Source organism: Roseimaritima multifibrata (genome assembly GCF_007741495.1).
GTDB classification, from domain to species: Bacteria; Planctomycetota; Planctomycetia; order Pirellulales; family Pirellulaceae; genus Roseimaritima; species Roseimaritima multifibrata.
The window spans coordinates 461,371-519,041 of record NZ_CP036262.1; the positions used below are offsets into that span (position 1 = coordinate 461,371).

Annotated in this window: 50 protein-coding genes, 1 tRNA gene and 1 pseudogene (2 of these 52 only partly in view); 23 read left to right on the forward strand and 29 right to left on the reverse strand. The window is 54.4% G+C overall.

Going from position 1 to position 57,671, the window contains the following annotated elements:
- Positions 1-303, reverse strand: the beginning of a protein-coding gene (locus FF011L_RS01790; protein ID WP_145349721.1) for a sugar phosphate nucleotidyltransferase. The gene continues 456 nt to the left of window position 1, outside the view; only the first 303 of its 759 coding nucleotides appear in the window; the start codon lies at positions 301-303; the stop codon falls past the left edge of the window.
- 275 nt (positions 304-578) lie between these two features.
- Here FF011L_RS01790 and FF011L_RS01795 point away from each other — a divergent pair, with 275 nt between their 5' ends.
- Complete coding sequence (locus tag FF011L_RS01795; RefSeq protein ID WP_246109669.1) at positions 579-1,544, forward strand: lysophospholipid acyltransferase family protein; 966 nt, start codon at positions 579-581, stop codon at positions 1,542-1,544.
- Positions 1,545-1,724: 180 nt separating this feature from the next.
- On the opposite strand, the gene FF011L_RS01800 is transcribed toward FF011L_RS01795, so the two are convergent.
- From FF011L_RS01800 to FF011L_RS01815, 4 genes are all read right to left on the reverse strand, one after another.
- Positions 1,725-2,984 carry an outer membrane protein assembly factor BamB family protein gene (locus FF011L_RS01800; protein ID WP_145349723.1) on the reverse strand — a complete coding sequence of 420 codons (1,260 nt, stop codon included), beginning with the start codon at positions 2,982-2,984 and terminating at the stop codon, positions 1,725-1,727.
- A 42-nt stretch (positions 2,985-3,026) separates the two neighbouring features.
- Entirely contained in the window at positions 3,027-3,944 is a 918-nt protein-coding gene (gene hemC / locus FF011L_RS01805; protein ID WP_145349725.1) for a hydroxymethylbilane synthase, read from the reverse strand.
- Between the two features lie 100 nt (positions 3,945-4,044).
- Positions 4,045-5,181 carry a cyclic dehypoxanthinyl futalosine synthase gene (gene mqnC / locus FF011L_RS01810; RefSeq protein WP_145349727.1) on the reverse strand — a complete coding sequence of 379 codons (1,137 nt, stop codon included), beginning with the start codon at positions 5,179-5,181 and terminating at the stop codon, positions 4,045-4,047.
- A 9-nt stretch (positions 5,182-5,190) separates the two neighbouring features.
- Positions 5,191-5,985 (reverse strand): menaquinone biosynthetic enzyme MqnA/MqnD family protein, encoded by a 795-nt coding sequence (locus tag FF011L_RS01815; protein ID WP_145349729.1) that lies wholly within the window; start codon positions 5,983-5,985, stop codon positions 5,191-5,193.
- Positions 5,986-6,260: 275 nt separating this feature from the next.
- Here FF011L_RS01815 and FF011L_RS01820 point away from each other — a divergent pair, with 275 nt between their 5' ends.
- Positions 6,261-7,082 (forward strand): hypothetical protein, encoded by an 822-nt coding sequence (locus tag FF011L_RS01820; RefSeq protein WP_145349731.1) that lies wholly within the window; start codon positions 6,261-6,263, stop codon positions 7,080-7,082.
- A gap of 163 nt (positions 7,083-7,245) precedes the next feature.
- Here the strand turns inward: FF011L_RS01820 and FF011L_RS01825 are convergent, their stop codons facing one another.
- Both FF011L_RS01825 and FF011L_RS26975 read right to left on the reverse strand, forming a co-directional pair.
- On the reverse strand, positions 7,246-8,613 hold the full coding sequence (locus FF011L_RS01825; protein ID WP_145354858.1) for a DEAD/DEAH box helicase: 1,368 nt from the start codon (positions 8,611-8,613) through the stop codon (positions 7,246-7,248).
- Positions 8,614-8,733: 120 nt separating this feature from the next.
- Positions 8,734-9,135: an RNA recognition motif domain-containing protein gene (locus tag FF011L_RS26975; protein ID WP_145349733.1), complete on the reverse strand. Its 402-nt coding sequence runs from the start codon at positions 9,133-9,135 to the stop codon at positions 8,734-8,736.
- A 515-nt stretch (positions 9,136-9,650) separates the two neighbouring features.
- On the opposite strand from FF011L_RS26975, the gene FF011L_RS01835 reads away from it, so the two are divergent.
- From FF011L_RS01835 to FF011L_RS01870, 8 genes are all read left to right on the forward strand, one after another.
- Positions 9,651-10,376 carry a hypothetical protein gene (locus FF011L_RS01835; protein WP_218932951.1) on the forward strand — a complete coding sequence of 242 codons (726 nt, stop codon included), beginning with the start codon at positions 9,651-9,653 and terminating at the stop codon, positions 10,374-10,376.
- 321 nt (positions 10,377-10,697) lie between these two features.
- Positions 10,698-11,540: a sugar phosphate isomerase/epimerase family protein gene (locus FF011L_RS01840; protein ID WP_145349738.1), complete on the forward strand. Its 843-nt coding sequence runs from the start codon at positions 10,698-10,700 to the stop codon at positions 11,538-11,540.
- Position 11,541: 1 nt separating this feature from the next.
- A complete protein-coding gene (locus FF011L_RS01845; RefSeq protein ID WP_246109670.1) occupies positions 11,542-12,783 on the forward strand; it encodes a competence/damage-inducible protein A in 1,242 nt (413 codons plus the stop codon).
- Positions 12,784-13,051: 268 nt separating this feature from the next.
- The gene (locus tag FF011L_RS01850; RefSeq protein ID WP_145349739.1) at positions 13,052-16,771 is read left to right on the forward strand and encodes a PAS domain-containing hybrid sensor histidine kinase/response regulator; all 3,720 of its coding nucleotides are present in this window, start codon (positions 13,052-13,054) and stop codon (positions 16,769-16,771) included.
- Positions 16,772-16,813: 42 nt separating this feature from the next.
- Positions 16,814-17,455, forward strand: coding sequence for a 3-keto-disaccharide hydrolase (locus FF011L_RS01855; RefSeq protein ID WP_145349741.1), 642 nt, complete (start codon positions 16,814-16,816; stop codon positions 17,453-17,455).
- Between the two features lie 78 nt (positions 17,456-17,533).
- Positions 17,534-17,606: transfer RNA gene (locus FF011L_RS01860), tRNA-Lys, on the forward strand.
- A gap of 126 nt (positions 17,607-17,732) precedes the next feature.
- Positions 17,733-19,010 (forward strand): site-specific integrase, encoded by a 1,278-nt coding sequence (locus tag FF011L_RS01865; RefSeq protein WP_145349743.1) that lies wholly within the window; start codon positions 17,733-17,735, stop codon positions 19,008-19,010.
- Between the two features lie 159 nt (positions 19,011-19,169).
- Complete coding sequence (locus tag FF011L_RS01870) at positions 19,170-19,466, forward strand: DUF1580 domain-containing protein (protein ID WP_246109671.1); 297 nt, start codon at positions 19,170-19,172, stop codon at positions 19,464-19,466.
- Here the strand turns inward: FF011L_RS01870 and FF011L_RS01875 are convergent.
- Both FF011L_RS01875 and FF011L_RS01880 read right to left on the reverse strand, forming a co-directional pair.
- Positions 19,455-19,700 (reverse strand): hypothetical protein, encoded by a 246-nt coding sequence (locus tag FF011L_RS01875; RefSeq protein ID WP_145349745.1) that lies wholly within the window; start codon positions 19,698-19,700, stop codon positions 19,455-19,457. The genes FF011L_RS01870 and FF011L_RS01875 overlap by 12 nt on opposite strands.
- Before the next feature lie 580 nt (positions 19,701-20,280).
- Entirely contained in the window at positions 20,281-20,547 is a 267-nt protein-coding gene (locus tag FF011L_RS01880) for a hypothetical protein (RefSeq protein ID WP_145349747.1), read from the reverse strand.
- Between the two features lie 55 nt (positions 20,548-20,602).
- On the opposite strand from FF011L_RS01880, the gene FF011L_RS01885 reads away from it, so the two are divergent.
- Positions 20,603-20,821, forward strand: coding sequence for a hypothetical protein (locus FF011L_RS01885; protein ID WP_145349749.1), 219 nt, complete (start codon positions 20,603-20,605; stop codon positions 20,819-20,821).
- A 265-nt stretch (positions 20,822-21,086) separates the two neighbouring features.
- On the opposite strand, the gene FF011L_RS01890 is transcribed toward FF011L_RS01885, so the two are convergent.
- The 3 genes from FF011L_RS01890 to FF011L_RS26980 form a co-directional block, all read right to left on the reverse strand.
- The gene (locus tag FF011L_RS01890) at positions 21,087-21,329 is read right to left on the reverse strand and encodes a plasmid partition protein ParG (protein ID WP_145349751.1); all 243 of its coding nucleotides are present in this window, start codon (positions 21,327-21,329) and stop codon (positions 21,087-21,089) included.
- The gene (parA, locus tag FF011L_RS01895) at positions 21,326-21,946 is read right to left on the reverse strand and encodes a ParA family partition ATPase (RefSeq protein ID WP_145349753.1); all 621 of its coding nucleotides are present in this window, start codon (positions 21,944-21,946) and stop codon (positions 21,326-21,328) included. Before parA ends, FF011L_RS01890 begins: the two co-directional genes overlap by 4 nt.
- Before the next feature lie 1,138 nt (positions 21,947-23,084).
- Positions 23,085-23,216 (reverse strand): hypothetical protein, encoded by a 132-nt coding sequence (locus FF011L_RS26980; protein ID WP_261342556.1) that lies wholly within the window; start codon positions 23,214-23,216, stop codon positions 23,085-23,087.
- Positions 23,217-23,541: 325 nt separating this feature from the next.
- Here FF011L_RS26980 and FF011L_RS01905 point away from each other — a divergent pair, with 325 nt between their 5' ends.
- The gene (locus FF011L_RS01905; RefSeq protein WP_145349757.1) at positions 23,542-23,796 is read left to right on the forward strand and encodes an IS66 family transposase; all 255 of its coding nucleotides are present in this window, start codon (positions 23,542-23,544) and stop codon (positions 23,794-23,796) included.
- Positions 23,797-24,014: 218 nt separating this feature from the next.
- On the opposite strand, the gene FF011L_RS01910 is transcribed toward FF011L_RS01905, so the two are convergent.
- The 8 genes and pseudogenes from FF011L_RS01910 to FF011L_RS01945 form a co-directional block, all read right to left on the reverse strand.
- A complete protein-coding gene (locus tag FF011L_RS01910; protein ID WP_145349759.1) occupies positions 24,015-25,091 on the reverse strand; it encodes a DUF1559 domain-containing protein in 1,077 nt (358 codons plus the stop codon).
- On the reverse strand, positions 25,045-26,208 hold the full coding sequence (locus FF011L_RS01915) for a hypothetical protein (protein WP_246109672.1): 1,164 nt from the start codon (positions 26,206-26,208) through the stop codon (positions 25,045-25,047). Before FF011L_RS01915 ends, FF011L_RS01910 begins: the two co-directional genes overlap by 47 nt.
- 13 nt (positions 26,209-26,221) lie before the next feature.
- Positions 26,222-26,683 (reverse strand): annotated as a pseudogene (locus FF011L_RS27170) (hypothetical protein); the annotation flags it as partial.
- Between the two features lie 34 nt (positions 26,684-26,717).
- Complete coding sequence (locus tag FF011L_RS01925) at positions 26,718-27,440, reverse strand: hypothetical protein (protein ID WP_145349765.1); 723 nt, start codon at positions 27,438-27,440, stop codon at positions 26,718-26,720.
- A gap of 872 nt (positions 27,441-28,312) precedes the next feature.
- The gene (locus FF011L_RS01930; protein WP_145349767.1) at positions 28,313-28,999 is read right to left on the reverse strand and encodes a hypothetical protein; all 687 of its coding nucleotides are present in this window, start codon (positions 28,997-28,999) and stop codon (positions 28,313-28,315) included.
- A gap of 209 nt (positions 29,000-29,208) precedes the next feature.
- Positions 29,209-29,409 carry a hypothetical protein gene (locus FF011L_RS01935; RefSeq protein ID WP_145349769.1) on the reverse strand — a complete coding sequence of 67 codons (201 nt, stop codon included), beginning with the start codon at positions 29,407-29,409 and terminating at the stop codon, positions 29,209-29,211.
- Complete coding sequence (gene tnpB, locus FF011L_RS27175) at positions 29,373-29,546, reverse strand: IS66 family insertion sequence element accessory protein TnpB (RefSeq protein ID WP_145349771.1); 174 nt, start codon at positions 29,544-29,546, stop codon at positions 29,373-29,375. The genes FF011L_RS01935 and tnpB overlap by 37 nt, the downstream gene beginning before the upstream one ends.
- A 943-nt stretch (positions 29,547-30,489) precedes the next feature.
- Entirely contained in the window at positions 30,490-30,876 is a 387-nt protein-coding gene (locus tag FF011L_RS01945; protein ID WP_145349773.1) for a hypothetical protein, read from the reverse strand.
- Positions 30,877-31,483: 607 nt separating this feature from the next.
- Between FF011L_RS01945 and FF011L_RS01950 the strand changes: the two genes are divergently transcribed.
- From FF011L_RS01950 to FF011L_RS01960, 3 genes are all read left to right on the forward strand, one after another.
- On the forward strand, positions 31,484-31,867 hold the full coding sequence (locus FF011L_RS01950; protein WP_145349775.1) for a hypothetical protein: 384 nt from the start codon (positions 31,484-31,486) through the stop codon (positions 31,865-31,867).
- A 153-nt stretch (positions 31,868-32,020) separates the two neighbouring features.
- Positions 32,021-32,365, forward strand: a complete 345-nt coding sequence (locus FF011L_RS01955) for a hypothetical protein (protein WP_145349777.1) — start codon at positions 32,021-32,023, stop codon at positions 32,363-32,365.
- 187 nt (positions 32,366-32,552) lie between these two features.
- Positions 32,553-32,936 (forward strand): hypothetical protein, encoded by a 384-nt coding sequence (locus FF011L_RS01960; protein WP_145349779.1) that lies wholly within the window; start codon positions 32,553-32,555, stop codon positions 32,934-32,936.
- 912 nt (positions 32,937-33,848) lie between these two features.
- Here FF011L_RS01960 and FF011L_RS01965 read toward each other — a convergent pair.
- Positions 33,849-35,150: a hypothetical protein gene (locus FF011L_RS01965; protein WP_145349781.1), complete on the reverse strand. Its 1,302-nt coding sequence runs from the start codon at positions 35,148-35,150 to the stop codon at positions 33,849-33,851.
- 104 nt (positions 35,151-35,254) lie between these two features.
- On the opposite strand from FF011L_RS01965, the gene FF011L_RS26095 reads away from it, so the two are divergent.
- A complete protein-coding gene (locus FF011L_RS26095; protein ID WP_218932954.1) occupies positions 35,255-35,572 on the forward strand; it encodes a BRCT domain-containing protein in 318 nt (105 codons plus the stop codon).
- Positions 35,573-35,817: 245 nt separating this feature from the next.
- Here FF011L_RS26095 and FF011L_RS01975 read toward each other — a convergent pair whose 3' ends face one another.
- From FF011L_RS01975 to FF011L_RS01985, 3 genes are all read right to left on the reverse strand, one after another.
- A complete protein-coding gene (locus FF011L_RS01975) occupies positions 35,818-36,600 on the reverse strand; it encodes a hypothetical protein (RefSeq protein WP_145349783.1) in 783 nt (260 codons plus the stop codon).
- 387 nt (positions 36,601-36,987) lie between these two features.
- Entirely contained in the window at positions 36,988-38,670 is a 1,683-nt protein-coding gene (locus FF011L_RS01980; protein WP_145349785.1) for an Hsp70 family protein, read from the reverse strand.
- Positions 38,667-40,943, reverse strand: a complete 2,277-nt coding sequence (locus FF011L_RS01985; protein WP_145349787.1) for a hypothetical protein — start codon at positions 40,941-40,943, stop codon at positions 38,667-38,669. Before FF011L_RS01985 ends, FF011L_RS01980 begins: the two co-directional genes overlap by 4 nt.
- A 620-nt stretch (positions 40,944-41,563) precedes the next feature.
- On the opposite strand from FF011L_RS01985, the gene FF011L_RS01990 reads away from it, so the two are divergent.
- Positions 41,564-42,469 carry a glycerophosphodiester phosphodiesterase gene (locus FF011L_RS01990; protein WP_218932955.1) on the forward strand — a complete coding sequence of 302 codons (906 nt, stop codon included), beginning with the start codon at positions 41,564-41,566 and terminating at the stop codon, positions 42,467-42,469.
- 129 nt (positions 42,470-42,598) lie between these two features.
- Here the strand turns inward: FF011L_RS01990 and FF011L_RS01995 are convergent, their stop codons facing one another.
- A complete protein-coding gene (locus FF011L_RS01995) occupies positions 42,599-43,999 on the reverse strand; it encodes a N,N-dimethylformamidase beta subunit family domain-containing protein (protein ID WP_218932956.1) in 1,401 nt (466 codons plus the stop codon).
- 431 nt (positions 44,000-44,430) lie between these two features.
- On the opposite strand from FF011L_RS01995, the gene FF011L_RS02000 reads away from it, so the two are divergent.
- From FF011L_RS02000 to FF011L_RS02010, 3 genes are all read left to right on the forward strand, one after another.
- Positions 44,431-44,895 (forward strand): MarR family winged helix-turn-helix transcriptional regulator, encoded by a 465-nt coding sequence (locus FF011L_RS02000; protein ID WP_145349791.1) that lies wholly within the window; start codon positions 44,431-44,433, stop codon positions 44,893-44,895.
- A 115-nt stretch (positions 44,896-45,010) separates the two neighbouring features.
- Positions 45,011-45,637, forward strand: a complete 627-nt coding sequence (locus tag FF011L_RS02005; protein ID WP_145349793.1) for an FMN-dependent NADH-azoreductase — start codon at positions 45,011-45,013, stop codon at positions 45,635-45,637.
- A gap of 112 nt (positions 45,638-45,749) precedes the next feature.
- A complete protein-coding gene (locus tag FF011L_RS02010; RefSeq protein ID WP_145349795.1) occupies positions 45,750-46,448 on the forward strand; it encodes a pirin family protein in 699 nt (232 codons plus the stop codon).
- Between the two features lie 156 nt (positions 46,449-46,604).
- On the opposite strand, the gene FF011L_RS02015 is transcribed toward FF011L_RS02010, so the two are convergent.
- On the reverse strand, positions 46,605-46,805 hold the full coding sequence (locus tag FF011L_RS02015; RefSeq protein ID WP_145349796.1) for a hypothetical protein: 201 nt from the start codon (positions 46,803-46,805) through the stop codon (positions 46,605-46,607).
- A gap of 31 nt (positions 46,806-46,836) precedes the next feature.
- Here FF011L_RS02015 and FF011L_RS02020 point away from each other — a divergent pair, with 31 nt between their 5' ends.
- Both FF011L_RS02020 and FF011L_RS02025 read left to right on the forward strand, forming a co-directional pair.
- A complete protein-coding gene (locus FF011L_RS02020) occupies positions 46,837-47,580 on the forward strand; it encodes a ZIP family metal transporter (protein WP_145349798.1) in 744 nt (247 codons plus the stop codon).
- A gap of 490 nt (positions 47,581-48,070) precedes the next feature.
- Positions 48,071-50,398, forward strand: a complete 2,328-nt coding sequence (locus FF011L_RS02025; protein WP_145349800.1) for a hypothetical protein — start codon at positions 48,071-48,073, stop codon at positions 50,396-50,398.
- Positions 50,399-50,643: 245 nt separating this feature from the next.
- Here the strand turns inward: FF011L_RS02025 and aceE are convergent, their stop codons facing one another.
- On the reverse strand, positions 50,644-53,334 hold the full coding sequence (gene aceE / locus FF011L_RS02030) for a pyruvate dehydrogenase (acetyl-transferring), homodimeric type (protein WP_145349802.1): 2,691 nt from the start codon (positions 53,332-53,334) through the stop codon (positions 50,644-50,646).
- Positions 53,335-53,688: 354 nt separating this feature from the next.
- Between aceE and FF011L_RS02035 the strand changes: the two genes are divergently transcribed.
- Entirely contained in the window at positions 53,689-55,548 is a 1,860-nt protein-coding gene (locus tag FF011L_RS02035; protein WP_145349804.1) for an FAD-dependent oxidoreductase, read from the forward strand.
- A 166-nt stretch (positions 55,549-55,714) separates the two neighbouring features.
- On the opposite strand, the gene FF011L_RS02040 is transcribed toward FF011L_RS02035, so the two are convergent.
- Both FF011L_RS02040 and FF011L_RS02045 read right to left on the reverse strand, forming a co-directional pair.
- Positions 55,715-57,244, reverse strand: coding sequence for an arylsulfatase (locus FF011L_RS02040; protein ID WP_145349806.1), 1,530 nt, complete (start codon positions 57,242-57,244; stop codon positions 55,715-55,717).
- 416 nt (positions 57,245-57,660) lie between these two features.
- Positions 57,661-57,671, reverse strand: the 3' end of a protein-coding gene (locus tag FF011L_RS02045) for a hypothetical protein (protein WP_145349808.1). Its footprint extends 1,828 nt past the window's final position; the window shows 11 of its 1,839 coding nt (coding positions 1,829-1,839); the start codon falls outside the window, past its right edge; its stop codon occupies positions 57,661-57,663.

A 57,671-nucleotide genomic window follows, 5' to 3' on the forward strand; every position in this document is an offset into this window, starting at 1 on the left:
GATGACCGGTCCCTTGTGGTCTGCTAGCAATGAGCGGCAGACTTGAACGGCATGCCCGGTCCCCAGTTGTTGCTCTTGGAGCACAAACTGGATCGATTCGGAGCGTCCGTTTAGTTCGGCTTGAACATCGTCGGCTCGGTGGCCCACGACGACGATTTGGTCGGTAATCCCTGCAGCTGACAAAGCATCTAAGACAAAGTGGATCATCGGTCGATCACACACCGGGCAGAGGACCTTGGGGAGGTCGCTTTGCATGCGGGTCCCTTTGCCAGCGGCCAAAACCACTGCGACTTCTCCAGCCATTTACTTTCTACCTGTTAATGTCCGGTTCACACCCTGCAAGGTGTGCCGATAGGTACGGGAATGGGGGGGGCTTTTTCAAATTTCCGTGGTCGGCTGTCCGGCAGAGGACAGCCCAAGTCCTCGTAGTGTCGCATCTTGTACCGTCTGCCGACAACCGGACGCCTTCAAGGTTTCTTAAAGAACGAGCGGGGGAAGGATGGACGATCGATTTCCGGTCTAGCGGCGAACCCCCGTTTCTCGTCAGAATAGGCCGATAACGATACGAACAAGAAATCTTGCTTGCTCCCCTCCAAGGATGGTTGTCGATGCGTCGCCGGATGCAGCATTTACTGGAATATGTAGTGGTTCGCCTGCTAATTGCAGTCGTCCAGACATTGCCTGAAGATCGCGCGAACCGCTGCTGCCATGGTGCCGCCTGGCTGCTAAGCGACGTCTTTAACGTGCGAGGAAAGACGGTCGAGGCGAATTTGGAACGCGTTTTCCCCGACCAGGGGGATCTCAGGCGGGTCGAGATGCGGCGGGCGATGTGGCACCATCTGCTGTTGATGATCTGCGAAATCGCTTGGGCACCGCGAAGATTGCACCGCAGCAACTGGAAACAGCACATTCATTTTCCAGCGGGAGACGCCTGTTTACGCCCCATGCTCAGTTCGCGTCCCGCGGTGGTCGTTTCCGGTCATTTCGGGAATTTTGAAATGGGCGGGTATGTCAACGGTTTGATCGGGATTTCAACGCTGACGATCGCTCGGAAGCTCGATAACCCCCACTTACATCGATACATCACCCGTTTTCGAGCCGCCAAAGGGCAGCGGCTGATCGATAAGAACGGGTGTGCACCTGAAATTGATCGCCATTTAGCCCAGGGCGGGATTCTGACTTTGCTAGCCGATCAGCACGGAGGCGAACGAGGTTGTTGGGTCGATTTCCTGGGGCATCCAGCTTCCTGCCATAAAGGGCTAGCCCTTTTTTCGCTGACTTCAAAAGCCCCCATGATGGTCGGCTATACGCAGCGATACGACGGGCCCATGCGATTCATCCAAGGAGCTACCGGGTTTCTGGACCCACTGTCGGACGATCCCGCAGCAGGCGGAGTCCGCCCGATGACGGCTTGGTACAACGACCGTCTAGCCGAAGTCGTGTTGAAGTGCCCCGAGCAATATTGGTGGCTTCACCGACGCTGGCGTCCAAAACCCAAAAGAGTTCGCCCAGCCAAACCGGTCGCCCCCGCAAAGGCCGCCTAGCGTCACCGTCCAGAAACGAGCATAAAAATCTTAGCGGAGCGGCGCGAGCCGCCCGGCACATGCATTGTGATTTCTAGGCGGATTGCCGGACGGCTCGCGCCGTTCCGCTAAGAAAGTAGACGGCATTGGTCACATGCCGTGTCACTCCGCCTCTGCGTTACCGTTTAACTCTGGCCGTCTCTATTGATTCTCCACCGCGGCTAAATATTCCTGTCGGCCTTTGTCGTTTATGACGGCGTAGCGAATGAACAATTGGTTATCGACGGCGACTGGCGAGGCGAATATTTCGTCTCCCATTTGGTTTTTGCTCAGTAGTTCAAATCGATTGGGGGTCGCCTTGAAAACGAAGACTTCGCCGTCTTCGCTGGCTGCATAGATCCGCCCGTCGGCCAGCATGGGAGAAGACGTGAAGCCTCCGGTAAGCCTTGTCTTCCATTGCTCTTTTCCGTCTTTGGTTCGCCAGCAGTAGCCGACGCCTGCGTCCGAGACCGCGTACAACGAACCGTTGTCGGCCAGCATCGATTGCTCGTAACTCATCACTCGGTTTTCCCAAATCTGCTTTCCCGATCCGTCGGCCAATACGGCCCAGGTCCCTGATTTTGGGTTCCCGCCGGAAGCAAATACCATACGGTCATCCCAGACGATGGTGCCGCAAGTCGCTTCGGTCGACGAGTCAGCGGACCAAAATAGTTTGCCGTTGATCGGGTTATAAGATTCGATCTTGTCGGCGCCGGAAATCAGCAGTTGATCCTTGCCGGCGATCATGGCGACGATCGGGGACGAGAAAGACAGGTTCGCCGGGCGGTCGATTTTCCAAAGCCCCTGCCCTGTCTTTTTCTGAAAGGCATAGATGCCGCTGTCGGGCCCATCGTATTCTGCGGCGATAATCAGTCGGTCTTTAAACAGGATGGGGCTGGCACCATATCCAAACTGAAACGCTTGCGGTTTAAAGTTGGCGACCTTCTTCTGCCATTTCTTTCTTAAGGAAAGGTCGTACACCGTGACATAAATCGCGTCCGAATTATGGAACACGACGTAGATCTGCTCTCCGTCGGAGGCGACCGTAGGGCTGGCGTAAGAGTTACGCGGATGAATCCGAGCCGGAAGCCCTTTGTCGTGCACGACGATCGACTGGGTCAGCTCCCCGCTCGTTCGGTCGAATTCCAGTAACAGCTGCTCGTCGCGTTCCAGGTCGGCGGTCGTCAGAAAGATCGATTCGCCGACGACCGTCGGTGAACTGTGTCCGGCACCTTGGATGGGTGTATTCCAAAGGACGCCATCGCCGCGGGCAAGATCCCACTGCACTGGCGGATCGGCGTCGGGGGCGGCATGGTTGTCGGAAGTCGGCCCTCGCCACTGCAGCCAGTCGGCTGCAGAAGTTGTCTCCGCCCCAAAGAAAGTCAGAGACGCAAGTGTCACGAAGAAAAAATGGCGAGGCATGATACGAAAGGAGTTTGAGGAGAGAGAAAAGGTTGCAGGGGCTTACCTCGCCTCTTTGATTAGTGGTTCGGCCCCTTGCGAGAGTAGTTGGTTGCCAACTTCGACAGCCAGTTCGTTTGGCTGATCGATGGCACCTATGGCCGAATGCTCCAGACGCGTTTTACCGTCCGTGGAAAGGACCAACGCGCGGAGGGTTAACTGGTCTCCGGCGACCGTCGCCAACGCCGCAATCGGCGCTAAGCAACCTCCGCTCAGGTGGCTTAATAGAGTCCGCTCGGCCGTCACGCAAGCTCGGGTTTCCCGGTCATCCAGCGACGCTAACACCGAGGTGACGATAGGGTTGTCGGCCCGCGTTTCGATTCCAAGGGCTCCCTGTCCTGGGGCGGGAAGCATTTGTTCTAAGGTCAATCGTTCGGTGACATGCTGCGTCATTTCTAAACGCGACAGCCCCGCCTCGGCAAGGATGATCGCATCGAATTCGCCTGAGGCAAGTTTTTCAAGACGGGATTGAACGTTGCCGCGGATCGGTCTGACTTGAAGGTCGCTGCGCATGTGAAGCAACTGGGCGGCTCGGCGGCGGCTGCCCGTTCCGATCACCGAACCGTTCGGCAGGTCCGCAAGCGTGTGATCGCTGCCGCTGATTAAGCAATCCCCGACAGCGGCTCGTGGTGGAATCGCCGCAAGGGCGAACCGTTCGTCGGGATCCGTCGGCAGGTCTTTAAGGCTGTGGACCGCCACGTCCGCTTCGCCTTCGACCAACGCTTGCTGGATCCGTTTGGTGAAAAATCCGACACCACGCGTCCCGTCGATCGGAGCTTGGTCGGTGTCTCCTCGGCTGGTTAAGAGGACCAGTTCGGTACGGTGACCTTGTTGAAGGAGTTGATCAGCAACCCAGTTGGCTTGCCAAAGCGCCAAAGGACTGCGGCGTGTGGCTAAGCGAATTGGAGCGGAGTCGTGCATGATGGAAAGGACTGAAGTAAGGACTGGTGGAAGGGGCCATTTATCATAGTCACGCTCTGGCGAGCGTAGCTACCGTTGCCAGGCGGTGGTTTTTTAAAAGCTACGGCGTCAGTTCGACCAGCTTCGCAGGGGCTTGGCTGGCGGCGATCGCTTTCTCTTCCAGTTCGATGTCGACGTGGTTGTAGAAAACGTCGCGCTGCCTTGGTTGGAAACCGAGTTCTTCGATCGCTTCGCGGATTTGAGTAAGCGTCAAGAAGTGGACCGTCCCCGCTTCGGCGACAACGTTCTCTTCGATCATCAGGCTTCCCATATCGTTTGCACCGAACAGCATCGCCAGTTGCCCAATCTTTAACCCTTGGGTGACCCAACTGCTTTGGATATTGGGGATGTTGTCCAGGTACAGTCGTGCTACCGCTTGGGTCTTGAGGTATTCAAAAGACCCGGCCGGCTGGACGTCGGCCATTTGGGTGTTGTCGGGCTGGAACGTCCAGCAGATGAACGCCGTGAAGCCATTGGTTTCGTCTTGAAGTTCGCGCAGACGCCGCAGGTGTTCGACTCGTTCGGCCAGCGTTTCGACATGTCCAAACATCATCGTGCAAGTGCTGATCCCGCCAAGCTGATGCCAGACTCGCATCACGTTCAACCAATCGTCGGTGTTGACTTTCCCACGCGTGATTTCGTCTCGAACGCGGTCGACAAGGATCTCCGCGCCGCCGCCGGGAATGCTTCCCAGCCCGGCCGCCTTCAGGCGTTCCAGAACGGTTTTGATCGGCAGGTTGTTCATCTTGGTGAAGTGATGCAGTTCAGGTGGGCTGAACCCATGAACGTTGATCTGCGGAAATCGTGTTTTGATGTCCTGCAGTAGTTCCTCGTACCATTCCAGTTTGTATTTGGGGTGTAGGCCTCCTTGGAGGAGCAGTTGATTGCCGCCCAACGCTACCGTTTCTTCGACTTTGGCCAGCAGTTCTTCGCGTGGCAGGACGTACCCTTCGTCACTCTTGGGGCCTCGGTAGAAGGCGCAGAAATCGCAGACGGCGGTACAGATGTTGGTGTAGTTAATGTTCCGGTCGACGTTGTAGGTGCGAACCGGAGATGGGTGCATCCGTCGCGACACCTTGTCGGCTGCGGTTCCGATCGCCGTCAGGTCGCTGCTCTGCAGCAACTGCAGGGCATCGGCTTCGTTTAACCGTTGGCCGTCGAGGACTTTGTCGAGGATGGGTTGAATGGCAGTTGGCATGTTCGCTTCCTAACTCGCTGAACAAAAGTGAAATTCGCGTGCTTGGGAAATCAAGCCTAGTTCGCTGGCACGCTGTTGGTAGATGTGCAGCCCTTGGCGTTCTTGAGGCCCAAGTCGGAAATGGAGGTTGTCGGTAAAGTAGTGATGCAGGTCATTGCTGGTCAGCCCGTGGCTTCCCGCTTCTTGCTGGGCGATCGATTCCAGGTTTTGCACGCCTTCATCGCGGGCGGCTGCCAGGATCTTTGCAAGCGGTTGAGCGTCGATTCCCTCTCGTGCGATCCACATGGCAAACACGAAGGGGTGTCCGGACCATTGGCACCAGCGGTCTCCAAGGTCCCATATCTCTTGATAGACGCCCGTCGGGGGGGGCATGGCTCGGTCGCCAATCAGCAGCACCGCATCCGCATCGACCGATTCCGGATCGGTCTCCATCGGCAAGGGGATCGTTTCAGGATGCAAATCGTATTGGTCGGCCAGCAGAAGCCGCACGAGTGCCGCACTGGTGCGGCTGCCCTCGTCCAGGGCTAGGCGGCGGATGTTTGCGATCGGGACTCGGCTGAGCAACCGTACGCTCCAGACAGGGCCTCGGCAGGCGATCACCGCATCCGAAACGATTTGAGCGCCGGTGCCGCGGAGGTACTCGATCGACGGGATCAGTGCGACGTCCAGGTCGCCGTTCGCTAGGTCATCGGCCAGTCGGCTGGGTAGATCCAGAGTCAAAGACCCCAGGCCCTCCAGACGCTCGCGCAGTCCATAGACGAGAGGGCGGGTGTTGAGGTACGAAACGGCACCGATTCGGAGCATCGAAAGCAGCCTTGGAGGAAGTTGCGAACACTACAAGGTTTACCGTTTTTCTGGGCCAGCGTTAACCACCAGCACGCTAAGTCGGATTGATTTGGTTATCCTAGGGGGATTGGAGCATCCACAAAACGATTGCTTTGGATTGGAAGGGCGGAGCCCGATTCGATTTTTTTTGCCGCCAAGCCTTGTAGCCCTGGCCGATGGCGTGGCCGCCTTCGCACGTATTTGTGGAACCCAGTCGCACCTTCCTCTTGTCCCTCCTACCCTTTCCGGTCGCCATGTCAAATCTATGGAAACTTATCCGTGTCGTTGGTGCGTCAGCGATGCTGGCCTGCCCTGCGGTCGCTCAAAACCCTAATCAGGCACCTTTCGGGCAAGCTGCCGGAGCAGGAAACGCGGCGGTAAATCGAGCCATCATTCATGTGGATGGAACGTTGGTTGGGATCGTCGGTACCGTTGCGAAAATAACCGACACGGAGGGGACGGAGGTGATGGTCCAGTTGCCGCAAGACCCCTCGCATATGCGTTTTAACGCCGTCGCCGATCCGCAGGGAATTCGGCCGGGGATGATGGTCCGTTTCAGTACGAATATCGGACCCAATGGGTTGCCGGTCGAGCCCGTCGATCAGGTGGAACTGTTCCATCCCATTCGCACGAACAACATGCCAGCCCATGCGAAGGAAGCGGTCGTTCCCGGGGTCTATCCTGCAAAGCGAGGCCCTAAGCCACCGCCGGGCGTTATCGTTCCAGGAACCTATAAGGTGGTCGGAACCTTGGCGCAGTTTTTCCCCGGAAAAGGGATCGCCGTCGTGGCGGGGCAAACACCGATTCAGGTCCCGCTTTCCGAAGAGGCCCGTTATCTGGTGCGAACCAATTCGCTTGAATTATCGCAAGCAGGCGACAAGGTCTCGGTCGATGCGTTTTACGACGGGGTCGATAAAACCAAGGTCGTGGCCGATTCTTTTACCGTGAGCACCGAGCGGTTGATCGGAACTCCAAGCGAAGATCCGCGAAAGTCCCGCCGTCGTCGCGGGCGTGATAAACCCGAAGCGGATGAGCCCAAGGCTGCTGAGCCTGAAGCCGCCGAACTCAAGGAATAGCCCGTCGGCGATTGTCGCCTTTCGCGGTGGGACGTGAAATCCATTGGTCACGTATCACCGGTCGGTCCACGCTCTGGCGAGCGTAGTTGCGAGAGCGCCGTCGTTCCTGCCGCTAGGTAGCAGCGACACTGCGACATGGACGTTCTGCTTTGCCCGTTCGGGTTTAGCGTGAGCCCGAGGATCCGCGGCGGCTTGGAGGTCCTGGCTTGCCGTTGGGTTTGCCAGCCGCTTTTTTGTTGCCGCCGCCACTGCGTCCTTTGCTGGGCATGGTCGAGCCTTTGTTGGCGCTTCTTGCACCGGCCGATCCTGGACGCGGTTTCCACGTGCGATTCTGTTTGCCTCCCTTTCCTTTGCCACCTTTGGTTGTTGTGGCTCGAGACCGGGTGTGGAACGGTTGCTTGGAATCGACAGGGATTCGCTGTCCGATCAATTTTTCGACAGCGTTTAGGCAGTCGTGGTCGTCGGGAGTGCAGAAGGTGACGGACATTCCCTCGGCGCCTGCGCGTCCGGTTCGTCCGATGCGATGGACATAGCTTTCTGGGTCGTGCGGCATGTCGTAGTTAATGACATGGCTTAGCCCTTCGATATCGATTCCGCGAGCGGCCAAATCGGTCGCGATCAGGATGTCGACCTTGCCTTTCCGGAAACCTTGTAGGACGCGTTCGCGTCCGGCTTGGGTTTTCCCGCCATGGATCGCCTCGCAGGACAAATCCTGTTTTTGTAGTTGCTTGGAAAGCCGGTCGGCTCCCCGTTTGGTTTTGGTGAAAACCAAAACCTGCCCGGTCGCTTCGGTGTCCAGGACATGCCGCAGCAGCTTCATTTTGTCGGTGTGCTCGACCATCATCAGGCATTGTTCGATCCGTTCAACGGTCGAAGAAGGAGGCGTGACAATGACTTCGACGTGGTTGGTCAGTAGACCTTCGGCCAGTTTTTTGACCGGCGGCGGCATCGTTGCTGAGAAGAACAGGGAGTGCCGTTTGGGCGGCAGTTCCTTCATGATTTTTCGTAGGTCGGGCATGAAGCCCAGGTCCAGCATTCGGTCCGCTTCATCCAGGACAAAGGTTTCCACATCGTCCATCCAGACGCAGCCTTGACCGAACAGGTCTAGCAGTCGTCCGGGGGTTGCGACACAGATATGGACGCCCCGTTCGAGTGCGCGGACTTGTCTTCCCTGACTGACGCCGCCGAAGACCGTCGTGACGCGAAATTTAAGGTGTTTGCCGTAGCTTTCAAAACTGGCAGAAATCTGCGAAGCCAGTTCACGCGTAGGGCTTAGGACCAGTACTTGAGGGCATTTGGGGCGAGGCGTTTTGCGGTCCGCGTCCAGTCGTTGCAGGATCGGGATCGCGAAAGCAGCGGTTTTGCCCGTTCCGGTTTGGGCACATCCCAGGAGGTCTCTCCCTTCTAGAAGGGGGCCAATGGAGGCAGCCTGGATCGGAGTTGGCTCGTGATAGCCTTCGGAGTGAAGTGCTCGCTGGAGAGGCTCAATCAGATCGAATTCGTAGAACGTCTTGGGAAGTGTGGGTGACAAAGCAGGCACGGGTGGGGGGTGGAGTAAGGGAGAACAAAAACAGCGTCGCGCAAAAACACGACGCTGTTCCGTTGAATTTCTAGAACCGGTTATAGGAAGCCGGCTCGATTTAGGAAATGACTAGTTGCGGTATCCGCCGCCACCGCCACCGCCATATCCACCACCGCCGCCACCACCATATCCGCCACCACCACCGCCACCGTAGCCGCCGCGTCCACCGCCGCCGCCACCACCGTAGCCGCCGCGATCACCACCGCCACCGCCACCACCACGTCGCTCTTCTCGAGGGCGAGCTTCGTTGACGGTGAGGGCTCGTCCACCAAGATCTTGGCCGTTCAGGGCTTCGATCGCGTCTTCGGCTCCGTCATTCATTTCTACGAATGCAAATCCGCGACTGCGACCGGTTTCGCGGTCGGAAACCACCGAGGCATTAACTACCTCACCATATTGCCCAAACAATTCTCGCAAATCATCTGCGGAGGAATTGAAAGATAGGTTTCCGACGTAAATACGCTTACTCATCAAAACTGTCCTTGGGCCGAAATCGACCCATTCAACGTGACCACGCATTCGGCTTCGGAGCTTGGTCCCGCAGTCATGCGGTTACCAAAAATCCTTGTGCCTAATGCGCTGCTCGAGAAGGTTTAGTGCCCGTTCACTGATAGAGATGCTCGGTTCGTGCTGGCAACGCGGAGCCTGGTGGCACATGATGGCGTCGGCAGGTCTCCCCGGCGAATCGGCCTTATGCATCCATCTGCGAAGAATGCATGGAGCAATGCGGGCTGGGGAAGAGCAGCGGTTTCAGCGAATCAGTCGGTAACTTTCCCTAGCAAATAGAGACTCGCGGCCACAAATGCCGCACCCCCGGAGTGTACACGATTTCTATGTGGGCAAATGGGGCAATCTGGAAAAAAGCTCAGAATTGAAGAAATGGATTTTTTGCGTTCTGTTCACCGGTAATACGGCTTTTCGACGATCCCTGGCAGACTATCATGGGCACATTGGCGGCTCTTTTCAAAGTGGCAAGCGGACGGATCATGTGGCACACAAGCAGCGGAAATCGAACGCTTCAAGGGGCTGAAGGCTTGCTGGTCGCTGCTGCGTTGGAAGCGATTCTAGAAGACTTGGCTGTCGATCTGGATGACGGAGACGATCCGACGCCTTGGCATTTTGGGATCGCTGTCTTTGATGTCCTCGCACCCCAGCAGCGACTTGCCGTGCTCCTTACGGTTGGTACTCATTTGCTTACCGAGACCGACGCGACGCTCCCGCTGACCGCGATCAACGAAGCGGCTGTTGGCGCTCTGTTCGCCGAAGTTCGCGATCAGGTGATGCTGGAAATTGAAACGGCGGATGCAAGTGACCATGCGGCTAGCGAATGGCCTGCGTTGGACCTTGAAGACCTAATCGTTTCCTGGAGGCAGCGCGTTTGGGATGCCTACTGCGAAGGAGGAATGCTGGACGATATGGAATTGCATGCTGAATCGATCGCCTGCGGTTTGGTCCCCAGTAACCCGCGGGATAAAAATATCGAACGCTGGTCCAATGTGATCGACCAACTTGCCGATTCGATTCTCTGGGATCGTGATTACGAAATCGCGGACAGCTTTTTGGATGCCGCCCCCGATAAAGCACAGCATCACAAAGTACTGCTTGGCATCGACGACGAATACTTCACCGCGATTGCTCCCGATCCCCTTCCCGAGCAGGTTCCGCAGTTGCTAAGCGAAGCCCAGTTGTTGGCAAAACGCTACCCACGCTAGGGACGCAAAATTTATTGGTGGCTTGATTTCGGTCTGTCCATGCTCTGGCGAGCGTCGCTGCGTGACTGCCGTCGTCACCGCCGCCAGACGGTGGTTCCCACGCGAAAACTGTCACCGATTGATTGCACAGCCTCTCCGCGAAAGAACGCCCCCTTAACGCTGTCTTCGCGGGGCGGAAGGCGACGGTCTTTCGACGCTCCCGATTAAAACGACGGCTCGTTAATCGTCTCGGTTGCCCCGGTCCACGGGCTCTCTTAATCACGGTACATTGGGTGCCAGCAGACTTACCTGTTAGAACCTATTAATATCGAGCCTTCAGTGATGACGACGGATAAGAAGTGGCCCATCGGCGTATTTGCGAGTGTGGATGCAGGACTTGGCGTGCAGTGGGATGTGATCCGCCAGCTAAAGGTCCCCACGATTCAGTTACATGCTCCAGCACCGGAGTCCCGGACGGCCGAAGTTGCCGAACGACTGCGAGGCCAGTTGGCTGAAATGGACGTCACGTTGACGGCCGTATTCGGTGGATTTGATGGCGAATCGTACGCCGATATTCCGACGGTCGAGCGAACCATTGGTCTGGTACCTGAGGAGACTCGCGCCGCGCGTCTAGCCGAGATGAAAGAAATCGCCGATTTCGCTGCCCTGTTGGAATGCCCCGTGGTCGCCTTGCACCTAGGTTTTGTGCCTCAGGAAATGGATGATCCGCGGATGCCGGGGATCATCGAAGTGACGCGCGATCTGTGTGACCACTGCGCCGCCCAAGGTCAGGCACTTCACCTGGAAACAGGGCAAGAAACCGCTGATGAATTGCTCGCTTTCTTGGCTGCCGTCGATCGCAAAAATTTGCATGTCAATTTCGATCCTGCCAACATGATTTTGTACGGCACGGGCGAACCGATTCCCGCGTTGAAAAAACTAGCACCTCATGTGAAAAGTGTTCACTGCAAAGACGGCACCTGGAGCGACCAGCCCGGCAAGACCTGGGGGGCCGAAGTGCCTCTTGGCGAAGGCGATGTGGATATGGCTTTGTACGTCAAGACTTTGGACGAAATCGGTTACGACGGGCCGCTGACCATCGAGCGAGAAATCCCGCAAGAACCCGAACGTCAGATCGCTGAAATCGGTAGTGCAGTCGAATTGCTGCGAAAGTTGACTAGCTAGCGTGATCGGAGAAGTGATCGCGATCGGCGACGAAATGACCACCGGAGCTCGTGTCGACACGAACTCCGCGTGGCTCAGTCAGCAGTTGGCTGCGGTCGGAGTCCGGACGTTTTTCCAGACCACCGTCGCCGATGATATCGAAGCCGGAGTTCAGGCGTTTCGTATCGCTGCCCAGCGAGCCGATATCGTGATCGCAACAGGCGGCCTGGGGCCGACACGCGATGATCTAACACGAGAAGTGCTGGCGATGTTGATGAATCAACCGCTGGAATTTCGGCCTGAAGTGATGGAGCATATTCAGACGCTCTTCTCACGCCGTGGACGCGAGATGCCTGAACGCAATCGCCTGCAGGCGATGTTCCCGGTCGGTGCGGATGTCGTGCCGAATCCCCAAGGGACCGCTCCCGGACTGGACCTGACTTTCCCGCGCGAAGGTTTGCCCCCTTCGCGTATCTTTGCACTTCCCGGCGTCCCTGCCGAGATGAAGCAGATGGTGCAGGCGACCGTCCTTCCGCGATTGGTGGCCAGTGGGTTGGCGGGCCAGCGAGTCATGCGCCAGCAGGTTGTCAAATGTTTCGGAGTCGGCGAGAGCGAGATGGAGTCTCGTCTGGGAAACATGATCGCACGGGACCGAACCCCTTCGGTCGGAATTACCGTCAGCCGTGCGACAATCTCGCTGCGGATCACGGCCGATGCCACGGATGATGCCCTGGCACTGCAGCAGATTATGGAAACTCGCCAGCAGATCTATCAATTGGTTCCTGAATTTATTTTCGGAGAAGGCGAAGGCTGTGAACTGCAGGATGCCGTGTCGGACGCGCTGGTCCACCGAGCCGAATCGCTGGCGGTGATCGAAGCCGGAGCCGCCGCACCATTGGCTGGCTGGCTGGCTGGCAAACCTGGCTTTCGAGCCGGCATTTACGTGCCCGAATTAAACGATTTGGAAAAACGCAAAGACGAGCCGCAGGAAGAAATCTTCGCGCGTATCGCAAGCGAGAACAAAGTCGACTGGCTCCTAGCCGTCGATGCGTATCCACAGCTTCCAGAAACCGATCAGCCTCTACCCGCATTTCCGCTAAGGGTGTTGATTTGGAAAGCCATCCCCAGCAGTGAATCCAAGGGAGAGCTGCAGGTATCCGAATTAGAACTAGGCGGCCATCCCGACATCGTGCAAGACCGAATCGCAAAGGCAGCACTAGATATCCTAAGAAAGCAGCTAAAAAGGAAAACCAAAGACAACTAATCCCAACCAAAACAATCCCCACCACCCCAACAATCCACACCACACCACACCACACCACCCACCTCCTCCACTCCCACCTCCTCCACTCCTCCACTCCTCCACTCCTCCACTCCTCCACTCCCTGTCTCCCTGTCTCCCTGTCTCCCTGTCTCCCCCCCTCCCCCCCTCCTAGGTCAACTTCCCCGTTTTTTGTTGCGATTTACCAAGGTGGCTCCTAATCTAGGTCTAGCACCCTGATTTCAAGCTGTTGGCTCGATGAGGCACCTTAATGAGTTCGAATGATTCCGAAGCGACCCCACGCTCCTTTAGCAAGAGTCAAGTTCTTGAGGGGTTGCTTGAATCGGTCGACGACCTGGTTTGGGCGGCGACGCCCGACTATCGCAAGCTCTTGTACATCAACCCCGCAGCAGCCGAGATCTACGGCGTCCCTTTGGACGAAATGAAGCGGAGCCCTAAGACGTTAGTGGATGCCATCCATGAAGAGGATCGGGCGCTGGCGGATCAGCGGATGAGCCAGTTGGCAGAATCTGGTTGGGCGACCGCTGAATACCGCATCGTCCGCCCTGACGGAAGTGTCCGCTGGGTCCGCGAGCGATTGCAGATGGTGATGGAAGCAACTGGACAGCCTCACCATATTCGCGGAGTCGCTCAAGACATTACATCGGAGCGTTCCGCTGCGGTGGCGCTGCAGAATGCGGACGCCGCCTATCGGGCGCTTGTCGATAGCCTGCCAATCAGTGTGACTCGCAAAGACTGCGACGGTCGCATCCAGTTTGCGAACGAAAGGTTTTGCAAAGGCTGCAGTCGGACGCTGGAAGACTTGCTGGGTAAAACCGATTTTGATTTGTTCCCCGCGCATCTTGCCAAGAAGTATCGCGCCGACGATCAGTTGGTGCTGGAAGCCGGGCAGGTCTACCATTCGATCGAGGAGAACACGGTCGACGATAATGTGACCTATGTCGAAGTGTTTAAGGCTCCGATGCGTGACCGGAATGGTCAGATCGTCGGCGTGCAGATCATGTACTGGGATGTCACCGAGCAAAAGAAATCCGAAGCCGAAGCGCAGTACCAAAAATTTCTGCTCGACACGCTTTTGCAGCACGTCCCCGACGCGATCTATTTTAAGGACGCTCACAGTCGCTTCATCCGGCTCAGCGATAGCATGCTCGGCAAACTGGGGGTCGAGTCGACGCAGCAGGCAATCGGAAAATCGGACGCTGATTTCTTTTCGCGCCCCCATGCTCAGGAAGCGTTAAGCGATGAACGCCAGGTGATGGCGACCGGCGAACCAGTGGTGGGCAAGCTGGAATGCGAAACCTACGAGGACAAAGAGGAGACTTGGTGCTCGTCGACAAAGCTTCCTCTGCGAGACCTGCATGGCCAAGTGATCGGTACCTTTGGAATATCCAGAGATGTTACGCAGCAGATGAAAGCCGAGCAGGAATTGGCTCGTGAGCGGGATCTGTTGCGGACGATTATCAACCTGCTGCCCGATTTGATCTTCGTGAAAGATCGCGTCGGACGGTTTGTGATCGTCAACGAAGCCCATCGCAAATTAATGGGACTAGAAACCGCCGAGGAATTGGTCGGTAAATCCGATTTCGATTTCATGCCGTTGGAATTGGTTTGTAATTATGTGGCCGATGACCAGCAGGTGATGCGCACCGGCCAGCCGATGGTCGGTCATGAAGAAGTCGCCCAGTCGCACGATGGATCTGAAATCTGGCTGCTCACTTCCAAGGTCCCGCTGCGAGATTCTGAAGGAGAGATCATCGGCTTGGTTGGTATCGGGCACGATATCACGGAAATGAAAAAGGCAGGTCAGGAATTGCTCGCGGCCAAAGATACCGCGGACGCCGCGAACCGCGCAAAGAGCGATTTCCTGGCGAATATGAGCCACGAAATTCGGACGCCGATGAACGCGATTATCGGGATGACCGAATTACTGCTTGATACCGATATCGACGATAGCCAGCGAGAATACCTCGTGATGGTTCAGGCTTCGGGAGAATCGCTTCTTTCGATCATCAACGACATCCTCGATTTCTCTAAGATCGAAGCAGGCAAGCTGGAATTGGATGTCTCCGAATTTGATCTTCGCGAAGGTCTGGGGGATACGATGAAAGCCCTCGCCCTGCGGGCTCATGCCAAAGAACTGGAGCTTGCGTTTCGGATCGACCCCAATGTTCCTCAGAAGCTGGTGGGCGACGGAGGCCGGTTGCGGCAGGTGATTGTCAACTTGGTCGGGAACGCCGTGAAGTTCACTCAGCACGGAGAGGTGGTGGTCGACGTTAACGCCGTCGAACGCTCCGATGAAACGGTCAAACTTCAGGTCTGCGTGCGCGACACCGGAATCGGGATCCCGCTGGAACAGCAGAAAAGGATCTTTCAAGAATTTGAACAGGCCGACACCTCGACCACGCGGCGGTTTGGTGGAACCGGTTTGGGGCTGGCCATTTCTTCGCGGCTGATCCATATCATGGGCGGCGATCTTTGGCTGGAAAGCGAACCAAACGTTGGCAGCCAGTTCTTCTTTACCGTTACGCTTGAACGAGCCAGTAACGGGGGTGCACCTTATGACGATATGGTCGTCGTTGGGGGGACTCAGGTCCTGATCGTCGACGACAATAAAACAAATCGTCAGATCCTCTGCGAGATGCTGAAGAACTGGGGCATGCGTCCTCAGGCGTACGAACGTCCCGAAGAAGGGTTGGAAGCCTTGCAAGCTTGCCACGCAGAAGGGAAACCTTTTGGGCTGATTCTTAGCGATGTGCAAATGCCCGACGTCGATGGATTCGAATTCGCTCAGTGGGTCCGAAATTCCGAAGACGTTAAGCACACGCCGATCATCATGTTGACCTCCGGCGGGCGAAATGGAGACGCCGAGCGACGCTCGAATCTGAAAATCGCCGATCGATTGATGAAGCCGGTAAAACAGTCCGAATTGTTCGATTCCATCGTGCGAGTCCTGGGAGTCACCGCTCCGGAGAAAGAGAACGCAAGAGACGAAAACGTATCCGCTTCCGGCTATGATTTTGGCACGCTGCGAGTGCTGCTGGCCGAAGACAATTTGGTGAATCAGAAACTTGCCGTCGGAGTCTTAAAGAAGAATGGCCATGTGGTCACGGTCGTCAACAATGGGCAGGAAGCGATCGACCAGTTGGAGGAAGGGAGCTACGATTTAGTCCTGATGGATGTTCAGATGCCAGTCTTGGATGGCCTCTCGGCGACTCGCGAAATTCGTGAATCGGAGAAGCACACCGGCAGGCACATTCCAATCATCGCGATGACCGCTCACGCGTTAAAAGGTGACCGCGAGAAGTGTTTAGAATCGGGGATGGATGAATACATCGCCAAACCGATCCGAGTCTCGGTGATGATGGACAAGTTCCAAGTCGTGCTGGGGTCAGCGAACCGAACGGATGACCCGAATGATGGAAGCGAAAGCGGCGAGGAACAGTCCTCGGAACGCCCCGCAGAACCGGTTCCCTCGGTCGCGATTGCTGCCGTTGACGAAGCGAAGTTGGCGGAGCCTGCTGCAAGCCCTACAGTGCAGGCTGATTCAAACGTTCAAAGCCCAGAGGATGATTCGCACGCCATGTCGATTGCAGAGGATGCCGCACGCCTGTTTCCCGAAGAGCCCGTGATCGACTGGGTCAAAGCGACTGCGATCGTAGGGGGAGACCCCGATCTGTTGAACGAGATTTTGGCCGTTTACTTGAAAGAGAAAAACAGTCTTCTCGTGACGATCGATAATTCGCTTTTGGCGAACGATCATGATACGCTTTTCCGAGCCGCTCACACCTTAAAGGGGGCCTCGGCCGCAGTCGGGGCCGCCGGCGCCGTCGAAGCGGCCAAGCGATTGGAGCTAGCCGCACGTGACGGGCAAACGGATGGTTTGAAAGAGATGCATGATCAACTGTTAGTTGAAGTCGCATCGGTCCAGCGAGAAATCGAGCGGCATCAAGCAGCTCAAGATCAAAAGTAACCTTGTCGCACTCTCAACGACGTGAAAGCGAAAGACTCTCCAATGGTGTTTGTGAACCGATTACTCGCCGCCTTATGCCTGACCGCTGCCCTGCTCTCCCCTGCCTCCGCCGAACCGCCCATCGAAGAAGGCTTTACGCCCCTCTTCAACGGGACGGACACCAAGGGTTGGCATGGGAGCGAGGAATGGTTCCGGATCGAAGACCAGCAGATCATCGCGGGGAGTCTGGATCGCCCGATTCCAAGAAATGAGTTCCTTCGGACCGACAAAGAGTACAAGGACTTCGAGCTCCGGTTGCAGTTTCAGTTAACGGGAGAGAAAGCAAACGCCGGAGTCCAATTCAGGACCGAAGAGATTCCCGATCATCACGAAGTCCGAGGCTATCAAGCCGATTTAGGGCCGGGATGGTATGGCTGTTTGTACGACGAATCGAGACGCAGAAAGGTCTTGGCCGGTCCCGAAGCCGACAAGCGGGACAAAATCATTCGAGCCAACGAATGGAACGACTACCGGATCCGCTGTGAAGGAAACCGGATCCGATTGTGGATCAACGGAGAAAAGACCGTCGACTACAAGGAAACCGACGACACGATCCCGCAAACAGGCATCATCGCCGTCCAGGTCCACTCCGGACCACCCATGGAAGCTAGGTACCGCAATCTAAGAATCAAAGAACTAAAATAATCAGGGGTTGGATTTTAGAAACCGTACGGTAGAATCAGCCCCAAGCCATCCTCCAAAAGAGGGTTTGGCAAATCCAAAGCACCTATAGCTCAGTTGGTAGAGCAGCGGACTCTTAATCCGCGGGTCGTAGGTTCGAGCCCTACTGGGTGTACTAAGAAAAAAGCCTAGTCAACCGTGATTTGACTAGGCTTTTTTCATTCTCGGCTGTTTGTTGCACTCCATCGCGATTTGACCGGTTTTGGGTACATACCCAAAATGGAAGCGACAGGAGAGTGAAATGTCTGCAAAATTGCCGAAGTACCGAAAGCATCAGAGCGGTCGTGCGAGAGTCACGATCAATGGACGTGATTATTATTTGGGTCCGTATGGAACCAAGGCAAGCCACCGTGAATACGACCGGGTGATCGCTGAGTATCTGGGGAGCGGCCGAAGCGGCACGTTTGGTATGGAACAAGAGTGCTACACGGTTGCAATGCTTCTTGCGGACTACGCGAGGCACGCAAGACGCTACTATGGGACCGATGAATCATCCGAGTTCCACCGCATCAAGCGAGCCGTCAAGCCGTTGAAGCATCTCTATGCCAAGGTTGCTGCTGATGAATTCGGTCCGAATCGCTTTAAGACGTGTCGCCAGCAGTTGATTGATGACGGGCTGTCGCGAAACGGGATCAACGCCCACATGAAACGAGTGGCCAGGATGTTCAAGTGGGCGGCGGCGGAGGGCAAGATTCCTGCCACCGTCTATCAAACTCTTCGGTTGATAGACTCTTTAAAGGCTGGGCGAACTGAGGCATACGAAACCGAACCGGTGCTGCCTGTATCGCAGGAAGTGATTAACGCAACGCTTCCGATGCTCTCGCAAATTGTCGCGGACATGGTAAGTGTCCAGCTTCTTGTCGGCTGCCGACCCGCAGAAATTTGCCGTCTCACTCCTGGTTGCATCGATCGCGAAGGAGAGGTCTGGATTGCAACGCTTACCGAGCACAAAACGAAGCATCATGGGCACTCTCGGCGACTCTTCATCGGCCCGCAGGCTCAAGGGATTCTGTTGCCCTACCTCGATCGCAATTGTGACGAAAAAATATTCCAGCCGATTGAGGCTGACCGGCTTAGACGAAAGCAGCAGTCAAAAAGTCGGATCACTCCGATTTCTTGCGGAAATCGACCAGGCAAGAGGTCAGGTGGGTTGAAAGGGAGTAAAGGTAAGAAGCGGCCCGGTAGTGAGTTTACAACTAACAGTTATCGGCGTGCGATTCACAATGCGTGCGACAATGCCTTTCCTGCTCCAGTGCCGTTGCGGCAGTTGCCAGGCGAGTCAGACGCGGCGAGGTGGCGCCGACTGACTGAAACGGAATGTTCTGAATTGAAGAAATGGCAAAGCAAGCACCGGTGGAGTCCGAACAGATTGCGGCACAGTCGAGGGACTGATATTCGCCGGGAGTATGGTCTCGAGGCTGCTCAGGTTGTCCTTGGGCATGCGAAAGCTGATGTCACTCAGGTCTATGCAGAGCGTGATATTGAGCTGGCTAAGAAAGTGGCCAAGGAATATGGCTGAGAGGATCGGTCTGCAGCATAAGTGATTCGTTGGCGTCCGCTAAGACTTATGGCGACTTTTTATTGCGCGTTGCTAAACTTGTAGCGGTGCTTCGAGCTTCGTGGCAAACGAGTCGTGCGTTTTGCCCAAAGTCCGTCTCCCAAAATTCATTGAGGTCTGATGATCACTGCTTCTGCTGGTATGCTGCGGTTGCTGGATGCGATTCGCGTCGCAACCGGGCTGGAAATCCGTTCCGAGACCGCACTCCGTTGGTGCCGTCAGGCAAACAAGCACGGTGTGAAGCTTGAAGCCTGGAAAATCGGAAACCGTGTCTATTCAACGGTAGAAGCAGTTCGACGATTCGTGGAGCAAAACACGTTGGCAATGAGCTCAAGTACTCCGGCTCCTCAAGTTAATCGCTCATCGGAAAGGCTGCACAACAAGGCAATGAAGGAGCTTGATGATCTAGGGTTTTGATTGCGATCGCAGGTGTTTTCCCAATGTCCAATGTCGGCACAGCTCAGGTGGTTCGGTTTGGGGCTCGTTTGCTGGATTGAAAAATCGAATGATCGGGACGAAGCCCTCTTCGAAGGCCCCATTGAGCATCCCCTGAACGATCGCAATGGCGTCGTTGGTTGCGGTGTCGGACCAGTTGGGATTGTCGCCGGTCCATTTGGTGATGTGGTGCTTCTTCAGTTGGCCCGCTTTCATTCGTTTGCTGACAGAAGCGATAACGCTCTTCAGTACAGTAAATTGTTGTAATTGCCCTGTTTACGATTGTCCTGAACCCAGTCTTGATATTTCTGGGAAAGCTCTTAGAGCGTCGTGATTTCAGCGCTGACCGAAGCCTGAGTGCAAAGCATGATGGTCTGATCGGACCGAAACCCCGATAGTTTCAAATATGGGCACCACAAAGAAGTAGTTAAGGGCGCATTCCAAAGATAGATACCCGAAGCTCCAGTTCATCGAAACTGCGAGAGGCCGGAAACGCTGGAGAAAGCAATAGAAGCGGAAGGAATACAACTGGGACGCTCGGCTATCGTCACCAAAGTAGTTGAGCCAGAACGTGCCTCTGAGGTCAGTGGCATCCATTCTGCTAGGCATACCTTTGCGACAGTATTTCGCATCGCGGGTTCTCCCTAGCGTTTTTGCGTGACGTTCTGGGGCAAAGCAGCCTCCAAACCACGAATAGGTATCTCCATAGTTGTGGCCTTGATGATGGAGTCGAGATCGGCGATGCCTTCGCTTTCTAGACTAGGGCGACGGGGTGCTGGAGGCTTTTAAGTTTTGATTATAAAGTCTTCTTCGCCTTCTTTCTCCGTTGCGTTTTCTTCGGCACCGACCAGTCATCCGCAAATAATTCACCGTGGTTTTCCCGGAGGTACTGCAAGCCATCGTCATCTGACAACTCGATTGCGAGCTCCTTCTTAAAGAATTCGTATCGATAGCGTGCATCGCGAATAAGCGACGACCACGTTGTCAGGAAGATGCTAGGGTTGTCTATTGATGCCGTATTGACCAGCAAGTCATTGTAGCGATTCACCTGAACAGCATTCATCCGATGGCTTGCCTGCTATACTCACGGTTTTTCCGGCAACCTCAAGAGAACCGTCATGGCGAAGAAGAAGGCAGCAGCAAAGAAAGCAGTCACGCTCACGAGCGTATACGACGACGTAGCCCGCAAGGCCGATACAGCCGGTTTGCACATTAACGTGGCTGAGACCAAGCGTGTGCTTGCCACGTTCTTTGACGTGCTTGAAGACCTCTCGACTGCGGATGCCGCTGATATCGTCGCCAAGGGGCTCAAACAGGCCAAGGGACGGCGACGCTAGGATGTCAGCAGCGGCACTCACGAGTCGCTCGACGGATCGAAGTGTGGAATTCCCCAAGCAATGGTAACCGAGCTTTCTTATGAGCGAACAAATTTGAGTTTGCTGAATTCTTTCGTCCGGATCGGAAATTTCGGTGGCATTTACTTCTCACAGATAGACATTCAACTCTGGTATCGCAGAGAGCACTGAGTAGGCACGTAGTAAAGGTTGGTTCGCGAAGAATCGATCTATCTTACCGAAAAAATCCACTGATTGTTAAGTCGGACTACCCGCTGTCGTGGCTGCGAACATCGCCTTCAATCAATCTTCTAAGCAGATCGGCAATTTGAATGCCTCGCTTGGCGCAACTGATTTTCAATTCGGTGTGCAGGTTGGGATCGATATCGATCGTCAATCGCTTTGGCTTGGTTCTTGATTTGACATCTGTTGATGGTACTCGCATTTCCACCCATTTGTCGACTTCAGGTTTTGGTTTCGGGCGGGCTGACATGGTAATTCGTTTGCTCATTTGATCCTCCTTAGTTCGTTGACGAATTTCTTGATCTCCTTGGCTGCTTTCGAGCGTGTCTGTTGGAGGACGGTCGCTCCGCTCGCTGCACTCTCGGCAAATGCAACACGCTGCCCAATATCGCTTCGGAGGATCGGGACTTCCAATTCGGTCAATGCTTCCCTAACGTCTCTTCCGATTGCCGTGTTGGCGATCTTTCGATTTAGCATGAGGCAGCACCTGATGTTTGGTTTGAACACTTGCGCCTCGCGGACCAAGTCCACGGTTTCAGCCGCCGCCCAAACGTCCATTGGTGACGGTTGAAGCGGGATAACCACGATGTCTGCGGCGAGAATGATGGATCTCGCCAATTCAGTGACTCGCGGCGGGCCGTCGATGATGACGTCATCGTAGTCCTGGGCCAAACTCTCGATTTCTCTGTGGATCGTCGCTTTTGCCATCCCTACCACTGTGAAGTCGGATTTCTCGCGATAGTTCGACCACGCCAAGGCGCTCCCCTGTGGATCCGCATCGATCAACAAGACACGCCGACCGCGGCTTGATAAGTCCGCGGCGGTATGGATGGAGAGCGTTGTCTTGCCGACACCGCCTTTTTGGTTCAAAAATGCGTAAATCATGTTCGTCGTATTTCTGTGCATCCGATTGCACGTTGTTACGACTTCACGCTACAGGACTTTTCACTCGAGGACAAACGTTTTCTTCGTCCATTGATACAAGATCCGAAACGCTTACTCTGCCTCGTCTCGTTTTTTGATCGCGTTGCGTGCTGGGGCTCCTAGGAAGTCGGGGTTCTTGGTTAGGTGCCCACGCCGTCGAAGAGCGATTTATGCGGGCTCTCGAGCGTGAGGAGGCCAAGGGGCTCAAGGCTGACGTGCTCGCCGCACTGTCGACGCAGCCCCAGAGCAAGAACTACTGTCCCTTGGCGGAATCAACATTGCCCTTCGGGGCGAACGCCTCGAGCGGATCGCGCACAATCTAGTGCGGGGCTGGTGGTATAGTCTGAGCAATGGGCTGAAAGATCCCGCCGAACACTCCATCATGAAGTACACGCTGACACCACGCACCGTTTAGGCCTCCAAGCTGGCCAAGCCGGGAACTGCTGGTATTCAGTCATCGACTACGACGGCTGACGGCATTCAGTCACTACGTTGAGTCAACTTTCTTGCACAGCAAACCTTCTAAAAGTGCAATCTCATACAGGTGTTATACTGAACAAAGCCCACGGTCGAGCGAAGATTGGACTTTGCCCGAGGCTAGGAGCTCCCGCCCCGGGCATTGCTCAGCAAAACGGCTTAATCACTTAATTATCCGGTTTTGACATGACAATGGAACAGGAACCCGTCGAGCTTCTTCTAGTTCCCGGACTGCACAATACAGACAACGCTATGGATATGGCTCGACTCGCGATGAATGCGCCACTCGAGCAGGTGTCATGCTCCAGTTATAACCGTCAACAAATTGCGGCTGTGCTTTGGTTGGTCTGTGACCAGTTCGGGAGGACAGCACAGGGTACGGGCGAAATCACAGAGTAGCATTCAGCATTGCGACAGACGTCGAGTGAAGATGAGCGGTTATGCCTTCGGAAGACCGCAGAGACGATCGGCAGCAACGCAGCATCAGACTCGTCACGCTCCGTGAATTCGAAGCGTTGCCAGGCTTGAAAGGAAGATCGATTGAGCGAAAGGAAATCACAGACCTCTCGCTCGGATGCTATCTGCTCCTGGACAATCGACACGGCAGCGGGATAGACCTCGGCTACTCGTTGCGGCCGAAAATGATCAACGCTTTTTTAAGGACGTCGCGTTCCCGCTCGACGCGACGCAACTGATTCTCTAACTCTTTAACCCGGGCATCCATCGCATCAGCCACCGGGCCTGCGTCAGTCAACTGCTGCTGTTTCCACCGACGGACGATCGTTGGGCAGGTGATGCCCAAAACCTGATGATTGCATCAAGTAATGTGAGGTCATCGACGTCCGCCACGCGGCTCCTTGAGTGCGATAAAACGACGCGAATGACTAACAGAACTGGCACGCGAACACTATCATATTGTCCCGTATATAGATAGCCAAGCGGGATGTCTTCTGTGAATATGGATTGGGACTTCCATGCGTAAATCCCGGCGTAAATTGGAGTTATTCCGACACTTCTCGCTAATCGCCACCATTTTTCGTGTCTATAGCGATCCAAAAAATGGTGGCGATTAGCGAGAAGTGTCGAAATTCTTGACCACACCGGGACTCGAACCCACGAACAATATCGCCGAACAAGCGATTCGATTTATGGTGATCGATCGCAAGGTGACTCAAGGAGGCAAGAGCGAAAACGGACAACGTTGGCTTGTACGGATCTGGACCGTGATGGCAACTTACTCGAATCAAAACCGATCACCGCTTGATGTCATCCGAAGCTCACTAGAACACTTCATTCGTGGTGAACGACCGCCGCCACTGCTGCCGCCCGCCTAGCAGTCGAAGTGCGCAAAAAAGTTTGGATCGCTGCACGCACCAAGCCGTGAACAGTTACGACTTGACTATAGAGCAGTTCTCACGCGAACGTAAATGAGCCCCTGCCGTGAGCCTGTTTTTTCGAATTGGAGGGGGCTAGCACTGTCGGGCTGCGCGTTCTGTAGACGCTATCCTATTACGATCGCAGCTATAAGGGCAGAGGTTTTCGAACAATGTCTCTACGGGATAGAAAACGTTTCGCCACCTCGCGAACTGCCCAGAGCACTCCACACCCGGTTATCGATCGTTTCCGCGATCTGTGCGACACCGCCATCGCAGCGCACGACGCTCACGCTGCCAGGATGAGAACTGCGCGAAGCTATCATTCGTTGCTTGTAGGGCCCTAGCATGTCGATGCAAGGCATTGCAGGCCGTGATGTGGGAACGCACCCGCCACCGGCCACCACATCGGGATGATTGCTATTGGGTGACAGGTAGGTCACGATTCCCGACGCGCCACCCCACCAGGTCAGGCCACGTGAATCGCCAGGACGCCCCTGCAAAACCTCCGCTGCGGCCAATGTGTTGCTGGTCCCGTCAGTAATCGATGCCAGGGTGATATTTCTGCCGAATCGAAAAGGAAACGCTCTAATCAGTTCACCTTCGGCTGGTGAATCGATTCCGTCCGATCCGGTGTAAGCACTGAAAGGTGCTCCTAAAAATGGCACGCCATTGAGCATGGTTTGCGAAAAGCTAGTATTGCCATAATTGACCGCATAGTTGTGTTTGGTAATCCCCTCGGGCGTCGTGCTGGTGTAGGAACTGGGGCAGGTCAGCGTAGCGATCCGTTGCGTAGTAACCGGCAAGTTGGCAGGACTGTCGTAACGGGGGCCTGGATCGTGACCGCCATGATTCTGGTATTGGCCGCCAAGGGCGGATTGCTCCAAGAATGGCAGCACTGACACCTGCCAAGTTCCCCAGCAGCAACCGTAGCGACCGACTCCGCTCGGCAGCACGCGATTGGACGATTCGTAATTCGCAATCGCCAGCCCTAACTGCTTAAGATTATTGCGGCACTGTATACTGCGAGCTGCTTCACGAACCGCCTGCACGGCCGGCAGCAGCAGACCGATTAAGAGGCCAGCGATCGCGACCACGACCAGCAATTCTATTAACGTGAATCCGTGTCTGATTCGATTAGGCTCACTTGTGAGATCGATCGCCCCTCTCGCCTTGCTCTCCGATGGGATGCCGATTTCCGCGTGTTCACTACTGGCGAATCCGGTAGACGTAAGTGGTGTAGGCAATTTTTTCATCAGGAACAAGCTCCAGAAAGCGTCGCAGCGGCATCCGTCGCATATCCCGGTTTCCACGCAAATAATTGACGGAAATCAAGTAAGTCCCAGGCGCGATCGGTTCGTCCTTCCCGATCGTTGGTTCGGTAAATCGTATGCCAAAATTCTCGATCGGGTAAAAACTCCATTGGGCGACATATAGCGGCGATTCGTCCGCATGCGATTTCACCCATTCATCAACATACATTAAATTCTGCCCCCATTCCATATTGCTGTCGATCAAATGGAAGTCACCGTTCTGCGGCCCGCCGCCCAGTTCATTGAAGTAACACAGGCTGTGGGGGTAGGTCCGTAGGCTGGCAAGCGGCCCCAGTATTAACGCCAGCGTGCCAATTGCGACAATGACCTTTGAAGACCGGATGCAGAAAACGGCACCAGCCAGCAGAAAGATGAACGGAAACGCTGGCATTACGTAACGGATACCCGCTCCAAAACCGGTTTGCAAACAAGCAGGTAAAAATAACGCAACCGCTGGCAGTACGACAAAACAAGACACCTCAAGACGTTGGGGCGATAGACTCCTTGCACATATCACACTGCCCATAATTACCAACACCCACGTCCCTACCGGAACCTTGACCGCGACCACATAGAGGTAGTACCACCACCAGCTGTGGTCATACCATTGACCACGAAGATAAGTTCTGATCCCGCCTCTTGGATTTTCAAAATCGACCTTCTGTAGGTCCATGCCTTCTAGCATCGCCGCTGGCAACGGTACCGGGATTTGGTCCCAAATCGGTCCGTGTAGTCGGGATTGACCGCCCGGCATACCATCGCCAGTGAACGCTTTGCTGTAAAAACGATAATCGCCCAATCGAGTGAACGACCCCTCAGCGCCATAACCCAAATTGATAACATACAACGAAAGTACAGAAGCCGCCGCCAAATGCCGTAGCCGCAGAGCGAACTGCCGTTCTGGTCGAACATGTCCGTGAATCAAGACTGCAATCAGAATGACGGGGGGCAAAACGATTGCATTGGTCTTTGCAAGCAGTGCTAACCCCAAGGTCGCCCCAGCAGCCAGTGTCAGAAAGCACGATTCCAGTGCCGTCCCAAATGGAAGACAGTCTTGCAAATGACATCGGCTTTTCGGCCTCAAGGCCGTTGCATATCATAGCTTTGCCGTCAGCTACACCGACAAACAACATCCAGTGGTCATAACTTTCGGAAACCAAGCTGGATCGAACATGCAGGACTATGGGGTGTTGCGAACTCTCCAGCATTTCATTGCTCATTCTCGCTTGAACAATTCCCCTTACGTCGTACCTCTCGACTGCTGCAACCAGCTCAGCTGCCGTACTGCCTTCAGGCGAGCCTACATATTTCGCATCGACTAAATCCTGAAATGCGACATCTTTGTTCAATACTTTTAGGCCTTGCCATACAGCGTAAATGCCACAATAAGAACGAGGAGCCAAAGGTAGCTTGCGCTGCTCCACAGTGCTCACCGAAGGTTCTCCCGCAGTGCATCGCGACACGCTCGACGAAGCGAGAGCGATGAAGACGATTGTCAACTTCGGTAGGATGCCCATCGAACAAGTACACTCCATAAAAAAATCGCTAACCTGCCACTCCGACCATTGACTAGCTAACGTCAGATTTGCCAGTCTTTAGCCATGATGCTCCCAGCACAAGCAAAGCCACTGCTACCAATCCACCGACCATCAAAACTATTCGCATACCAAGGTTTCCAACAGGACTGAATCGTGGCTCAGCAGGAGAAAGCAACGATGCTTTTACAGGCGAATCACCATCCCATGCGTAACTAATGCCTGAATCTGCTTCGTCAACGAAGTTGACCGCAGCACCAACAGGCAAGTCTGACCGGAAATCCTCGTCGCTCATACTTGGTGATAATTTAATGTCCGACCGAACTACGGTGTAATGTGAGGATTGCTGCTTTCCCCCCGTGTAAAAATCGGTTTGCTCCAGCGTTCCCTTAGTCGCGACCCATACTCCCTCAATTTGCTGAAACTCTTCCATAAATGCCTCAGCCCTCCAACTTTCGTATCCGCTCGAATTCATTCGCGGATCAACCGCCAGGTCAGCTAACTTGCTGCCAGCAATCAAATCCTGAGGTCGCTTCACCACGGTTATCTTGCGAGCCACATATCCCTTCAAGGGATCAACCCACAAAGACAAATCGCCAAATCTTGTACTGGCAGTCAACTGTAACGTATCGTCAGCCCCAGACTGCGAAGCAATGCTCAAGCTTTCAGAGCCAAGCATTGCTTCGGCAACAGACTTGTCTCCTGCCGCCAAATAGCCATCCAGCCAAGCCCCGTACAAAAACATATGAGAAAACAATCGAGAGCGTTCGCTCTCCAGCCCTACTTCCCAGACAACCCCACCGTTTGGTTCCGAGCTCCGAACCTCCTCCTTTGTGCCATTTAGCTGGTACGCTACCTTGTACTGTCTTCCTAATGCCAGACGACTTAACGAAAATTGCTGCTCGCCCGACCCCACGGGCGAGGTAAGCGACTCCGCACTGACAAGCCCCCCACTGCGAACGAATACTACTTCACTACGGAAGCGGTTCGATTCGACGCTTTGACCTCCTCTCAATTCGACGACCGCAGAATATCGGATTTGGTGCGACTTAGACTGCAAGTCTATACACCTCTCCAACACATCTTGCGGCCCCTGACCTTGAGCAGAGCCACCAGGGAGAAAAACAAGCAAACAAAACGCTGCAGAAACAATTTGACAATTCATATATCACCCCTCCCAACCGTCTAAACAAAACACTATCGACCGTAGCTTCTGTTGCTGGCTCTGCCGGGCAACTTACCCAACCCTACTCCTCCGCAGGGAAATTGCACTCGCATTCGTACCCAGGGAAAGGCATGAAACATTGTGGACTGGGACATGCACTCGAATTTAATACCTGACCACAAAGGCCGTTATTCTGATTGCCCGTACCCACTTCCAACCTGCAACTCCCGAAAAATTGTCCGCACGACAGGCCGCCGCAACGATTTGTTAGATCCGTGGCACTGCAATTTCCATTGCAGACTCCACCAGTCGCCAACTCACTGCCGCTTATTGGCCCTATGGCGTGCCAAGCGACTACCACTACCACGAGTAGAAACGTCTTCATTGCGATTTTCCTAGATGGAGTTTTGAAACTGATCCCGTTTGTAGCACATCAATCGACGAATGCAAGAAGAATTTAGGTATTAGGTAATTGTTCGGGTGCATGTCAGGGATTGTAAATTCAGGCAGCGATAGCGGGTGTGTGTTCCCTTGCGAAGGCGATCCGAGCCAGGACGATGGGTCAGGAAACGGGCCAAGCGGTCGTCGTCGCTCAAACTCGCCGCTCGGATTTGCAGGATAGCTTCGGCACCAGCCGGATTGTTCCAGAACATCTCTGTGCCCTTGGTTCGGTAGTTAATTTCTTTGACCGCCGATTCCATCCATGCACTGGTTGTGGGTAATCCCGCACAGCGATAGCGAGCGTAGTGCATCCGATCGCGATTGTTGCTCAAGTATCCGATAATCCGACGGAATTGCTCGCGAGGGTCGTCCTCGTCGGCATCCGGCGGAGCTTTGCCAAGCCGCCCCTGGTGAGTCGTAAGTTCCTCGATCACTTCGCCGATGCGACTCTGCCAAGCCAGTGTCATCCAGCGAGTGTACGTCGCCCAGGCATTGTCGCCTTTGCCGAAGGAAACGATCGAAGCATGGTGCAGATACGACACCGCGTGAATGAAATCCAAAATACCAACGTAGTCGCTGAAGTGTTCTTGGTGGATCGTCCAGTTGGAACTGAGGCCATCGCCGACGAAGGCTCGAAGCGGTGCCTGGGTGAACTTGCGACGTCTCGCCTCGCGGTCCATCTGCACGCCAAACGCTTTGGAGTTTTGCATGCTTGATATCAAGGTTCGATGGACCTTTTGAGGCTTGTGGTTGGCCCGATGTCCGGTACTAGGCTTCTTTGAGGTGGTGCCGGTTTTGGGGGCCACCGGGAAGCTAAAGATTTGGTATGACTATCAACCACAAGCTCTTGGAGATCACGGATGGCCAAGAAAGCAAAAGCACGACGGGTTTACGATGAAGACTTCAAGCGAGAGGCGGTTCAAATGCTTCTTGATGGCCACTCCGCAAAGTCGGTGGCTGAACGTTCGCGGATTGCATCCTCAATCGGGCTGACGACTTCGGGCGTCGGTTCTTCACCAAGATTCAGAAACAACTGGCCTTCGCCATCGACACGTCGTTCGCTTTTGCGCCCGTAGAGTTGCTTCAGCAGTTTTTCAAGCCTGAGGTTTTGCTCGACCACTTTCTCGTCGAGCTTAGCTCAACGGTACCTTGCTCGAGCCGTCGATACCACAGCGTCAGTCCGCCGGTCTCCCACCAGAGTGCTTTAATGCGATCACGCCGGCGATTGACAAACAGAAACAGCGCCCCATCGATCAAGTTGCTCGGTCCAAACGCTAGCGGCCTGGGAAGAGTTGTCTGAGGTCATAGGATCTCCAGTTCGGGAAACGGTACGAAACCCAAAATCCTAAACCCGGCGCCTACAACGGTTCTGGTGTACGGTTACATAAAAACTGTATTGGGTATGTACCCGAAATCAGGCACTGTACCCAGCAGAATTGACGCTAAACACAGGTATTTGCACTCACCTGCTATTTCGCTTAAACTCCTCGATTCACGCACCAAAACCGTTGTCGCTGCAGGGTTTGCAACACGTCGAGATGATGCCTCTTAATCCGCGGGTCGTAGGTTCGAGCCCTACTGGGTGTACTAATAAAAACCCTAGTCAAACACGATTTGGCTAGGGTTTTTTTGTGGATTGATGGCAATGCCAACGCATCTCTCGCAGCCTTAACGCCTGCCTCTTCTTCGATCCCACTCATCTTCTTGCCCCCATTTTCTTGCCCAAAATACCCGGCTGGTCAATTTTTCGCTGCGTTCCCAAAGCAGCGAGTGTTCCGCTGTCGTAAAGACCCGTTTTCGATGGGGGCGTCTGCTCTGGCAAACTTCCGCATGTTCGCCCGGCACCGGTGTGTTCCCATCAGCCAAGTTTACGCGTCATTCCGAGTCGATAGGTTCCGTCGACTAAAACCGTTTGGTTTAGAATTCACATTACCAAGCGCCCTGTCCGATTTCACAATCAGACCTTGTGTTGCACTTCGGATGGGCCTGCTGAACGCAAGTCCGGAACTGGAAATGGTCGTTTCTCGCGATGCAACGAGAAGGTTTCGTGGACGGTGTATTCAGGATGGCTCTGTAGATCGGGAGATCTACAGGCTAGAGCCGAGCAAGGCAAAGCCGATTACCAACTTGTACAAATTCAAGGAAGTCGTCCCGTTCATGTCGAATGCCTTGCCGCGACTGCAGTCGTTAAAACCTGTTTTTAAGTCCTAGAATCGATCTTTCCCATTCGAAACGGCTCCTGACCCCTTTTCCTCGCCTGACCCCTTTTCCTCGCAGTCGACTGCCAACGAGGACGAAGCCAGTCCGGGAATTCCGCGATCGTGATTCCGTCGGGGCCAGGGGCTCCGCGGTTTCGCTTCACGTTCTTCCAAGCGGCTTCGAAATTGGCGTCGGCGACCACGTGCTGCATCAGCGACTCTGGTGAGTGGCTCAAGGCTGGCTGCTCGGCCCGCGTCGCGGCGGTATCTCCCGGTCGGGATGGTGAACCGGTGGTCTCGGTGCCAGCGTTGTCTGGAAAATACAGATCAACTTGCACCGAGGGGGTCCCTCGCCGTGAGTGGGCCGATGGCTCCTCCTTGTTCTTCATCGTTCGGTCCTTCCTGTTTCCGTTGGGATCGGAAATTCAGTACTATGACCTCTGTTGAGTTCTACACCGCCCACGGTGGCTTTCGCCGCCGCGTTCCGTTGTTTCGGGCAAGCCCTACTGATCGGAGCCGACGCCAAGCCTCGACCAGGCTGTGCAGAGTTCCCCGGATAAGAGCGTGATGTATCGCTGCACAAGTTCGCCATTTACCTGAGCGATCGACTGGGGACGGCTTCGCACGGATGGGCGTGCTCGCCTGACCGAACCGGCCTTGTATGACGTTTCTGTTCGTAGCCTCGCAGCTTTGACGAGACCGTGTCCGGGGGGCGACAAACAAACCCGGCGTTTACGCACACGGTCGCAGGCTTCCTCGCCACGGTCGGTCGCTCTTCCGCAGTTGTCCTCGTCTAGTACTTCTCTTTCGTGGTCGATCATTTGGTATACTGACACCCGAAAGTTGCCAGTCTCGTACAGGGGACTTTCACCCCAAAACTATCACGCCCATGACGGGCGTACCCAGCGGATGCACTTGAGCCACCGAGTCGAGCTTATTGAAGTGGTAAGTCGTTCGCGGCGACCACGTGATCCGTATCGATATCCGACTAAAATCATGCCTTACTTCTTTGAACAAGACCGAGACGAGATCCGTGATCAGGGCGTGATTTACCTAGATTTCTTCAACTTATATCCAGAGCTAAATTTCCAACCAACGGTAGAGCATCTCGAACGCTTGAGTGAGGCTGCCGTTGCTGGCTCGACGCAGACGGATGATGGGTGGCAGGTCGTGGTTGTATTTTGCGACTGTAAATTCTTGCTTGACACGCACTACCACGGCACATCCACGCTCTTTTGTGCGGAAAAATCGGTTTGTGACAAAACAATCATGTTGGCATTTCTTGGTTGCTTTTTGCCGTCAATTCGAGATCACTGGAAGAAAACATATGGTGGCATGGGCCCAAAACCCAATTGGCTCTCAATGCTTTTTCGGCGATAATCGCAAAAGAAGGCGTCGGGTAATCACACGATGCAGCCGAGCAGCGAAGTCGGGCGTTCTGAAATTGTTGATCTACCGTCGCCGCCGGTTGATCGGTAACGTTCGCCAATGATGCCAGCATAATTTACGATCTACACTAGCTGAAGAGTTCCCGTGAACACGAAAAAATACGTTTTTCCTCTGCTGATCTCGCTCGTTGCAATTGGTAGCTTCGCGTCACTTGCGGCAACTACGACTACAACTACAACCAGCGGCTCACCTCTTACTGGAAAGTGCGTTCTGGTTTCGCAACCTGGCGTAAACTACGGCGTGCATGGAAACGCCCGCTTTGAGTCAGTCGGTCGTACTGATTTCATTGTCGTGCCGATGCAACACACTGATCCAACGGTTATCTGTGATTGCTGGATTCCGTTAAAGGATGTACGTCTTCTGCAGGTCTTCAACTCGAGAGAAGATGCTGACCATTACATCGAACACATTGAAAAAAGTGACCGGTAACGCCAGACGGTGTCGGATAGTTGAGTCTCACTGGCGATAGTGGACGCCGCCTATCCCGTCGGCGAACTATCGGATGCAAGTGAGTTGCCGATTTAAATTTACTGAAGTGGTGAGTCGTTCGCGGCGGCCACGTGATCCGTAGCGTTCGCCAATTCTAGTGCGGTCTTCCTTCATTTGGACAATTGACATGAGACAACTGATGTTGCTTTTCACATTGTGTGCTGGACTCGCCATTTTTGGTGCAACAGCGTTTAGTGCGAACGATCGGGCTGGTAACGCCCCCTTGCTATCGCGTTTGGCGGTTGGACAGCACGTCAGACTCGAGACTGCACCCTCTGGCGGGTATGAGCTGTTCATCTTCAACGAGCGGTACTTAAAGCGTCTTCAGGAGAGCGGGGCGGATTTCTTTCCGCAAAAAATCATAGAGGTCGGTCCTGATTTTGTCGTTATTGACGCGGAACGTGGGATACAGCGGGCTATCGCTGCACATGCAATCGACGTGGTATCTCTACTTCCAAATGACTTTGGTGATGCTGAGAGCCGAGATTCGGAAACTAGTCCAGAACAGTAACGAAGGTCGGCGAATAAGCCAATGCACGCGAGCGGCGGAAGCCGTCCGTTTTGAATCTAAGGGGTCAGGCCTCTTCGTTTTGTTCTTGCTTGGTGAACCGGTCCCTTGATCTTCTTCGGGGTTGCATCGTCGATTCAAGTTTGAGGCGTCTGACGATGGTGTCCAACCAACCAGCGTCGCCCAGGAGCCTTCCCCGCTGTGCCAACAAACAAACCGCAATGAGTGCTGCTTACGTAAGAGGCTCGTTCGCCCTAGTTCAAGAGTCGCCTATTTCGCCATCGACAAGTGGTCGCAGCACTAGATGGTAGTTGTTCGGAATCTGTTGGTAGCAGTAGAGTTTCCTCTCGAGGATCGGCAATCGCATGGCTGTACGGTTCAGCGCGGGAGATAGCCCGCCGGCTTCGTCACCGCACGGTGATCTAGCCAATCACGCAGCCTTTAAAGTCATTGCAGCAAAACAAAGAGGCCTGACCCCTTTGATGCGACCCGCTGTCGTAAAGACCCGTTTTCAATGGGGGCTGTCTGCTCTGACAAACTTCCGCGTGTTCGCCCGGCACCGGTGTGTTCCCATCAGCCAAGGTTACGCGTCATTCCGAGTCGATAGATTCCGTCGACTAAAACCGTTTGGTTTGGAATTCACGTTACCAAGCGCCCTGTCCGATTTCACAATCAGACCTTGTGTTGCACTTCGGGTGGGCCCGCGGAACGCAAGTCCGGAACTAGAAAGAATCGTTTCTCGCGATGCAACGAGCAGGTTTAGTAGACGGTGTATTCAAGATGGCTCTGTAGATCGGGAGGCCTACAGGCTAGAGCCGAGCAAGGCAAAGCCGATTACCAACTTGTACAAATTCAAGGAAGTCGTCCCGTTCATGTCGAATGCCTTGCCGCGACTGCAGTCGTTAAAACCTGTTTTTAAGTCCTAGAATCGATCTTTCCCATTCGAAACGGCTCCTGACCCCTTTTCCTCGCCCGTCCAAAAAAGCGAAAGGCGAGCAGGGCAATGCCCAGGAGAGCAAGATTGCCCAAGATCAGCAACTTCCCTACGCCGCTCGAAGCCGATTCCCTCTCTTGGTTTTCATGTTTGAGATACCTAGTTCCGTTGATTCTGTCCAATACGTAGGCGTTTTCGGGGATCATCTCTTCCACTAGGCTGCTGTTCGTTGCGTTTGCTTGATCGATCTCTAGTAAATGAACTGTAGTTAAGGAACGGCCAATGGTGACGGTGGTCTTAGCCGGAAGTCGGCCGACCTTTTCAAAGTGTTCATGCGACGAAAATACGACACTGTTTTGCCGAGCTGAATTTCCAAGCTCAATATTTCCATCAGCAAGTTGGTATTCGCCGATTGAGTATGCCAATAAATCTCCGGTCTCTATGCTGTACGCTACGTATTCCAGCGGTGAGCCACAAAGAAATGCCGCTTGTCCATTTACCGTGTCCCGCGCTTCCCAGATCTGGGAAGAAACCTGCGGAACAGTGCCTTCGAGGTTGTATGACGAGTGAAACGATTCTGGGAAATAGAGCGAAAGTGGATCGTCCTTTCTGATTACCTCGTAGAAGCCCTGCAAGGGAGTTATATCCGCTTTCCATGTCTCGGACGGGATCTCGATAGGTTCATCACATCGGGATCCTTCTCGGGAAAAACGCATTAACCGCTTTCCATCCGTAGCCATAATAGCGTGTTCTGTAGCGATGTCGTCAACTAATTTTGTCGTCTTTACGGCGCAATGCTTGCCATCCTGGAATGTCTGGACATGCATTGTTGACGGGTATTTACTGAAAGCAACATTGTATGAATACTCTGCGGGGATAACCGCTCCGCCCCTGGCAGTATGGGAAGCGATGGTGTCCTCCCATTCCGCTGCAGGCTTTTGGAGCGAGCGGTACAGTGACTCTAGGTGCGTGTAGTCGGACCTCACTAGCTGAAACTGTCCCTCAATCAAAAAGTTGGCGAATGCTCGCAAGCTCAACAGCTTTCCACTTTGCTCTGCTTCAGCAGATAGCCGGGACCACACAGCCTTACCCGCTGGTGAAACAGTGCCTATCTTTACCCGCTGGTCGATCAAAGCTTCTTTGCTTCGGAATCGTTCGCGCAGATCATCACTACCGCCTGCCGCAACAGCATGCATCGGATCTACGCAGGCAATGGCCACGCATAAGCAAGAAAGGAAAAACCGCCATTGAAACCGAGGCGATTGCCCAGGACTGTTATTCATCTGTCATTCCGAAGTGAAGAGGCAAGTCGCGGTTGCCATGTCGTTGCCCTTTGCCTGCTAGAAACGCATCGCGACCGAGGGGGAACGCACTGAAAATCATTGCGATGCACGAACTGTCGGCGACACAGTATCGCCCGATCTTACCTGGTCAGAAGGCGAGGGGGGGGCTGCTTCAAAGCAAATCGAAGAATTCTTCACGACAAGCGATTGAAGAACAGCTTGCTGGGTTAGGTGGTGTGTTTTCACCTCGCGTGACTCAAAAACTGAACTACCTTGTTGTTGGAGCGGAAGGGAATCCATGCTGGGCATTCGCATGCTATGGTCGTAAGGTTGAAGCTGCGGTTGAATTGCGCAAAAAAGGAATTCCTCTTCTGATCGTTCATGAGAATGATTACTGGGACGCGGTAGCAGATGTTTCATGAGTTCGTCACCAGGGAATCGCTTGCGAGACTGACTGATTCGGCGCATCGAAAACGCATTTTCTGGTGACCCGCAAGGGCTACCGGCGAGCGCGACCATCGCGTCGCAGGGCCCGCATCCTCTTTCGGTGCCGTTGCACTTGCAGTTCGTCAAAGATGGGATCTGAGTTTGATTTCCGTGTTCAAACCGGCTTTATGAAGTCGTGCCTCTAGGATGCCCATCCACATGCCCCCTCGCATCAATGGAGCTAATCCGGGCTCCTGACTTCTGTTGAAAAAGGGAACGTGGAACCTCCTGCCAACGCGCGGAGCTTCGCATTTTGGTCCCTATTAATTTGCAAGACGTCAAGCTGAGTCAACTTTTTTAGAATGCTTCGCGAATCCGTATGAACAAGCGACCGTGACAAGTCAAGTCGCCGCAAGGTTCTTATTTTTTGCAAACCTTCAATGCCCTGACTCGGAACATTCTGAAGTCCAATTGTTAGTGAAGTCAAGTTTGGCAATAACAGCAGTCCCTCGACGGCATCGGCGTCGAGCGTGCGGTAAAGAACCACCCAGGTGATGCCGTTAATTGCAACATCCGCATCGTCGGTTGCTATCTCATCCACCAAGTCTTGCCTCGCCGATACTTGCCGCGTTGAAATCGCTTGGCAGGAAGGCAGATCGACACGAAAACGCAGTTGCTCTGCGACGATTGAATTGGCCCAACTGTCCTGAGAGGCAGCAGCGGGGAATACAGACGTGGCATGACTTGGCTGTACTAAATAAGCAAAGCGTTCGTCACTGGAGCGGTACAGTCGATACGTGGAACGGTTTAAGGACCCGTAAGGATCAAAGCCAATTTGAAGCGGAGCCGTTTCGCACTTATCCGAAGAGTACCACGCGAAAACTTCGGAACGCTTCTTGTTCACCGAAATTGCACCGCCGTTTGTGGTCGGATAGTGAATGATGTTAATCGATTGAAGTGCTAAATCGCCGACTACGCAAATGATCCCTACCGCGATAAAAATCAAAATTGTTTTGGCGGTCATCGCTGTTAGCTGTATGGTGAGCGGTCTTTTGATGTATGGGAACAGATTCGGTTGCTGGAGAATGTTGAGGTGGTGTTTCTATGATATTTGTTCCAAATCCGACCGGTACGCTACGGTAGTCACGCAGCTGCGCTCGCCAAAGCGTGGGCAGCCTGGTATGCGTCACCAATAGATTTCACGTCCCGAGCGACGCGGCTACGGCGCAGTCCTGGAGTGGATTAGGTGCTTGCTGTCGGATCCCCCTGCTCTGTGCTGAAAAAAACGTCCCAGCATGACATGAAAGAGGTGCGATCACGCCTGCCGCTCCTTCGATCCCACTCATTTTCTTGCCCCCATTTTCTTGCCCAAAATTCCCGGCTGGTCGATTTGGTTTGGATGAAGCTTGGCTCAATTCAAAAAATCGTCGAGATCGAAAATGTCGTTAAATTTGCTGTCCAGATCCTGCTCATCTGAAGTCTCCACTTCACCGGTTGGCGTATCGGTTTCGCTTGAAGCGGGACGGCCTCGACTGCGGATCTTCTCGCTCCAGTCGTCAAGTTTGCTGTCGGTCACCGCCGAAACACGATCGATCTCCATCTTTGCTTTTTGACCGGTGCTGGGGATCGATGCCCGGACTTTCAGTCGCCCGTTGTTTTCGTATTTGAAAATCACGTTCACTTGAGTGCCGGCCGGCAACCCATGTGGCAAGTCGCGAATCACACACGTCCCGATCGACGTTGAGTGGTTCCCGCTCGCGTCACCCCCTTCGACCACTTTCACCGCCACCGATCGTTGGTTGTCTTTTGCGGTCGTGAACGCCGCCCCGTGCGTCGCCGGCAGAGCTGTGTTCTGCGGCACTAGCACTTTCGTACGGCTTAGCCCGGTTGCTTTCTCCAGGCCGAGAACGCCAAGGTTGTGAGAGTTCACGTTCGTCACTTCCACGTCCAGCCCATTGCCGTTGCCTTGCGATAGCAGGTTTGCATAGATCGCCGCTCCGTGAGCAATCGCTTCATCCGCCGCTAGGCTGCGGTCGACTCGCATCCCGCTTTCCGTTTCCAGCATTTCGAGGACTGCCGGCATCCGGGTCGCCCCGCCGACCAATAGGATGCGAGTCAGGTCAGTCCACTTCAGCCCTGCATCCCGAATCACCTTTGACGTTGTAAAACGCGTCCGTTCAATAATGCTGGCTGTCATCTGGTTAAAGGCACGGCGTTTCAGTGGAAGGCTGAGTGCGTGACCGGCGTGTTCAAAGTGGATTGTGACCACATCACGAGTTGATAGTGATCGCTTTGCGTCTTCGGCTTCACGCAACAATCGTTGTTCACCTTGAGCGTCTGTGCTGGGATCGATTAAGTACTTGCTGTGGAACGCATCCGAAAGATGTGAAACGACCTTTTGGTCGAAGTCGACACCGCCCAGTTGAAAGTCACCATCGGTCGCGATGACTCGAAACCGGTTGGCCTCGATACGCACGACCGAAACGTCAAACGTACCGCCGCCTAAGTCGTAAACGAGAACCGTTTCGCCGTTCTTCGATGCGGCCTGTTGGTCCAGGAAGCCCTGTTCGACCCCGAAAGCGATCGCCGCTGCGGTTGGTTCGTTAATGATATCCAGCACATTCAAGCCGGCGAGTCGTCCAGCGTCTTGTGTTGCCCGTCGTTTCGGTTCGCTGAAGTAAGCTGGTACCGTGATGACGGCATTCTGAACCGGTCCAGTCTTCAGTTCCGCGTCCGCTTTCAGTTTTTCCAGAACGAGCGATTGGATGACTTCCGGCGGATAGCTTTCGCCGTCAAACGACTTCGAAAAAAGCGGATTGCCCATTTCGCGTTTGACGCATCGCGCGATCATCTCCGGTGAAACGATCGCCGCTTTTAATGCTTCCTTTCCGACAACAAAACCGTTCGTTTCAAACAACACCACGCTCGGTGTCGTCGGGTCACCGTCGGCGTTGGGTAGTGTTCTTGGGACGCCCCTGCCATCGACCTGCGCGACACAACTGAACGTGGTCCCCAGGTCGATTCCAATCGCAGCCGTTTTGTCGGGTCGGGGCGAGCCGCGACTAGGTCGTTGGCCGGATAAGTCATTGCTCATTCTTTGCCCCACTCGATCGCGAAGTACAGTTTGGAGTCGCCCCAGTCATGCCACAATTTGGTCCGGTCATTGATCGCAGTGACGATTTCTTTCGAAACCTCTTCCGGCTGGCGATTGCGTCTGTCCCATAAGAAAAAATACTGTTTCTCACCGAGCGAGTCATACCAGACGCCGCCACGACGCAGCATTCCCAGCATCAGTGGACGGCGCGAATGTTCTACCAAAAAATCATGTTCCGCTTGGCTGCGAACGACGACCAATCGGCCGCCCGCCTTGCTGGCCGCGGCGACCGCATTTTTGAATCGAACCTTTTTTTCCGAAAACAGATACCAGTTCCCGTTGAAATAAATCGCATTAGGTGGCACGCCCCGTGGCGGTTTTGGTTCTCGCAGATCCACGTTTGGCGCCACGGAGGCGGCAATTTCATCACCGTGCTCGGATTCATACTGGTCCAAACGCGAGCGAGCTGCGGTTCGGGCTTCCCCGCTCAAACCAGCCGCAATGGATCGACGATACCAGTGGACGGCTCGCTCTTGGCTAGCACTCGTCAGTATCGCGTCGTTCTCGGACAGCATGGCAAGATCCCACCAGCGAGCCGCCAGTTCTTCCATCGCCTCGCCCGTCGTTGGAGATTTTAGCTCGAGCGTCGCCAGTTCCACGAGCTTTGCGTTTTCGCCTCGCTGCATTAACGGAAGGCCCTCGGCCCAGTCCGATTTTCCAAAACATAGAACGCGACCGAGGTATTCGTTGATGACCGCGTCATCAGCATCCAGTTGCAATTCCAAGCGACACTGCTCCACTTTCGGCTGGACTTTCTGCAATAGGCTTGCCTTGTCCATTTGCATCGCGAACTTCCGCGACATCGGAATGTTCTTAAGTTCTACCGCGATTTTTCTGGCAACCTCGCTCAAGTCGATCGCGGCATCGTACTCTTCTCGCTGGATTGCTTTCTCGATCATCGCCTCGACACGGTCCACTCCAGCGACTTGATCGAGCGGTCGGTACATCGCTGGGACAAGTTTTTTCACCATCGCGATCCGATCGGAAAACAAGTCGACTTCAAAGCGTGATTCCCGCTCATCGCATGCCCGCAAGGCTCCCAGGCAGTCATTCCCCTCGACGAAATAGTCCTGAGCCATTTGCAATAGAACGTATGTTTTGCCTGCGCTATTGGCCTGCATGGCCAGTTCATAACAAACGGTTGCAAGGTGCTGTTTGTCATGAGGCGACTTCGCATCACGAATTTGCGACGCGAGTGTTTCCTGCAGCGAGCGGTCTGCTGATTTGAGTTCGTTTTCCGGTACTGGTAATCGTTGCCCATTCGACTGATAAGCGGCTTGCGAGCTGTTGCCGTCACGTCCCGATTCGTACGCTTCCAGGCTCATCTCGCGAAATGAATCGAGTCGCTTTTGGTCCTCCGATGGTGCCATTGAGTCATCGGCAGTGCTCGAACTTGAGTTCGCGACGGTATTGCCATTTGTAGGCGAACCGGAATTTGAAGCTGGAGCTGAATTTGGGTTTGGGGAAAACGGCGGCGCATCAGCATCTTTGCCGTCAGGTTGACCGGTCGTCGCGATGGAGTTGGCTCTCGCAGGCGGATCCATCGCGCGCGCGGGTACGGGTTGAGGTAAGCTGCGTTCCGAATTTAACGAAGGAGATTTAGCTGAAGTGACAGCCTTTTTCTGCGACACTTCTTTTGAACTTCCGCCGAAGTCGATCAATCCGATTTGCCACGCGACCAATATGCTCACTAGGCCGGGGACAAACACAGGGAGTATCCAACGCAAATGGTTTGAGCGTTTTTTCGGGTCTCGGGCCTTCGCGCGAATAACAGGTCCCGGAGCGACCGTTTCAGACACGATCGGCGATGGCGTAGGAAGACGTTGCGGAACGGTCTTTGCAATCGACGAATCGACGACCGGTTGATTGGCAGCATCCGGCGACTGTTGCTCAATCGCTTTACGAAGTTCAAGATCGTATTGAGTCTTGGACGCCGGCGACAGCAAGCGCAACCGAGCCTCGGAGACCTCGTTGAGCAGTCCCTCTGCTACGGCAGCATGCTTCCCGTTGCAGCAACTTTGCAAATACCCCATTTGCTTATTTGCTGCCGCGTCGATCACCTCGCGGTCGCTTTCAAAAAGATCGATCCCAAGTAGCCGGTACGCCGTCGGAGGTTGATCGCGTGGGGAGATCCCCAGTAGTTTGTGATAGCCTTCGTAAGCATTGTTCATTAGCGAGAACCGACCGTTTAGCAGCCTCCAAGACGTGGGCATGCCGAGTTTCGAAATCAAACGTTTTTCAGCAACATTTACCTGCCAACGTGATCCTGGCAATTGTACCGATTGCGAGTGGTAGGTGTAGGATAGGTAAAATTGTAACACGGCGATTCAAACGGTGACCTACGAAGGGCCGCGATTCAACTGATTTCCCGGTCGACCATCCCGCCTTCGCGTCCGCCATAAACCTAAAAGCTCATTTTCTTGCCCCCATTTTCTTGCCATAAACTTCAGGCGGGTCGATTTCTCTCTTCGTACTCACTGCAAAAGTCGTTTCTCGCGATGCAACGAGAAGGCTTTGGTGATGGTTTGTTCAGGGCGGTTTGGTGAATCCGAAGGCTTACCAATACACAGCCGATCGCCGACTTGCATCGATCGAAGGAAGTTGTCCGGTTCTTGTCATGTGCCTTGCCGCAGCTACAGTCCTTCAAACTCATTTTCTGACTGCTGGAATCCTTTCTTTTTCAACCTAAACGGTACCTTGCTCCTTGGATTATGCTTGTGTGACATTCGGGGCATCGGCACAACAGCTTTCTTGGCTAAATATGGCCCTGCTACTTGAGAATCGACTTATGCTCAAAACAACGCAATCACATCGGATTCCGTCTTCCACGGTGATGAGACCTGCGCGACGCGATAGCTATCCGCGTCGCATCGTCGGTTGCGTATTGTTATTCGCGGGGATTGTCGGCACCGCGGGTGGAAGAATCGATGCATGTCTGTCTGCTGCCGATTTGCCATCCGATGTTGGTAATTCAGTGGAGCTGGCGGCTGCGGCTCAGGGAGTGCAACGGATCGCCGCACATCGTGGAGCGATGTTGGATCGTCCTGAAAACACGATCGCGGCCATCGAGCGAGCTATCGAAGCTGGAGCCACCGCGGTCGAAATCGACATCCGTACATCGCGCGATGGCAAGCTGCTGTTGATGCACGATAGCAAGGTCAACCGTACGACCAATGGCACTGGACGAGTCAACGATCTGAGCTGGGCTGAATTGGAGAAGCTTGATGCTGGCAGTTGGTTCGGAGCCGAGTACGCTGCGGAACAAGTCCCGTCGCTGGATCAAATACTGCAGGTCTGCCGAGGACGAATTGAAGTTCAATTGGATTTAAAGGAAGAAGGTGCAGCGTATGCCGATCGAATCGCAGCCTCCGTGAAAGCCCACGGCGAACCGACACGAATGGTCGTCGCGGTGCGAAGCGTCGAGCAAGCAAAGCAGATAAAGCAACGGCTGCCCGAAGTAAGCACGCTGATCTTCCTGCGAAAGAAAGGACAGCTCGATTCGTTTTTAGCAGCAAAAGTAGATTTCCTGCGCCCGCAGATTGCCTGGCTAGAGAATGATCCCGCGCTACTAAAGAAGATTCGTGACGGCGGCGCCAAAATTCATTTCGACGCAACCACGGCCACATCCGAAAAGGTTTTGCCACTACTAAAATACCGCCCCGAATCCCTCCTCTGTGATGATCCAGCACAACTGGTCAAAACACTCGCTCAGCTAAAGAAGAAAGCCAAAGGAATCTAAAACGCGATGCGCACCCGCCCTCTGCGTTCTCTCCGGATCCCACACATTTTCTTGCCCCCATTTTCTTGCCACAAATGCCACACGGGTCAAGTTCCATAACGGCTCCTGACCCCGTTTTTGCAAATCGACTTACTTCGACCCCAAACGATCGAGCACGTTGCGGGTGATTTGAATCACGGCCGGGTCGTTTCCTGATAGCCCGTGTGCCCAGTCGGTGGTTCCTGCCGTGACGACCGTGCCCCCGTTTGTGTATACGCCCAGCACGGCTGCTCCGACGCGGTCCTTGGGAAAGCGGTCGTACCACAAGCTGTCGCCGGGGGCCCAGCGGGCCGGGCACGAGCCCAGGATCGTAAACGTTTTCGGCGTACCGTCACGGTGCGTTGGGAACGGCAGTCCGTCCTTCCATTCCATTTCACATCCGTCGCACTCGTAGCCAACGATCGTATCTTTCCCGCCGAATCGGTCGCCGCGTTTGAGCTGCGAGTTTTCAAACAGCCAATGATCGGGGCGATGGACCTCGAAGGAAGCGGGCCCATCCATGAATTGGCCATGGCTGCGATGGTAGCCGCCCCAAAGGAATCCAACGCCGGTGAGTTCGTTTTCGGGCCGCTCAACCAAATGATGGCTCCATGCCGTGCTTAACAATCCGTGATCGCCCTGTCGGTAAATCGGGTCGGTGTTGTAGCCCTGCTTGTGGCAAGTCAACGCACGCCCATCGTCCTCGCTGCGGACTTGCCAGCAGCAGGTGTTGCCGCTGAAGAATGCAACGTTGCCACCATCGCGAATGTATTGTTCCAAATGATCGCGCATCGGCGATGACCAGTATTCGTCGTGACCAACGCTTAGCACGAGTTTGTATTGCTGAAGGATCTCGGGATGAAACTCCAGGTCGCTGTTGACTGCATAGTCGATTTGGTATCCGTTCTGCTCCGCCCACTTCACGAACGGCAGTTCCCATTTCGCAAACTGTGACGAGACGGGACGATTGAATGAGACACGATGCCCCTGAACTCCATCACGATCATGGTACGAATACAAGCTGTGCCCGCCCCAGTTGGTATAAGCGTTGTACGTATTGGTCGACAGTTGCAAAAGAATCTTTGTGTTTTTGCCAGGTTCAGCGCTGCGAACGACAAAGAAGAGCGAGCCGCTGGCGGACTTGTCGCCGTCCTTTACATGCATTTTCGTCTCGTAGTAACCTGTTTCCCAGTCCTTGGGAATCGTTATTGAAAAGGCGCTGGGCCAGTCGCAGCCGTGCGACGAGGCACGATCGGGAATGGGATGAGTAGCACAGGCGATATCCGTCTTTTTGAAGACCTCAACACTCTCCTTGCCAAGACGTTGGATCGTGAGGTCAACCGACGGGCCGCTGGCCGAAAGATGAAAGGAAATCTCCTCGCCCGGTTCGCAACTGAGTCGATTCGCGTACCCCATCACAAATGGTGAGGCCGGCTGGGTCTGGTCGGCTACCGAGGGTCGGTCCAGCGAAATCAGCGCAATCAACAAGAGTAGCGAAAGTTTTCTTCGCATCACTCAATTCCTAGTTCAACATGAAAGACGGATGAAAGTTCGGTCGCATTATAATCTAACGACTTCAGCCTCTCTAAGCGGCTCTTGGTCCCTCCTCTTCTGGAGACGTGAAATTTCTTGGTGACGTATTTATCGGTCCAGCATGCTTTCCAAAATTCTTAGCGGAACGGCGCGAGCCGTCCGGCAAGAAAGTAGACGGCAAGGGCCGCACGCCCTGCAGCCCGAAGAGCAATCTGCAAGTGTTGCCTTTCGTCCACTATGTCACTTGTAAATTTCACGTCCTCTGAAGACGCGATTCCTGCTGACAGGCGGGAATGGTCTATTTTGTGCATGCCCGATGTGAAATGGTTGAGGGTGTCGCTTGACTTGTTGATGCATTACATGTAAAGTAATTGCAGTGGAGTCACTTGGTATTTATTTGTGCGGCAATTATGGCGCTTGCAGACGAACTGAAGAAACGTGGACCGTTCGATTCGCTCGAGCAGGAAGCGACGCTTGCGGTCTTGCGTACCAGCGATTTGCTGGAGAATCGGATCGCCCGTTTGCTGCGTGAACATCGGTTGACGATGTCTCAGTACAACGTCCTCCGGATACTACGCGGTGAAGGCAAGCCGATTCCTTGCCTAGAGGTTGCCGACCGAATGGTCCAAGTCGCCCCGGCGATCACTCGTGTTGTGGACCAGTTGTTAGGGGCGAAGATGATTAGGAAGACGCAGTCGTCTAAGGACCGCCGAGTGTTTCTCGTTGAAATCAATTCGTTGGGGAAGCGTACGCTGGAAAAGCTGGATCAGCCGATCCTTGATCTGCACGCTTCGTTGCTTCGCGGAGTATCCAAATCGGATATGAAGACGCTTGTCGGTATTTTGGAGGCTGTGCGAACCGGAGTCACTGTTTAGTTTTTTTGCAGGAATGCTTTACATGTAAGGTACTTGTGTGTTCTCGCTGTTTTCGTTCAAGGAACTAATTCTTTTGGTGTTAGGTCACCGAGCCATCGTTTTAGGAAACTGATTTATGTCTAAGCTGCTCTACATTGAATCTTCACCTCGTAAACAACGCTCGAAATCCATCACGGTGGCAAAAGCGTTCCTCGAAAAGTACCAGGCGGTACATCCCGGCGATGAGGTCGTTACGCTCGATCTTTGGCAGCGGAAACTGCCCGAATTCGATGGCTACACGATCGATGCTAAGTACCAAGTGCTGCACGGTCATGGCTTCGATCCCGATCAAGAGGCCGCTTGGAAATCGGTCGTTGAAATCTGCGATGAATTCAAGTCGGCGGACAAGTACGTCATCAGCCTGCCAATGTGGAACTTTGGGATTCCATACAAACTTAAGCACTACATCGACGTGCTCACCCAGCCCGGCCAAACCTTTAGCTTCGATCCTGCGACCGGCTACAGCGGCTTGGTCACCGGCAAACCGGTTGCCGTCGTTTACGCTCGTGGCGGCGCCTATGGAAGCGATGAGGCCAAGGGGATGGACTTGCAGAAAGGCTATATGGATTTGCTGCTGGGCTTCATAGGCTTCACCGACGTGCATTCGATCATGGTCGAGCCCACGCTGGCGGCTGCTGACGACGTTGCTAAGACGGAAGCCGCAGCGATCGAGCGAGCTGAGGAAATTGCCTCCGGGTTCTAGGATGGATCGGATTCTAGATTGAATTTCGATGAATACGGAAGCAATCGTTTGATGGCGATTGCTTTTTTGAAGTCATTTTGTTTTTGTGTAAATCAACTGCAGGCATAGAACAATGCTTACCATTCGACGCTCCAGTGAACGAGGCCATGCAGACCATGGCTGGCTGAATTCTTACCACACCTTTTCGTTTGCCGGCTATCGCGATCCTCAGCACATGGGGTTCCGGTCATTGCGGGTCATGAATGAAGATCGTGTCGCGGCCGGCCAAGGATTTGGCACTCACGCCCACCAGGACATGGAGATCGTATCCTACGTGCTGGATGGGGAATTGGAGCACCAAGATTCAATGGGCAATGGTGAAGTCCTTCGTCCCGGTGAATTCCAGTGCATCACCGCTGGCACAGGCATCACGCACAGCGAATTCAATCCGTCCGCGGACAAACCGACGCATTTCTATCAAATCTGGTTGCGACCCGAACGTACCGGCATCGACCCAGGCTACCAGCAAAGACGCTTTGAACCGGCTGGACGGAGGAATCGTTTGCAGTTGGTCGCTTCGCACGACGGTTCGGATGGATCGTTGCGGGTCCACCAGGACGCGAGAATCTATCTGGCGGACTTGACGGCGGACCATGAGGTGAGATTCGAAATCCCAGCCGAAAGGCATGTTTGGCTGCAGGTCCTGCGCGGCTCGGTGCGCGTCAACGGGCAAACGCTTGAGACGAGTGACGCCGCTGCGGTTAGCGATGAGCGTGCGCTATTGCTGCAAACCGATGGCCAAGCCGAATTGATGCTTTTCGATTTAGCGTAAAGCAGACGATTTGTCGCTTCCACCGCTTCCTCGCCGTACCGATCCATTTTATGGAGCCACATCAAAGGATGGATACAACACAAGCCATTTCATCTATTGCCGGACGTGTCATGATCGGCGACGGACGTTCTGATGAGCGCCGTCGGCAACAAGATTCTAAAATTCAATGGTGTGGCAGGCTTTACGGCCGCAGAGGGCATTTCGTTTCTGCAGTGGATGCTCGTTGGCCGCATGCTGTTCCTGATCGCCAACGGTCCAGGGCAACTGAGTCTGGGCAACCGCAAGATCGAAACGGCGGCGGATCCTTTGGCCGATCGAATCGAGGCTACAATCGACGTTGATAGGAATTTTGCTCACTGATACTCAGAGAACTATTGGATAGCTTGAAATGACAACTCTCGGGTGGATCATCGTCTCAGGGGTCGCGATGAGCGTACTCTCGTTGGTGGGTGGACTGACACTCATCTTGAAAAAGAGCACGTTGGAGCGAGTCATGTTGCCGCTCGTTGCATTTGCAGCGGGTGCGTTGATCGGTGGTGCACTTTTTCACATGATTCCTAATGCGATCGACGAAATCGGAAACACCACTTCCGTTTACGTTTGGATCGCGGCGGGGTTCATCCTGTTTCTAGCTGTGGAGCAGTTTCTGAATTGGCATCATTCTCATTCTCCCGATGCAGCAGATCGTCAGCCGTTGACCTACCTGATCTTGTTAGGCGATGGACTTCATAACTTTGTGGGTGGACTGTTTGTCGGTGCCAGCTTTCTGGTGGATGTGCGTCTTGGCATAACTGCTTGGCTAGCCGCCGCGGCACACGAGATTCCGCAAGAACTGGGTGATTTTGGCGTCTTGCTGCATGGTGGTTGGTCTAAATCAGGGGCTCTGACGTATAACTTTTTTTCGGCATCCACGTTTCTGCTCGGCGGCGTGATCGCCTATTTTGCGAGCGGAACAATTGACGTTTCCTACCTCGTTCCGTTCGCCGCAGGCAATTTTCTTTATATCGGTGCCGCCGATTTGATCCCGGAAATCAAAAAGACGAGCAAGGTTTCCACAAACGCCGAACATTTCTTGGCATTTTCAGTTGGGCTTGGCGTGCTTCTGCTGCTCCGGTTGTTTCTGACTACGTAATTACCAAGCGTGGCCGACTCAAATGAGTCTCCTGTACTGGAAACGGCTCCTGACCCCTTTCCGCATGTCCCTTGGCATTTTCAGTTGGGCTTGGCGTGCTTCTGCTGCTCCGGTTGTTTCTGACTACGTAATTACCAAGCGTGGCCGACTCAAATGAGTCTCCTGTACTGGAAACGGCTCCTGACCCCTTTCCGCATGTCCGCAAGGCTGCGGGGTAGTCATTGTTCGTTTCTGGCTAGGGCATTCTGACGCATCCATTCGCGAAATTGGCGTTATTAGCGGGTAGAATCGCTCACGGTATTTTGCCCGCGAATGGCGCTAAGTTACGCTAATGATAACGCTCGTGATGCGCCGTCGGCCTCGATGCGCAGGACGGCCACACTCAAAGCCGCAGCAGTGGTGGCTCGGATAGACGGTCCTTCCAATGCTACAATTGAGGGTACCTCGATGACGTTCCTCTCAGACATTCCCTCCTGCCACCGCCCCCCCCATGAAACCGTTTTTCGCCTACCTGTCCAGCTCACTGCCTGTCAGCGTTTTGTTGACCTGCGTCCTGTTGTCCAGCAACTTGACAGCACGCGAGCCTGTCTGGGTTTTTAACAACGGACCGGACGCAAAGCTGCTATCGCTCGGGCATGGCAACTTGTTCCATGAGGTCGGGCTGACGAAATTGATTCCGACTGGTAGCGACCTTACGCTGACCGTATCGATGGCCGACGCCGATGCGTTTCCTGCTGACCAACGTCCGTTCTTTGCCGTTCGATATAAGTACGACACGACGATCACGAAGGCAGGTCTGTTCTTTACGACAGATTCGTTGAGCGTTCTTTCAGATAAGAGCTACTCCTCCTTTGCGATCGTCGGGGACAATAGCTGGCGAAACGTAATTGTCGACATGCGTTTGCTGAATCCTGAAAATTGGACAGGGACCATTACTTCGTTTCGGTTCGACCCGAGCAACCCTAGCGATACCGAATCACGGTATCAGGTTTCACGGTTCGGTTTCTTCCCGTCCGCAGAGCAGGCCCAGAGTTTTCTCGATGCGGCTGTCGACGCGCCTGACTATGCCGAACCAACTCAATTCATCGCACCGCTGCAACAGGTACGGGTTCCCGGCGGCACCCTTTTTGACGGATACGATCGGGCGGACTTCATGCTCCAGTCGACGTTGGTCGAAAACCCGTCTGAAACGACCGTTGTTTGGTTCAAGCCGCAAGATGGGAAGAGCGACGCGATCGTGATCCCGGCAAGCCAGACCAATCGACGGGGATTCACACACTTCGTCGCTAAGCAACCAGGAGAATACCGTCTGGGGAACGTGGACGTTTCCTTGCGAGATATTTCCAACCTTCCGACTGCAACCCAGACTGCGATTCGATTTGTTGTCGCGCGGGGTTTGCTTGGTGAAGCAGGCAACCAGACTTTCCGTCCCCGCGATCCTTTGGCGGATGCCGACTGGAACCGTGCCGTCGATTCGCTGGCGGAGTACGGCATCGATACAGAAATCCAAAGCAAGCCAACGACCCGTGCCGATGCGGCGGTCGTGCTTCAGGTAGCGATCCAAACCGCCTTTGGGACCCACATCGATTCGCCTTATACCAACGAATATCTGACCCGCGACCGAATTCGAACCGGAGCGTGGGTAAGTCCGCGGTCGGAGGCCATCGGGCAAGATTTCGTCGAGACATACCGCTCTGGCGGGTTCGACTGGATGATCGCCAACGGCGCAATCGCCGGTTCCGAACACAGGAATAAGCTGCTGCGGGATTGCGACAAGTACGGCGTCGAACTGATTCTTGGCGACGGCGCGTACCGTAACCCCGCCGTCGCAACCGCCGAGTACTTCGACCATCCGAGTTTCGCCGGAACCTATGTGACCGACGAACCGGGCACGGACCAGTACGACAGTCTGGCGGAGACCAGCAATGCCTACTACAAGGAAACCGGTGGCAAGTTACCCTACATCAATCTGTTGCCCATGTACGCCAACGCGGCGCAACTGAAGTATGGAGCTTCCGCTGCTGCGATCGAGTATTACGATCCCGATCCCGCTCTGTTCCGAAAATACTGTGACGCGTTCTGCGAAAAATTTGATGCTCCGTATATCTGCACGGACATCTATCCGCTGAACTGGAGCGGTGGTCGACGGACGACCTACAAAGACTACTGCGAATCGATCAATGTCATTGCCGCGTCTGCTCGGGAGCATGGCAAGGATTTCTGGTGCTGCATCCAGACATACGCCTGGGTTCCGAGTAAACGAATCCCGACGGAATCCGAGTTCCGTTGGCAGTCCTACTGCATGCTGTCGTTTGGTTGTAAGGGTTTGCTGTGTTGGACTTATGCAGGTCACAATTCAGAATTTCCGTCGCTGATCACCTTCGACGGAAAACGGACCAACGCCTGGTACGATGCGGCAACCGTGTTCAAAGAAATCCGCAATATTTCGGACGCTTTTGTGCAGTATCAAAATATCGGTGCGATGAATCATAACTGCACCGACGATACGCCCTACTTGAAATTCAGTTCGCCTGTGGAGAACTTCCCGACGGTCGAGCAAATCCGATGTGACGCTCCGCTACTGATCGGTTGTTTTGAAAAGAAAGAAAAGAACGACGCGATGGGGACCGCGCTGACGATTGTCAATATGAGTGAACTGGAAGCCGTCCAGACAGCCCAGGTCAAGGTGAACTTAAAAGGATCGAAAGTCATCGCCTGGCCCCGCGGGCAGCGTGAAGTCGAAACCCCGGACGCCGACGGATTCTTTTCTTTCATGCTCGCTCCCGGGGAGGGGATTTTCGTGGAAGTTGAAAACTAACGTTCGCAATACGGCTTCCTTTCTGCCACTTAGGTCCACCGATGGGCCCCGTAAGTCAAGACTGCATTAAGCCAGTTAGCTCTCGTTGGAACGTCCATTGCCAATGAGGGACCATGTTCGATCGCGAGCAGTTGCTGAATGAGCCGCAGCGTGCACCACTGCCAGGTGTTGTACGCTTAATCTGATTCTTGACGCGTGATGCTTGATTGATTCTGTAATGTCATCGTGGTTCCTGCCTCCTTGGATTAAATCCCAACGGGGGCAAGTTTGTTGGCATCGATGCCAAGCATCTTTCTCGCGTCCGGCAACCGGCTTGGGTCGAATGTTTCGTCGGCGGCCATCGCTGTCAGTGCGGCATAGGCAATGTGGTTCGCATTGATTTCAAAATGCTCTCGCAACGCCTCTCTGGTATCGCTACGACCGAACCCGTCGGTCCCCAGCGTGACATACCGTCCTGGAATCCATGGTGCAATTTGGTCGGGTACCATGGCCATGTAGTCGGTTGCGGCAATGAAGGGGCCTGGGCGGCCGGCAAGTTCTTGCTGCAGGAAACTGGGGGTAGGCATCTCCGACGGTTGCAGTCGACTTTCGCGGTCGTTCGCCATCGCGTCACGCCGCAACAGGTTGTAGCTGGTGATGCTCCACACATCGCTGGGGATATGAAAGTGTTCTGCGAGTAACTGCTGGGCGCGGAGTGCTTCGTTAAGAATCGTTCCGCTGCCAAACAGTTGAGGCCTTGCCGAGGGGTGGTCGCCGTTTGCATCGTTGCGGCGAACTTCGTACATGCCTCGTAAGATTCCGTCACGCGCCCCATCGGGCATCGGCGGCATCGCATAGCTTTCGTTGTAGAGCGTCAAATAGTAAAAAACGTTTTCGTTTTGCTCGTACATTCGCCGCATTCCTTCCTGAATGATGACGACGACTTCGTATGCAAAGGCAGGGTCATAGATTTGCAGAGTGGGAATGGTGGAAGCAACCAGTGGGCTGTGACCATCACAGTGCTGCAGTCCTTCACCCATCAACGTCGTTCGTCCCGCAGTGCAGCCGAGCAAAAAACCTTTAGCTTGTGCGTCGGCGGCAGCCCACAGGAAGTCCCCAATGCGTTGAAAACCGAACATCGAATAGAACGCATAAAACGGAATCATTGGCGTTTGTAGATTGCAATACGCTGTGCCAGCGGCGATGAACGATGCAATTGAACCCGCCTCCGTGATACCTTCGTCCAAGAACTGCCCGTCGACCGCTTGAGTGTATTGTGTCAGAGTGCCCGCATCCACGCTCTTGTAGAGTTGCCCCTTGGGCGAATAGAGGCCGTATCGCGAAAAGACACCTTCCAATCCGAACGTGCGCGCCTCGTCGGGTACGATCGGCACGATTCGATCGCCAATCGCATCATTTTCCATCAGTCGTTCCAGCATCCTTCCGTAGGTCATGGTAGTTGCCGCTGAACGGTCACCGGAACCTTCAAGCAGTTTGGCAAAGGATTCCAGAGACGGAATAGAAAGCGTCGGTGACTGTTTCGCTCGCGCGGGCAGGTAGCCACCCAGGGCACGCCGTTGGTTGTGCAGATACTTAAGCTCGCGACTCGTTTCCGTGGGCTTGTAGAATGGGCTGTCGGCGACCTCTTCGTCACTGATCGGGACGTTGAATCGCGTGCGGAATGCCAATAGTTGATCGGCTGTCATGCTCTTTTTCGCATGCGTCGTGTTGTATGCTTCGCCAGCGGACCCCATGCCGTAGCCTTTGATGGTGTTGGCCAATACCACTGTCGGTGCTCCCCGGAATTTCACGGCGGCGTCGTAAGCGGCAAACACTTTGCGCGGATCGTGACCACCGCGACTGAGTCGTTGAATCTGATCGTCGGAAAGATGTTCGACAAGCTTCTGCAACACAGGTGATTTGCCGAAGAAGTGTTCACGCATGTAGCTCCCCGGTTCATGGGCGTACATTTGGTATTCACCATCGATGGTTTCATTCATTCGCTGGATCAGTTGTCCCGATTTATCGGCAGCCAACAGTTCATCCCATTCACTTCCCCAGATCACTTTCACGACGTTCCAGCCGGCACCGCGGAAAATTCCTTCAAGGTCTTGGATCACTTTGCCATTGCCGCGGACCGGACCGTCAAGTCGTTGAAGGTTGCAATTGATAACAAAGGTCAAGTTGTCTAGTTTTTCACGGGCAGCCAGCAGCAATCCGCCGGTCGACTCGGGTTCGTCCATCTCGCCGTCGCCCAGCAACGCCCATACGTGCGACTTTGAAGTGTCAACGATTCCGCGAGCTTGCAGGTATCGCAGGAATCTGGCTTGATAGACAGCCATCAACGGCGCCAGTCCCATCGATACGGTGGGGAATTGCCAGAAATCTGGCATCAGCCACGGGTGTGGATACGATGGTAAGCCCGTTTCCCGGGGCGTTTCGCGGCGGAATCGCTCTAGCTGCTGTTCGCTGATACGGCCCTCCAAGAACGCACGCGCGTAGACTCCGGGTGAGGCGTGCCCTTGGAAGTAAACAAAGTCGCCGGGGTGGTCTTCGTTTCGAGCGTGAAAGAAATGGTGAAAACCAACTTCAAAAAGCGTCGCGGCCGAAGCGTACGTGGCAATGTGCCCTCCGATTCCCGGATTGTGCTTATTCGCGCGCACTACCATCGCCATCGCATTCCATCGAATGAGATGCCGCAATCGGGCTTCGATTTCGCTATCGCCGGGATACTCTTGCTGCTGCGCCGGAGGAATCGTGTTGACGTAGGGCGTCAGAAGAGGCGGTGCGGTCGGTACGCCAAGGCTTTCAGCGTGTGCACGTAATGCATCGAGCAACTGCGCCGATTCGGTCGCGCCATATCGGTCCACCACGTCACGGAAACTGTCGAACCAATCGGATAGTTCGTCGTTGACGGATGGCTGTAAAGGGTCGGTTGGATTGGATGGCTTGTTCATGAAACCGAAGCCAAAGCAAATTCAATGCCGTTTGTATTCGTCGCCGGTTGACTACCAGCCGATCCAATAGGTTTGCTGGCTCGTCCTTTGCATTGCGTCTATTCATTTTCTTGCCCCCATTTTCTTGCCAATATTTTCCCGTGATCGAGTTCTCTCTTTGATCCCCGGGCATCGCGCGCGCTCCCCTTTAGTTTCAGTCTTTCTTTCGCTTTCTGTCGTGGAGCGGCCGCAAAAGAAATCACATCGTTGTCTAGCAACCTCTGGCACCTAGGCTTGCTGAGAAACGCAGAAACTTCCCCTCGATGGTGGGTATGATGGGCTGGTTGGCATCATGACTTTCTATGGAGTTTTCGTATGAGCAAGTTTGGTTGGCTGCTGGGGATCGTTGTTTTGGCAGCCTCATTTGACGTGGGGCCTGTGGTGGGTGCGGATCCGGAATATGACGTTGTTGTCTATGGAGCGACGCCCGGTGGGATCGCGGCTGCCGTGGCAGCTGGCAAAGCGGGACAGTCGGTTCTGTTGGTCGAGCCGACTGCACGCGTTGGAGGACTGGTCACCAGCGGGCTCTCTCATACCGACTTTCATTCTTTGGAAAGTCTCAGTGGGGCATTCCTTGATTTTGCGAACCGCGTCCAGTCGTTTTATGTTCAAACCTACGGTGCTGATTCGCCGCAGGTTCAGGCTTGCTTTCATGGCACTTTTGGCGAACCCAAAGTGAATCTGGCGGTCTTCCACGATTTGCTAGAGGAACAGGCGAGCGTCAAGGTGGTCCGTCAGCATCGACTTGCCTCTTTGGCTGTTAGTGATTTAGCAGAGCGGAAGCATATTGATTCGGCGACCTTCGTCGATCCGCAAGGCGACGTACTGGCTGTGCGAGGCCGGGTGTTTATCGACGGAAGTTACGAGGGAGACCTGATGGCCATGGCTGGAGTGGCCTGGCGAGCCGGGCGTGAAGCGGCCGCCGAACATGGTGAATCGCTGGCGCCCGATACCGCTGATCAGCAATTGCAAGCCTACAACTTTCGCTTCATCATGACCCGTGATGAATCCAACCGCGTAACGCCCGTTGCTCCACCGGGCTATCGCCGTGAAGATTTCGTGGGGGTTTTGAAGGCGTTGCAGTCGAACCAAATCCAGCACGTTTTCGATTATCCCAGCAAGTGCATTTTTAAGGCTCAGACTCCAGCTTTGCCCGGCGGTAAGTACGACATCAATGATGTTTCGCGGAGCTTAGTGCGGCTCTCATTGCCCGGCAAAAATCTCGGGTGGCCCGACGGCGATCAAAAGGAACGGCAGGCGATATTTGACGAGCATTTGCGTGATCAGGTGGGGCTGCTCTATTTCTTGCAAAACGATCCAGAGGTTCCGGGAAAATTTCAACAGGAAGCGTCTGAGTGGGGATGGTGTCGCGACGAATTTCTGGAATCGAATCACTTGCCGCCGCAGTTGTATGTGCGTGAGGCTAGACGTATGCAGGGAGTGTATGTCTATGCACAGGCCGATAGCGAATACGCCACAGAAGGGACGCGTGCGGTCTTTCACAAAGATTCGATCGCGATGGCGGACTACGGTAATAACTGCCATGGTACGGCTCACGAAGGCCTACGCTTTGGCGGCAAGCATACGGGTGAGTTCTACAATCCTGTACCACCATATCAAATTCCCTATGGCGTCCTGCTTCCCAAGGATGTTGATAACTTGCTGGTTCCCGTTGCCGCGTCCTCATCGCATGTCGGTTTTTGTGCGTTGCGATTGGAACCGATTTGGATGTCGCTGGGGCAAGCGGCTGGGCACGCCGCGGCGCTTGCGGTGCAGGCAGATCATCCGGTGCAACAAGTCAATGTTTCGGACTTGCAACGTCAACTGCACGCCGACGGTTCGGCCACGATCTACGTTAGCGATGTACTACCAGATTCAACGGATTTTGTTGCGGTTCAGTGGTGGGCGGCAGCGGGTGGATTGCAGCATGTCTATCCGGATGGTGAACCGCGAAAACCCCGAGGCCCGAAACTGCACGGACAATACTGCGAAGCCGCTCCAGGTCACGCGGCGGGACTGGACCTGCCATTGGACGCAGATCTTGAACGGCGTTGGATCGATCTCGCCGCAACCATCGGTGTTCCGGCGACTGCCCTGCCAGAAGGGAATGGCAAAATCACTCGAGGCGAATTTATTCGCGCTGCAGCGAAAGCCAGAAAAACGGCGAAGAATTGAATCCGCTGGATTTGCAAGTGAGAGACAAACGTTTGGCTCGGATCGAGCGGCTGTCGGTATTGGTGTGAAGGATTCGCATCCCTCCTCTTGGAACCGTCAACGCTGCAGCGGTCAACGCTAGTGTTTGAAAGTGTCATGCCCGAATTCGTTCTCGACTTGTTCTTCGCTACTGCAGGTCGGGACGTGGAGAATTCATTTCCTGTTTGAGAATCTGCTTCAGCCGATTGACGGTCTCAGGCGACTGCGGTGCCAGGTCGTTTCGCTCTTCGTTGTCGTCCAAAATGTTGTATAGCTGGAAGAGGCCTTTCCTGCGGTCGGCTTCGACCAGCTTTAAACCTTCCTGCGTGATCAATGCACTGCTGCCCATCGACGTGTTGTGGTTATGGACGACGATGTAGTCATGTCGCTGAGTTTGAGGTTTACCTAGTAGCGTCGGTAGGTAGGAAACACCGTCTTTGCCGGCAGGTGTTGGTTCGCCGACCACATCCGCTAAGGTGGGCAGGAAATCGTAGTGCGCGGTCAACAAATCGGTCACGGAACCCGCGGCAATTTTTCCTGGCCAGCGGACGATGAGAGGGCATTGCATGCCACCTTGATACCCACTTCGTTTCAGTCCCGCGCGGCCACCTGCACCATCAAAGATGTCGCCGCACTCCGAGGTCCGCCACTTCTTGTCGGTCAAGTTCGCGGGTTCTCCATTAAGAAGTCTTTGCTTGCGGTAACTCGGTTTCGGGCCGTAATAAAGTTCATGACCATTGTCGGACGCGAACAGCACTATCGTGTTGTCATCGATTCCCAGCGTTACCAATTCGTTCATGATCAGGCCAACGTGGTCATCTAGCATTTTGACCATCGACGCATACTTCTTCTCTGCAAGACTCATTGAAGGATGGTTTGCAAAATCGGGGTGGAGTTTTGGAATGGCCACTGGCCCGTGAGGCAGTTGCGTGGGGTGGTAAAGAAAGAATGGCTTGTCTTGATGAGACCGCAGGAATTTCAAGATCCCTGCAATGAAGACTTCCTGGGAATAGGTTTCGCCACCGTAGCCGACCGGTTCGTTTCCTTCTTCGCTGGTCTTTCCGCAGTTAGGCATCGTATTGCCCGGCAGGTCAAACCGTTTGCCGTTGCGCCACAGATAGGGAGGATAGAAACCGTGACAGCGTTGATGATCGTAGAAGCCTTCGTAGAAATCCCAGCCAAAACGTTTGACGCGTTCGTGCCAAGTCAGAAAGCCGCGATCCAGTTTGCCGAACTGAGCGGTTTCGTATCCGGCCCGCTGCCCGATTTGGGCTAAAAAGACTTCATCGTCCGTGATCGGATGCGCTTTGGCTTTTAAGTTGGTCAAGCGCTTCTGGTAGTCCGCCTCGGTAATCGCCCCAGAGTCGCGCCAAATCGGCAGACCGGGGCGGCTTTGTGACCAGCCTCCCACTCGGCCGTCATGCATTCCCGTTAGAAGAGTCCATCGCGCCGGCGCACAGAAAACACCACCGTAGTAGTTCGTGAACTTCATCCCTTCGCGAGCCAGGCGATCGATGTTCGGTGTCGTTATCACCTGTTGCCCATAGCAGCCAAGCATTCCCGGACCGAGATCATCCGCAAAAATAAGAATCACGTTGGGGCGTTCGGTCGCTTGCCCCTGCTGTGCGATTCCGCAAACCGCAAGCAGGATCGTAAAGACGTACCGTATGGATTTCATGATGCTAGGTCTTTCGCCGTCGAGTGTGTCTACGGTTCATCAGGCACCAATGATTTGATGCTTCCGCCGAAACCTTTCGTACCGTGGGGGCCAGCCCACAGCATTGGATTGTAGATCAAAAGTACCCAACAGGTTTTGCTGGACGCTTTGCATCCAGTGTCACCTGCATTGGCATCTCACGTACGAATCTACTTAGCGGAACGGCGCGAGCCGTCCGGCACCCGCATAGAAAACTCATCTGCCGAACGACGCAAGCCCAATGTCATCTACTTTCTTAGCGGAACGGCGCAAGCCGTCCGGCCCCCGCTTTGAGAATCCTTCTGTCGTTCCACTAAGAAAGGATGCGGTATCGAGCTTACGCGACTCGGCTGCGAAAGCCGTTCGCTATCCTTCAAGCGGCGTCACCGTTGACACTTTTACTTGGCTA

Excerpts from the sequence above, each read along its gene's own strand:
- FF011L_RS01800 (WP_145349723.1), bottom strand. The coding sequence starts at position 2,984 with ATGCCTCGCCATTTTTTCTTCGTGACACTTGCGTCTCTGACTTTCTTT.
- FF011L_RS01945 (WP_145349773.1), bottom strand. The coding sequence starts at position 30,876 with ATGAAGAACAAGGAGGAGCCATCGGCCCACTCACGGCGAGGGACCCCC.
- FF011L_RS01835 (WP_218932951.1), top strand. The coding sequence starts at position 9,651 with ATGTGGCACACAAGCAGCGGAAATCGAACGCTTCAAGGGGCTGAAGGC.
- FF011L_RS01870 (WP_246109671.1), top strand. The coding sequence starts at position 19,170 with ATGATCACTGCTTCTGCTGGTATGCTGCGGTTGCTGGATGCGATTCGC.
- FF011L_RS26095 (WP_218932954.1), top strand. The coding sequence starts at position 35,255 with ATGCACGAACTGTCGGCGACACAGTATCGCCCGATCTTACCTGGTCAG.
- FF011L_RS01960 (WP_145349779.1), top strand. The coding sequence starts at position 32,553 with ATGAGACAACTGATGTTGCTTTTCACATTGTGTGCTGGACTCGCCATT.
- FF011L_RS02005 (WP_145349793.1), top strand. The coding sequence starts at position 45,011 with ATGTCTAAGCTGCTCTACATTGAATCTTCACCTCGTAAACAACGCTCG.
- FF011L_RS01875 (WP_145349745.1), bottom strand. The coding sequence starts at position 19,700 with ATGAAAGCGGGCCAACTGAAGAAGCACCACATCACCAAATGGACCGGC.
- FF011L_RS01965 (WP_145349781.1), bottom strand. The coding sequence starts at position 35,150 with ATGAATAACAGTCCTGGGCAATCGCCTCGGTTTCAATGGCGGTTTTTC.
- FF011L_RS01990 (WP_218932955.1), top strand. The coding sequence starts at position 41,564 with ATGAGACCTGCGCGACGCGATAGCTATCCGCGTCGCATCGTCGGTTGC.
- FF011L_RS01995 (WP_218932956.1), bottom strand. The coding sequence starts at position 43,999 with ATGCGAAGAAAACTTTCGCTACTCTTGTTGATTGCGCTGATTTCGCTG.
- FF011L_RS01910 (WP_145349759.1), bottom strand. The coding sequence starts at position 25,091 with ATGAAAAAATTGCCTACACCACTTACGTCTACCGGATTCGCCAGTAGT.
- FF011L_RS02020 (WP_145349798.1), top strand. The coding sequence starts at position 46,837 with ATGACAACTCTCGGGTGGATCATCGTCTCAGGGGTCGCGATGAGCGTA.
- FF011L_RS01890 (WP_145349751.1), bottom strand. The coding sequence starts at position 21,329 with ATGAGCAAACGAATTACCATGTCAGCCCGCCCGAAACCAAAACCTGAA.
- FF011L_RS01980 (WP_145349785.1), bottom strand. The coding sequence starts at position 38,670 with ATGAGCAATGACTTATCCGGCCAACGACCTAGTCGCGGCTCGCCCCGA.
- parA (WP_145349753.1), bottom strand. The coding sequence starts at position 21,946 with ATGATTTACGCATTTTTGAACCAAAAAGGCGGTGTCGGCAAGACAACG.
- FF011L_RS26975 (WP_145349733.1), bottom strand. The coding sequence starts at position 9,135 with ATGAGTAAGCGTATTTACGTCGGAAACCTATCTTTCAATTCCTCCGCA.
- FF011L_RS01950 (WP_145349775.1), top strand. The coding sequence starts at position 31,484 with ATGCCTTACTTCTTTGAACAAGACCGAGACGAGATCCGTGATCAGGGC.
- mqnC (WP_145349727.1), bottom strand. The coding sequence starts at position 5,181 with ATGCCAACTGCCATTCAACCCATCCTCGACAAAGTCCTCGACGGCCAA.
- FF011L_RS01885 (WP_145349749.1), top strand. The coding sequence starts at position 20,603 with ATGGCGAAGAAGAAGGCAGCAGCAAAGAAAGCAGTCACGCTCACGAGC.
- FF011L_RS02035 (WP_145349804.1), top strand. The coding sequence starts at position 53,689 with ATGAGCAAGTTTGGTTGGCTGCTGGGGATCGTTGTTTTGGCAGCCTCA.
- FF011L_RS01815 (WP_145349729.1), bottom strand. The coding sequence starts at position 5,985 with ATGCTCCGAATCGGTGCCGTTTCGTACCTCAACACCCGCCCTCTCGTC.
- FF011L_RS01975 (WP_145349783.1), bottom strand. The coding sequence starts at position 36,600 with ATGACCGCCAAAACAATTTTGATTTTTATCGCGGTAGGGATCATTTGC.
- FF011L_RS01840 (WP_145349738.1), top strand. The coding sequence starts at position 10,698 with ATGACGACGGATAAGAAGTGGCCCATCGGCGTATTTGCGAGTGTGGAT.
- FF011L_RS01930 (WP_145349767.1), bottom strand. The coding sequence starts at position 28,999 with ATGCAAAACTCCAAAGCGTTTGGCGTGCAGATGGACCGCGAGGCGAGA.
- FF011L_RS01850 (WP_145349739.1), top strand. The coding sequence starts at position 13,052 with ATGAGTTCGAATGATTCCGAAGCGACCCCACGCTCCTTTAGCAAGAGT.
- hemC (WP_145349725.1), bottom strand. The coding sequence starts at position 3,944 with ATGCACGACTCCGCTCCAATTCGCTTAGCCACACGCCGCAGTCCTTTG.
- aceE (WP_145349802.1), bottom strand. The coding sequence starts at position 53,334 with ATGAACAAGCCATCCAATCCAACCGACCCTTTACAGCCATCCGTCAAC.
- FF011L_RS01855 (WP_145349741.1), top strand. The coding sequence starts at position 16,814 with ATGGTGTTTGTGAACCGATTACTCGCCGCCTTATGCCTGACCGCTGCC.
- FF011L_RS02010 (WP_145349795.1), top strand. The coding sequence starts at position 45,750 with ATGCTTACCATTCGACGCTCCAGTGAACGAGGCCATGCAGACCATGGC.
- FF011L_RS02040 (WP_145349806.1), bottom strand. The coding sequence starts at position 57,244 with ATGAAATCCATACGGTACGTCTTTACGATCCTGCTTGCGGTTTGCGGA.
- FF011L_RS02025 (WP_145349800.1), top strand. The coding sequence starts at position 48,071 with ATGAAACCGTTTTTCGCCTACCTGTCCAGCTCACTGCCTGTCAGCGTT.
- FF011L_RS01985 (WP_145349787.1), bottom strand. The coding sequence starts at position 40,943 with ATGCCCACGTCTTGGAGGCTGCTAAACGGTCGGTTCTCGCTAATGAAC.
- FF011L_RS01880 (WP_145349747.1), bottom strand. The coding sequence starts at position 20,547 with ATGAATGCTGTTCAGGTGAATCGCTACAATGACTTGCTGGTCAATACG.
- FF011L_RS02000 (WP_145349791.1), top strand. The coding sequence starts at position 44,431 with ATGGCGCTTGCAGACGAACTGAAGAAACGTGGACCGTTCGATTCGCTC.
- FF011L_RS01820 (WP_145349731.1), top strand. The coding sequence starts at position 6,261 with ATGTCAAATCTATGGAAACTTATCCGTGTCGTTGGTGCGTCAGCGATG.
- FF011L_RS01865 (WP_145349743.1), top strand. The coding sequence starts at position 17,733 with ATGTCTGCAAAATTGCCGAAGTACCGAAAGCATCAGAGCGGTCGTGCG.